51 protein-coding genes and 2 pseudogenes (1 of these 53 running past the window's edge) are annotated in these 57,671 nt (G+C 68.9%); 24 read left to right on the top strand and 29 right to left on the bottom strand.

From position 1 onward, the window contains the following. On the bottom strand, positions 1-216 hold the 5' portion of the coding sequence (locus L3X23_RS00260) for a hypothetical protein (RefSeq protein WP_237190007.1). It extends 225 nt beyond the left edge of the window; the window shows 216 of its 441 coding nt (coding positions 1-216); its start codon is at positions 214-216; the stop codon falls past the left edge of the window. Between the two features lie 167 nt (positions 217-383). On the opposite strand from L3X23_RS00260, the gene L3X23_RS00255 reads away from it, so the two are divergent. Further along, positions 384-1,295 carry a hypothetical protein gene (locus tag L3X23_RS00255; RefSeq protein ID WP_237190006.1) on the top strand — a complete coding sequence of 304 codons (912 nt, stop codon included), beginning with the start codon at positions 384-386 and terminating at the stop codon, positions 1,293-1,295. 9 nt (positions 1,296-1,304) lie between these two features. Here the strand turns inward: L3X23_RS00255 and L3X23_RS00250 are convergent, their stop codons facing one another. The 4 genes from L3X23_RS00250 to L3X23_RS00235 all read right to left on the bottom strand — a co-directional run bounded on the left by L3X23_RS00250 (position 1,305) and on the right by L3X23_RS00235 (position 3,391). Continuing rightward, positions 1,305-1,541 (bottom strand): hypothetical protein, encoded by a 237-nt coding sequence (locus tag L3X23_RS00250; RefSeq protein ID WP_237190005.1) that lies wholly within the window; start codon positions 1,539-1,541, stop codon positions 1,305-1,307. A 62-nt stretch (positions 1,542-1,603) separates the two neighbouring features. Next, a complete protein-coding gene (locus L3X23_RS00245; protein ID WP_237190004.1) occupies positions 1,604-2,473 on the bottom strand; it encodes a helix-turn-helix transcriptional regulator in 870 nt (289 codons plus the stop codon). Then, on the bottom strand, positions 2,466-3,038 hold the full coding sequence (locus L3X23_RS00240) for a DUF6879 family protein (RefSeq protein ID WP_237190003.1): 573 nt from the start codon (positions 3,036-3,038) through the stop codon (positions 2,466-2,468). Before L3X23_RS00240 ends, L3X23_RS00245 begins: the two co-directional genes overlap by 8 nt. After that, a complete protein-coding gene (locus L3X23_RS00235; protein ID WP_237190002.1) occupies positions 3,035-3,391 on the bottom strand; it encodes a hypothetical protein in 357 nt (118 codons plus the stop codon). The genes L3X23_RS00240 and L3X23_RS00235 overlap by 4 nt, the downstream gene beginning before the upstream one ends. Positions 3,392-4,526: 1,135 nt before the next feature. On the opposite strand from L3X23_RS00235, the gene L3X23_RS00230 reads away from it, so the two are divergent. After that, complete coding sequence (locus L3X23_RS00230) at positions 4,527-5,225, top strand: hypothetical protein (protein WP_237190001.1); 699 nt, start codon at positions 4,527-4,529, stop codon at positions 5,223-5,225. Between the two features lie 480 nt (positions 5,226-5,705). On the opposite strand, the gene L3X23_RS00225 is transcribed toward L3X23_RS00230, so the two are convergent. Then, positions 5,706-5,972 (bottom strand): hypothetical protein, encoded by a 267-nt coding sequence (locus L3X23_RS00225; protein ID WP_237190000.1) that lies wholly within the window; start codon positions 5,970-5,972, stop codon positions 5,706-5,708. Positions 5,973-6,514: 542 nt separating this feature from the next. On the opposite strand from L3X23_RS00225, the gene L3X23_RS00220 reads away from it, so the two are divergent. Together L3X23_RS00220 and L3X23_RS00215 are read left to right on the top strand one after the other, a co-directional pair. Further along, positions 6,515-7,447: a ParA family protein gene (locus tag L3X23_RS00220; protein ID WP_237189999.1), complete on the top strand. Its 933-nt coding sequence runs from the start codon at positions 6,515-6,517 to the stop codon at positions 7,445-7,447. 3 nt (positions 7,448-7,450) lie between these two features. Next, on the top strand, positions 7,451-8,575 hold the full coding sequence (locus L3X23_RS00215) for a ParB/RepB/Spo0J family partition protein (protein ID WP_237189998.1): 1,125 nt from the start codon (positions 7,451-7,453) through the stop codon (positions 8,573-8,575). 119 nt (positions 8,576-8,694) lie between these two features. Here L3X23_RS00215 and L3X23_RS00210 read toward each other — a convergent pair whose 3' ends face one another. The 7 genes from L3X23_RS00210 to L3X23_RS00180 all read right to left on the bottom strand — a co-directional run bounded on the left by L3X23_RS00210 (position 8,695) and on the right by L3X23_RS00180 (position 16,678). Then, a complete protein-coding gene (locus L3X23_RS00210; protein WP_010227564.1) occupies positions 8,695-9,279 on the bottom strand; it encodes a recombinase family protein in 585 nt (194 codons plus the stop codon). A 164-nt stretch (positions 9,280-9,443) separates the two neighbouring features. After that, positions 9,444-10,595 carry an acyl-CoA dehydrogenase family protein gene (locus tag L3X23_RS00205; protein ID WP_161152135.1) on the bottom strand — a complete coding sequence of 384 codons (1,152 nt, stop codon included), beginning with the start codon at positions 10,593-10,595 and terminating at the stop codon, positions 9,444-9,446. Positions 10,596-10,608: 13 nt separating this feature from the next. After that, positions 10,609-11,397 (bottom strand): enoyl-CoA hydratase/isomerase family protein, encoded by a 789-nt coding sequence (locus tag L3X23_RS00200; RefSeq protein ID WP_161152136.1) that lies wholly within the window; start codon positions 11,395-11,397, stop codon positions 10,609-10,611. After that, positions 11,390-13,066 carry a long-chain-fatty-acid--CoA ligase gene (locus L3X23_RS00195; RefSeq protein WP_224404173.1) on the bottom strand — a complete coding sequence of 559 codons (1,677 nt, stop codon included), beginning with the start codon at positions 13,064-13,066 and terminating at the stop codon, positions 11,390-11,392. The genes L3X23_RS00200 and L3X23_RS00195 overlap by 8 nt, the downstream gene beginning before the upstream one ends. 31 nt (positions 13,067-13,097) lie before the next feature. After that, on the bottom strand, positions 13,098-14,258 hold the full coding sequence (locus L3X23_RS00190) for a thiolase family protein (protein ID WP_161152137.1): 1,161 nt from the start codon (positions 14,256-14,258) through the stop codon (positions 13,098-13,100). A gap of 42 nt (positions 14,259-14,300) precedes the next feature. Next, complete coding sequence (locus L3X23_RS00185; RefSeq protein ID WP_161152138.1) at positions 14,301-15,824, bottom strand: class I adenylate-forming enzyme family protein; 1,524 nt, start codon at positions 15,822-15,824, stop codon at positions 14,301-14,303. Next, positions 15,821-16,678: a CoA transferase gene (locus L3X23_RS00180; RefSeq protein WP_202417230.1), complete on the bottom strand. Its 858-nt coding sequence runs from the start codon at positions 16,676-16,678 to the stop codon at positions 15,821-15,823. The genes L3X23_RS00185 and L3X23_RS00180 overlap by 4 nt, the downstream gene beginning before the upstream one ends. Positions 16,679-16,811: 133 nt before the next feature. On the opposite strand from L3X23_RS00180, the gene L3X23_RS00175 reads away from it, so the two are divergent. Beyond that, on the top strand, positions 16,812-17,432 hold the full coding sequence (locus L3X23_RS00175) for a TetR/AcrR family transcriptional regulator (RefSeq protein WP_161152140.1): 621 nt from the start codon (positions 16,812-16,814) through the stop codon (positions 17,430-17,432). A 200-nt stretch (positions 17,433-17,632) separates the two neighbouring features. Here the strand turns inward: L3X23_RS00175 and L3X23_RS00170 are convergent. Beyond that, positions 17,633-20,634: pseudogene (locus tag L3X23_RS00170) on the bottom strand (Tn3 family transposase). Between the two features lie 315 nt (positions 20,635-20,949). Then, complete coding sequence (locus L3X23_RS00165; protein ID WP_237189997.1) at positions 20,950-21,129, bottom strand: hypothetical protein; 180 nt, start codon at positions 21,127-21,129, stop codon at positions 20,950-20,952. A gap of 428 nt (positions 21,130-21,557) precedes the next feature. Here L3X23_RS00165 and L3X23_RS00160 point away from each other — a divergent pair, with 428 nt between their 5' ends. The 7 genes from L3X23_RS00160 to L3X23_RS00130 all read left to right on the top strand — a co-directional run bounded on the left by L3X23_RS00160 (position 21,558) and on the right by L3X23_RS00130 (position 27,369). Continuing rightward, positions 21,558-21,986 carry a hypothetical protein gene (locus tag L3X23_RS00160; protein WP_237189996.1) on the top strand — a complete coding sequence of 143 codons (429 nt, stop codon included), beginning with the start codon at positions 21,558-21,560 and terminating at the stop codon, positions 21,984-21,986. Next, positions 21,983-23,083, top strand: coding sequence for a hypothetical protein (locus tag L3X23_RS00155; RefSeq protein ID WP_237189995.1), 1,101 nt, complete (start codon positions 21,983-21,985; stop codon positions 23,081-23,083). Before L3X23_RS00160 ends, L3X23_RS00155 begins: the two co-directional genes overlap by 4 nt. Positions 23,084-23,248: 165 nt before the next feature. Beyond that, positions 23,249-24,118, top strand: a complete 870-nt coding sequence (locus L3X23_RS00150; RefSeq protein ID WP_237189994.1) for a hypothetical protein — start codon at positions 23,249-23,251, stop codon at positions 24,116-24,118. A gap of 124 nt (positions 24,119-24,242) precedes the next feature. After that, a complete protein-coding gene (istA, locus tag L3X23_RS00145; protein ID WP_237189993.1) occupies positions 24,243-25,697 on the top strand; it encodes an IS21 family transposase in 1,455 nt (484 codons plus the stop codon). Further along, positions 25,694-26,461, top strand: coding sequence for an IS21-like element helper ATPase IstB (istB, locus tag L3X23_RS00140; RefSeq protein ID WP_237189992.1), 768 nt, complete (start codon positions 25,694-25,696; stop codon positions 26,459-26,461). The genes istA and istB overlap by 4 nt, the downstream gene beginning before the upstream one ends. A 367-nt stretch (positions 26,462-26,828) precedes the next feature. Next, positions 26,829-27,047, top strand: a complete 219-nt coding sequence (locus L3X23_RS00135) for a hypothetical protein (RefSeq protein WP_237189991.1) — start codon at positions 26,829-26,831, stop codon at positions 27,045-27,047. A 103-nt stretch (positions 27,048-27,150) separates the two neighbouring features. After that, positions 27,151-27,369: a hypothetical protein gene (locus L3X23_RS00130; RefSeq protein ID WP_237189990.1), complete on the top strand. Its 219-nt coding sequence runs from the start codon at positions 27,151-27,153 to the stop codon at positions 27,367-27,369. A gap of 25 nt (positions 27,370-27,394) precedes the next feature. Here the strand turns inward: L3X23_RS00130 and L3X23_RS00125 are convergent, their stop codons facing one another. From L3X23_RS00125 to L3X23_RS00110, 4 genes are all read right to left on the bottom strand, one after another. Then, positions 27,395-28,117, bottom strand: a complete 723-nt coding sequence (locus L3X23_RS00125) for a hypothetical protein (RefSeq protein ID WP_237189989.1) — start codon at positions 28,115-28,117, stop codon at positions 27,395-27,397. Further along, positions 28,114-28,938, bottom strand: coding sequence for a hypothetical protein (locus L3X23_RS00120; RefSeq protein ID WP_237189988.1), 825 nt, complete (start codon positions 28,936-28,938; stop codon positions 28,114-28,116). Before L3X23_RS00120 ends, L3X23_RS00125 begins: the two co-directional genes overlap by 4 nt. A 257-nt stretch (positions 28,939-29,195) precedes the next feature. After that, complete coding sequence (locus L3X23_RS00115; RefSeq protein ID WP_237189987.1) at positions 29,196-29,957, bottom strand: Fic family protein; 762 nt, start codon at positions 29,955-29,957, stop codon at positions 29,196-29,198. After that, positions 29,954-30,277, bottom strand: a complete 324-nt coding sequence (locus L3X23_RS00110; RefSeq protein WP_237190050.1) for a type II toxin-antitoxin system prevent-host-death family antitoxin — start codon at positions 30,275-30,277, stop codon at positions 29,954-29,956. Before L3X23_RS00110 ends, L3X23_RS00115 begins: the two co-directional genes overlap by 4 nt. Before the next feature lie 226 nt (positions 30,278-30,503). Here L3X23_RS00110 and L3X23_RS00105 point away from each other — a divergent pair, with 226 nt between their 5' ends. After that, entirely contained in the window at positions 30,504-30,821 is a 318-nt protein-coding gene (locus L3X23_RS00105; RefSeq protein WP_237189986.1) for a hypothetical protein, read from the top strand. After that, a complete protein-coding gene (locus L3X23_RS00100) occupies positions 30,818-32,188 on the top strand; it encodes a hypothetical protein (protein ID WP_237189985.1) in 1,371 nt (456 codons plus the stop codon). The genes L3X23_RS00105 and L3X23_RS00100 overlap by 4 nt, the downstream gene beginning before the upstream one ends. Before the next feature lie 34 nt (positions 32,189-32,222). Here L3X23_RS00100 and L3X23_RS00095 read toward each other — a convergent pair whose 3' ends face one another. The 5 genes from L3X23_RS00095 to L3X23_RS00075 all read right to left on the bottom strand — a co-directional run bounded on the left by L3X23_RS00095 (position 32,223) and on the right by L3X23_RS00075 (position 38,047). Then, entirely contained in the window at positions 32,223-33,161 is a 939-nt protein-coding gene (locus L3X23_RS00095) for an abortive infection family protein (RefSeq protein WP_237189984.1), read from the bottom strand. 411 nt (positions 33,162-33,572) lie between these two features. Next, entirely contained in the window at positions 33,573-34,955 is a 1,383-nt protein-coding gene (dnaB, locus tag L3X23_RS00090) for a replicative DNA helicase (protein WP_237189983.1), read from the bottom strand. Then, entirely contained in the window at positions 34,952-36,346 is a 1,395-nt protein-coding gene (locus L3X23_RS00085) for a helix-turn-helix domain-containing protein (protein WP_237189982.1), read from the bottom strand. The genes dnaB and L3X23_RS00085 overlap by 4 nt, the downstream gene beginning before the upstream one ends. Before the next feature lie 400 nt (positions 36,347-36,746). Further along, a complete protein-coding gene (locus tag L3X23_RS00080) occupies positions 36,747-37,028 on the bottom strand; it encodes a hypothetical protein (protein WP_237189981.1) in 282 nt (93 codons plus the stop codon). Between the two features lie 131 nt (positions 37,029-37,159). After that, complete coding sequence (locus L3X23_RS00075; RefSeq protein WP_237189980.1) at positions 37,160-38,047, bottom strand: bifunctional DNA primase/polymerase; 888 nt, start codon at positions 38,045-38,047, stop codon at positions 37,160-37,162. Positions 38,048-38,190: 143 nt separating this feature from the next. Here L3X23_RS00075 and L3X23_RS00070 point away from each other — a divergent pair, with 143 nt between their 5' ends. Genes L3X23_RS00070 through L3X23_RS00060 form a run of 3 tightly spaced genes read left to right on the top strand, consistent with a single transcriptional unit; the run spans position 38,191 to position 40,254 of the window. Then, on the top strand, positions 38,191-39,168 hold the full coding sequence (locus tag L3X23_RS00070) for a C40 family peptidase (protein WP_237189979.1): 978 nt from the start codon (positions 38,191-38,193) through the stop codon (positions 39,166-39,168). A 22-nt stretch (positions 39,169-39,190) separates the two neighbouring features. Beyond that, positions 39,191-39,838, top strand: coding sequence for a hypothetical protein (locus tag L3X23_RS00065; protein WP_237189978.1), 648 nt, complete (start codon positions 39,191-39,193; stop codon positions 39,836-39,838). Further along, positions 39,835-40,254, top strand: coding sequence for a hypothetical protein (locus L3X23_RS00060; RefSeq protein WP_237189977.1), 420 nt, complete (start codon positions 39,835-39,837; stop codon positions 40,252-40,254). The genes L3X23_RS00065 and L3X23_RS00060 overlap by 4 nt, the downstream gene beginning before the upstream one ends. A 59-nt stretch (positions 40,255-40,313) precedes the next feature. Here L3X23_RS00060 and L3X23_RS00055 read toward each other — a convergent pair whose 3' ends face one another. Continuing rightward, positions 40,314-40,769, bottom strand: coding sequence for a hypothetical protein (locus L3X23_RS00055; protein ID WP_237189976.1), 456 nt, complete (start codon positions 40,767-40,769; stop codon positions 40,314-40,316). Between the two features lie 715 nt (positions 40,770-41,484). On the opposite strand from L3X23_RS00055, the gene L3X23_RS00050 reads away from it, so the two are divergent. The 4 genes from L3X23_RS00050 to L3X23_RS35000 all read left to right on the top strand — a co-directional run bounded on the left by L3X23_RS00050 (position 41,485) and on the right by L3X23_RS35000 (position 46,635). Continuing rightward, positions 41,485-42,060, top strand: a complete 576-nt coding sequence (locus tag L3X23_RS00050) for a hypothetical protein (RefSeq protein WP_237189975.1) — start codon at positions 41,485-41,487, stop codon at positions 42,058-42,060. A 296-nt stretch (positions 42,061-42,356) separates the two neighbouring features. Then, positions 42,357-43,481 (top strand): MinD/ParA family protein, encoded by a 1,125-nt coding sequence (locus L3X23_RS00045; RefSeq protein ID WP_237189974.1) that lies wholly within the window; start codon positions 42,357-42,359, stop codon positions 43,479-43,481. A gap of 4 nt (positions 43,482-43,485) precedes the next feature. Next, on the top strand, positions 43,486-44,697 hold the full coding sequence (locus L3X23_RS00040) for a glycoside hydrolase family 16 protein (RefSeq protein ID WP_237189973.1): 1,212 nt from the start codon (positions 43,486-43,488) through the stop codon (positions 44,695-44,697). 51 nt (positions 44,698-44,748) lie between these two features. Beyond that, positions 44,749-46,635: a transglycosylase family protein gene (locus L3X23_RS35000; RefSeq protein ID WP_308116846.1), complete on the top strand. Its 1,887-nt coding sequence runs from the start codon at positions 44,749-44,751 to the stop codon at positions 46,633-46,635. Positions 46,636-46,655: 20 nt separating this feature from the next. Here the strand turns inward: L3X23_RS35000 and L3X23_RS00035 are convergent, their stop codons facing one another. Together L3X23_RS00035 and L3X23_RS00030 are read right to left on the bottom strand one after the other, a co-directional pair. Then, positions 46,656-48,734 (bottom strand): site-specific integrase, encoded by a 2,079-nt coding sequence (locus tag L3X23_RS00035; protein WP_237189972.1) that lies wholly within the window; start codon positions 48,732-48,734, stop codon positions 46,656-46,658. Next, positions 48,731-49,834, bottom strand: coding sequence for a tyrosine-type recombinase/integrase (locus L3X23_RS00030; RefSeq protein WP_237189971.1), 1,104 nt, complete (start codon positions 49,832-49,834; stop codon positions 48,731-48,733). The genes L3X23_RS00035 and L3X23_RS00030 overlap by 4 nt, the downstream gene beginning before the upstream one ends. Positions 49,835-49,957: 123 nt before the next feature. Here L3X23_RS00030 and L3X23_RS34995 point away from each other — a divergent pair. After that, positions 49,958-50,131: pseudogene (locus L3X23_RS34995) on the top strand (transglycosylase family protein); the annotation flags it as partial. Positions 50,132-50,723: 592 nt separating this feature from the next. Here L3X23_RS34995 and L3X23_RS00020 read toward each other — a convergent pair. After that, positions 50,724-55,619: a DEAD/DEAH box helicase gene (locus tag L3X23_RS00020; RefSeq protein WP_237189970.1), complete on the bottom strand. Its 4,896-nt coding sequence runs from the start codon at positions 55,617-55,619 to the stop codon at positions 50,724-50,726. A gap of 252 nt (positions 55,620-55,871) precedes the next feature. Here L3X23_RS00020 and L3X23_RS00015 point away from each other — a divergent pair, with 252 nt between their 5' ends. Together L3X23_RS00015 and L3X23_RS00010 are read left to right on the top strand one after the other, a co-directional pair. Continuing rightward, positions 55,872-56,312 carry an MmpS family transport accessory protein gene (locus L3X23_RS00015; protein WP_237189969.1) on the top strand — a complete coding sequence of 147 codons (441 nt, stop codon included), beginning with the start codon at positions 55,872-55,874 and terminating at the stop codon, positions 56,310-56,312. 47 nt (positions 56,313-56,359) lie between these two features. After that, positions 56,360-56,827, top strand: a complete 468-nt coding sequence (locus L3X23_RS00010) for a helix-turn-helix domain-containing protein (protein WP_237189968.1) — start codon at positions 56,360-56,362, stop codon at positions 56,825-56,827. A 29-nt stretch (positions 56,828-56,856) separates the two neighbouring features. Here the strand turns inward: L3X23_RS00010 and L3X23_RS00005 are convergent. Further along, on the bottom strand, positions 56,857-57,671 hold an 815-nt coding region (locus L3X23_RS00005; RefSeq protein WP_237189967.1), incomplete at its 5' end, for an MFS transporter.

Below are 57,671 nucleotides of genomic sequence, written 5' to 3'. Positions count from 1 at the left end.
CGAGCGCAGCTCCCCGACGAACTCGTAGAGCGCAGGACCGGACGGCAGGACGTGACGTCGCCACGTCGCCCGCGCGAGATAGTGAGTCAACTCGTCAATCGCGAGCGCCGCACTGCGCACGCTCTCAGGGGTGTGCGGGCCGTCGCGGTGCCAGAACTTGCCGATGATCGCCGAGGCGTCGGGGTGACCTTCGTCGTCGAGCAGCTCGTCGGGCATGCCCGGACCGTACCGGTGGGAACCGACGAATCTGGCGGCTCCGCTGGGCTCATGGGCCCACGCGGACAATCTCCCTCCGTCCTGCGGCTCTCAACGCCCCGTGACCGGCTTACCGTCGTCTGGTGAGCTCGTCAATCCGGTACCCCGTGAGGTATCCGATCGCGCCCATGATCGCGCGCACCGCCGAGCGGATACCTACTGGTCCCAGCTGGTGTCATGAGCCGAAGTTCGACGGCTTTCGTGCGTTGGCGTTCCCGGCAGCCGACGGGACCGTCCATCTGCAGAGCCGTCAGGTTCGCAGCCTCACCACCGCGTTCCCGGAGATCGCCGCCGCGGTCGCACGGCAATGTCCGGGCGCAGTCCTCGATGGCGAGCTGGTCTGCTGGCGCAACGGCCGCCTGGACTTTCCTGGTCTGCAGCGTCGACTCGGCGGTGGCACGGCGTCCCCGGTGGGATACGTGGTGTTCGACGTCCTGGCCGTCGGGCCCCTCGACCTGCGACGGAAGTCGTATGCCGCGCGCCGAGAGCGCCTCACCCGGCTACTCGCCGGGGCCCGGCTCCCGTTGGCGCTGGTCCCGATGACGAATGATCCCGAGGTGGCGCTCACCTGGCTCACCGAGCATTCCGCGGCTGGGATCGAGGGCGTGGTGTCCAAGCACGCCGAGCACACGTACTCCACGCGGCAGCGGTGGCGGAAGGTCCGCACTAGACTCAGCGGTGAGGCCGTCGTGGGTGGGGTGATCGGCCCCGTGCGTGCCCCGAAGGCACTCGTCCTCGGGCTTCCCGACCAGCGCGGACGACTTCGGGTCGTCGGCCAGACCCTTCCCCTCCCGCGAGCTGCGCGGGACGAGCTGAGCGTGCTCCTGCGGCCGACCGACGATCACCCCTGGCCAGAGACCCTGCGTCCGAGATTCGGGAGCTCGTCTCCTCTGCACTACACACGGGTTCGGCCTGAGGTCGTCGTGGAGCTCGACGTCGACACCGCCCGCGACCAGGGGCGATGGCGTCATCCCACGGGCTATCGACGGGTCCGCCTCGACCTGCGTAGGGAAGATCTCGCCGTCCTCCCGGAGGCGTAGCCGGGCGCGCTATCGCGGGATGGGCTCTTCGGCGTCGCCGCATTGCCAGAGGACCGCGATGTAGGCGCTGACGCGCTCTGCGGGCTCTGCACCCTGTCCGTCCCAGGGGTAGCGCTCATCGACGTAGCGGCCGGCTTCATCGTGGGCCAGCCGGCGCAGCCGCTCACCACCGATCTCCAGAAGCCTCGTCTCGGCTATGTCCTGGAGGTACTCGCCGGTGTAGTAGTCGCCCTCGGCTCCGCTCACGCCAGCAGCATTCGCCCTCCTGAAGAGAGGGTCAATGCGCGCGGCGACCCGGAACGAATCGTCTACGACAGCGTCTGTGCTGACGCCTGCAGCTCGTCGCTGATGGCGGCCAGCAGCGCCGTCAGGTCGGTTCCTCGGACGGCCTGCTCGCGCTGCTCGGTGAAGAAATCGCGGTAGAGGGCGACATCGGCGGGATCGGTGACCTCCTGCTCGGCGGTCAGGGTCTCGACCTGGACGGCGGCAGGCTCGTCGGAGAACTCGAGCAGTACGAACGAATGCAGTGGACGCGCAAGCTCCTGCTGCTCGCGGCTGATCACACCGATCTCGACGTTGGGCAAAGCCGCCAGAGTCCCGATGCGGTCGAGCTGGGCGCGGCTCAGGGCGATGGTCCCCGGCCTCCAGCGCAGCGCTGTCTCCGTGATGACGACCTCGATGCGCTTGGCCTCGTCGAACAGCACGGTCTGCCGGTCCATGCGGGCGATGACGGCCGCCGGGATCGCCTCGGGGGGTACGAGGCTGTGCACCTCGAGGAGCCTCCGCGTGTACTCCGGGGTCTGGAGCAGCCCAGGTACCACTTCGGACTGGAAGATCAGGATCTCAGTGGCGTCGACGTCACGGACGGCTCGGACTCGCTGCTGGGTGGCGTGGTCGGGTCGGTCGGCGTTGCGCCACGGGCGCACGCGGGTGCCGAGCTCCGCCGCCTCTCCGAGAACGGCCTCGCGGACCTCGTCGTCAGCACGGCACTGGTCCAGCCAGCTCTCGATATCGGTGCTGGTGAAGCCGGTCCGAGCATTTTCGATCTTGGAGACCTTGCTCTGTGACCAACCGAGCCCCTGCCCAAGTGCGGCCGCGGAGAGGCCGGCGTCCTGGCGCAGCTTCTTCAGCCGCTCGCCGAAACGCCGGTGCCTGGGGTCAAGGTCGTCACTACTCAACGGCACTCGCAGCGCGCGTCGGGGTGTCGTGCTCGCCGCCGCGCTGGGCCGGGACCAGGCGGTACTGGTCGTACGGCACGGAGAGCCTCAGAGCGCGCCGGCGGATGGCGACATAGGGCGCAGGATCGGCAGCCTGGCTGACGCCGAGGAACCGACCTGCATCGTCGTAGTGCTGCAGGACCGCGATCGTGTCGTCGAACAGCCAGAAGTCCTGGTGCGTCCATGCGTCGTTGTCGGCGTGCAGCCAGCGACGATCCAGGATTCGCACCTCCTCCCCTGCCGGGATGTTCTCCTGCGGGTAGGTGCTCATCTCGAAGCGGGTGTAGTCGCTGACCGGGTGCCCGAGCATCCGAACCCGACCGAAGTACTTTCCCGCCTGGACCTGGTGGCGCACGTTGGCCAGCCAGTCGTCGTCGTCCGGTGTCCGCGGAGCGAAGGGCCGCCCGGCGAGGAAGTCGTCGAAGTCCGGGTCTTCGCCCGGGATGGCGTAGGTGTCGCGACATTCCAGCCGAAAGGCGGTGTGCTCGTAGGTCCTGTAGAGCTCGTCGAGGTCCTCGGGGGTCATGCTGCCTCCTCGGTCGCTAGCGCGTCTCGGACGATGACGGCTCCGGGGAGCTCAACGCCTGCTTCGCCGGGCGGAAATGTCAGGGCGAGAACGCCGGGAGTCGTGGGGTCACCGGTCACCTCGAAGTTGAGACCGACGCGCGTCACCGCGCTGGCGCCTCGCTGTGCCGGGATCCCGTGCCCTTCGGCGCGGAGAGCTTGGGCAGCACGTTCGAGGATCTCGGCGGGAACGGCGACCGTGCCCGGCCTGACGGCGTAGCCCTGGACGATGACGGACCCACCGAACGGTCCCCAGACCGTCGGGCAGTTCCCGTTGCGGCAGTCCGGCGTGGTGGCCAGCGCGCGAGTGATCATCCTGCGTCCCCGTCTCGTAGTCGCCCACAGGTTAGTCGCTTCAAGACTAAGCGCGACTAGGGGGCTGGGCAACGGGCCCGAGACTCGAAGAGCAACCTCGCCCGCAGGACCGGAAATTTCCCGGTCATCACGTGCGTGCGCGCGCATCGCGTGTAGCTGCTCTCCCAGCCTCTCAACAGGCAGGTGGAAATTTCCACTGCGTCCCTTGCGGGCCCTCCCCCTCCACGCGGTCTGGTGGCTTCCACTGCAGCCCTCGACCACCCCGTCGCTCCGGGGCCGAGCGGCTCCCGCATCGCGACTCGCGCTCTCGATCTGAGGGGCTGGCCCGTAGGCGACCCAGGTGCAACTCTCCCGGTTCTCCGGAGCGACACGGCCGATCGAGACCCATTCACGCAATGACGGCGCGGACCGCGGAGACGATCGCCGACAAGCCCTTGAACCGTGACGCGGCCTCTCTCGTGTCAGCGTCTCTTGCCTGCGGCCTACTGACGACGGCAGCGGGAAATTTCTCGCACTCTGGAAGCCCTTCCCCCGGGGCCACACGCGACGTGCGCGCACGCGTGCGCGAGGGGGCCTCGGGGACCGGGCTCGCCTCGACGCAGGCATGCATCAGCACCTGTTCCGTGAGCTGATGGATCGCAACCGGGGGGCGCCACAGCGTCGAATCGGGCGTGGACGTGACCCTCGCCTAATGCGGTTCCATCAGCGCTAGATCGACCGTGCGGGGGCCGTCGCCCGGAGCGCCATCTACATCGTCGCCGGCCAGGTCCCTGACCTCGCCACGCTGAGGGCACGGCCACCTTCATGCGAGACCCGGATCAGCGGCCCTGCGAGAGTTCGTGCCGCTGCGAGCTGGACGGGTTCAGGTCCAAGCCGAGGAACTGGCCCACTCCACCTCAGTGTGCACACCCGTCCCTCCTTGGCCAGACCATGCCGCGACCAGCGGCTTGGATGCAGGACGGCGACTCCCGGAGAGAGTTCGGTCCGCTATGTCCGTTTGAGGACGCTCCTCTCGTCGCTTCCGGCAGACAGCGCCGCGCGTAACGCGTGGGCCACCTGTCCGGACCAGCGGAGATCCATGTGGCCCTTCCCCGGGCGCGTCAGAGAAAATCTGACGGTGGCCATACCGCCTTCCGTGAGCGCCGAGCAGGCCGATGCTGCGATCGAACGGATAGTGGAGCGGCGCCGCCGTATCGACGACCCGAACGCGTGGCGCTTGTCGGACGCCCCCATGGAAGTACTCGACTACCTGCGGAGGTACAGCCAGGGCGTCCCAGCGTGGGTCCGGGAAGCTGACGTGCTCGATGGTCTCGAACTTCGGCTCTTCCTGTGGTGGTCGGGAGAGACGATCGAGCTCTGGCTCTTGGAGCAGGCAGAGCGACTTGGAGTCCCCCCTCGCCTGGTCGGCCAACGGCTCGGCATTCGAAGCCGCCAGGGAGTGCACGACCGTCGCAGAGCGGGCCAGGAGAAGGTCGCTCGGCTACGAGGTCAGCCTGCCGTCGTCTCCACGGGCGCGAGCGCACCGGACCAGCGACAACAAGGAGACGAGCTGGAGTGGATCGCCCGGAATCAGACTCAGATCCGGTCGGCGGCCGCGGTCGGCGTCGCCCATGTCCACCTGGCCGATGAGGAGGCCGCAGACTGGCTGGCGGAAGTGGGTCGTGACCTGCGCGAAGGCGCCAGCACTCCAGGGGCTCTTCAGCTGGTCCGGTTTGCGCTGGCGGCCCTCTCTTCCTCGCCTGAGGTTCGCGCGCTCGAGGACAGCCATCCGCTCCAGGAGGCCCTCGCGCGCTGGTCCGAGCTGTTCTCTACCTATCCCGGCGGTGCACGATGATCTTGTCGGCGGCTCAGGACTCCGCCCACAGGTCCTCCACTGGCTTGCGCTCATACTTCCCGTGCCGCGTTTGATGCGCTGCTACGGTCCGTCGGTGACCGCTGGCGAGGTGTCAGGGATGGTGTCGCCCCGAATGGCGATGGAGCTTCGTGAGCTCGGCTACTTCGTCGACGCCTCGCAGGTCGATGAGGCTGTCGAGGATCGGCCTCTCTCTGAGGTGCCAGGCGTGGCCTGGTCTCCCGCTGAGGACACTCCCCTGCCGCGCGACATCCCGACCTGCCCTGTGTGCGGCTGGCCTCGCTGCCGCCACTTTCGCGACACAGTTCCGGCGTTGACCGTCGACTGACGGCTCCCGGGGGACGAAACCGCTGGTCGCGCACCCCGCAGGAGCCATTCCTCCATGCGGTGTCTTGGAAACCCGGTTTCCAAGACACCACGCGGCCGCCGCAGTTACTAACCGCCGAGGCCTCGGGACGCTTCCTAGTAGTTACCGAGTCCCTTCGAGCGGCTGGCACGCGGATCGTTCGGGCCATCAGGTCCATAGACCAGACGCTCGGCACCCTTCACCAGGTCTCGCCTGGGGTCTCTGCCCTGCACAAGGCAGTCGAGCGCCGCGGCGAACGAGAAGCCCACATCCCGTCCGCGGAGTCCCGCGTATGCGCCCTGCTGGGCAAGGTGTCGCAGCTCCGCAGCAGCGGCGACCAGGAGGTGCTTCTCGGCGGCGGCAGGACTCAAGTACTCGGACACGAGAGGCACGGTATACGAACATATGTTCGACCTCTAGCTGGTCAACCCACTTCAGGCAGCCTCCTCGCTCAGCCTTCATGGGCTGATGGGCTTGGAAACCCGGTTTCCAGGCACAGACTTGCTCCATTCGTGCACCTCGGCACTCAGTAACGAGCCGGCGTGTCCCCGACGGGACTCGCCGAGCTAGCCGGTACAGTTCCCGGTACTTACCCGACTAGCGCTGTTCGAGGTGTCCATGAGGGAAAGTGCGCTGGTCGCGAGGCGCGACGAGCACGGGGACGAGGTCCTCGTGGTCTACAGACCCATCCCGTTTACTCTTGACCAGACTGCTCGGGCGATGCACGCCGTCGTCGATCCACACCTGGCTCGGATCAACTCCCGCACGCGTGTGGGCCGCAGTCGAGTTCGTGACGTTCTTCGCCAGATTGCGGCTGACGGCTGGCCCACCGAGTTCAAACCCGACGCAGACCGAGTGGCCTACTGGCGGCGTTGGCTTCTTGACCAGCGCGTCTTCTCCGACGACGACTCACAGAGGTAGACCTGTGGAATCTCGCCCCTCGCACGCCGCTTCGCCACTCCCCCGCATCACCGCGATCCTCAACCAGAAGGGCGGGGTCGGGAAGACGGGTCTCACCGTCGGCACTGGCGGTGCACTCGCAGAACGTGGTCGGCGAGTCCTCCTCATCGACCTGGACGCTCAGGGGCACCTCACGACAGAGGCCCTTGGAGAGGACGAGGTCGATCCCGACCTGCCGAACCTGGCGCACGCCCTGGTCGGCAAGTACGAAGGTCCAGTCGAGGACCTCATCCTTCGACGGAAGCCTCACACGAGCGGAGGCCAACTCGACCTCATCCCCACCAGCGTCGCCATGTTCTTGGTGGTCAGGGAGCTCTACGGTCGGACCCGGATGCCCGAGTCCCGCCTGGCCCGGTTGCTTGAGGGGCTGCCGGAGGGCACGTACGACCACGTGCTGATCGACTGCCCGCCCTCACTCGACATCCTCACCGACAACGCACTCGTGGCGGCCGACGGACTGGTCATCCCCGTCCAGCCGAACAACACCAGCCTTAGGGCACTCCGCTTGCTCATCGAGCAGATCGCTGTGATCGAGGAGGAGATGCGGCTGCCGCGCCGCGAGCTGTACGGCCTGGTCCCGGGCATCTATCGCCGCCCGCTCTCTGGCATTGCGAAGTTCAAGATGGAGGAGCTGGAGGGCTACGGCAACCCTGCTCCCGGCATCCCGGCGCTTCCCATCCTCGCGCATCTGCCGCTCGCCGCGGTGGTTGAGGAAGCCTGGCTGTCGGGAGCCACAGTCGTCGACTACAAGCCCTCTCATTCGATCTCAGACGCCTATCGCCGCATCGCCACTCGCCTGGACGTCGCGGCGGGGCTGAGTTCTGAGCACGAGTGGACCGGTCTGCCGCCGCTGGAGTCGCTGTCAGCGGATGCCCAGAACTCGCAGGGGAGTGACTGACGAATGTCCAGGAAGAAGGACTTCGCCGCGATGGAGAGCCGCCGGCCGAGCGCAAGCTCAAGGAGCGCGGCTGCACACGACGCGCTTCGCAGCCGCATGGCGACCCCGACTCGGGTCCCGCTGTCCGACGTCCAGGCGAACCCACGCAATCCGCGGTATGACGACGACGATCCCGAGCTGATGGAGCTCGCCGAGTCCATGCGACGGGTGGGCCAGCTCCAGCCCGCGCTGATCGCTTCCCTGGACGAGTACCTGCGTGTTTATCCGGACCGCGAGGGGCTCCTCAACGATGCACCCTGGGTCGTGATCATCGGCAACCGACGGCGCGCCGCGGCAGTGCTTGCCGAACAGCCCCACTTCGACGTCAGGGTCATCGAGGACATCAAGTCCGCCGAGGATCTCGACGACCGCATCTTGATCGAGAACATCCATCGGAAGGATCTGCCGCCACTTCTCGAAGCTTCCCAGCTTCAGCGCCGCCTTGAGCGGGAGGGCGAGACCCTCCGGTCGGTGGGGGCGGCCATCGGCAAGTCCCACACCTACGTCAAGCAGCGCGTCGTGTTGCTCCAACTCCTTCCGGAGTTTCAGGCGCTCCTGCGCGACGGGGGGCTCAACACGAAGCAGGCGCGCGAACTCGGTGGTCTGCCCGAGGACGAGCAGCGCATGCGACTGGCTGGTGGGCCGCCCTTCGCCAAGGTGGCTCCCACGCCACGAGTCGAACCTCAGGCTCAAGGCCAGGCCTCCGAGTCTGAGGCCGCGACGGAACAGGGTGCCGGATCTGAGGCCGTCCAGGAGACAGGCGAGACACGGGGGAGTGGCGTTGGAAACCCGGTTTCCAACAACGATCACGCGACGACGGGTTGTGCGGCCTCAGATGAGGGCCTGAGCGACCCCGCCGAGCAACCGGCCCCGCAGTCCTCCTCCCCTCCCGGTGACACGCTCGAGAGCACCATGCTCACGGTCATGAGCATGGTTGAGGCTGCCCTCAGCAGTCTTGACGGCGCGATCCCGGACGGTGGCGATGGGGACCTCGGTCACCGTCTCGCCGAGGGTCGTCGGCACCTTCAAGCGGCGAAACGCGCGATCGAGGGTCAGCGAGACTTCGCGGCGAGCTGGGGGTCGCCGTAGTACTCGCCGAAAATCGGGCGGATATAGCTGAGTAGCCTCTTGAGCTGCGGATGGTGGTTGCGCGGGAGACCGCAGTCGGCGACGGCCCGAAGTGCAAGGTAACGGCCGAGCCGGTCGGATCAGACCACCTTCGCGCGAGCGCGGGAGAGCGCTCGGTAGACCGTGGAGCGGGTGACGGAGAAGAGCTCCTCGAGCTCGCTGATGGTGTGCTCGCCGGCGGCGTGGAGTGAGACGAGGTGCGCTTCCTGCCGCGGCGAGAGCTTGGGCTGCTTGCCGCGCAGCCGGCCCTTGGCTTTGGCGACCTTCATACCCTCTCGTGTCCTCATCCTGACGAGATCGGCCTCGAACTCGGCGATCATGGCGAGTGCGTTGAACAGCAGTCGGCCGATTGGGTCGGTGGGGTCGTGCACCGAGCCGCCGATGCAGAGCTTGATCTCGCCGGCAGTGAGCTCGTCGGCGATCGCACGGGCGTCGGGCACCGAGCGGGCGAGGCGATCAAGCTTCGTGACCACGAGGGTGTCGCCGGCGCGGCATGCGGCAAGGGCTTCGCGTAGCCCGGGCCGGGCGCGGTTCGTGCCGGTGAGGCCGTGGTCGACGTAGATCCGCTCGGTCGCGACGCCGAGCGCGGTGAGGGCGTCGCGTTGAGCGGTGAGGTCCTGGGCGTCGGTGGAGCAGCGGGCGTAGCCGATCAGCAGTCCGGTCACCGGGGCAGTCTGCCGGTTATGGCCCCCTCACCGGAACTATTCACCGAACCAGGCTTACGGGACACCTCGTACTGGGCCGATGCTTCGGCGCTGGCCGGGGCGGGGGTGTCCCGGTAGGGGTTCCTCTCGTGGGATATCGACGCTCCATCTGGTGGACGGCCTTCTCACAGGGACCGGGCAACAAGCTCCTTCATGATCTCGTTGGTGCCGCCGTAGATCTTCTGCACGCGGGCCGAGGTGAACATGCGCGCGATCGGGTACTCGTTCATGTAGCCGTACCCGCCGAACAGCTGCAGGCAGCGGTCGACGACGTTGTTCTGCACGTCGGTGCAGAAGAACTTCGCCATCGAAGCGGACGCGGCGTCCAGCTCGCCCGCCATGTGGCGGGGGATGAACCCGTCGACCATGCTGCGGGCGGCCGTCGCGTCGGTGGCGCACTCGGCGAGCACGAAGCGGGTGTTCTGGAAGCTCATCAGGTTCTGACCGAACGCCTCCCGCTCCTTCACGTAGGCGATCGTCTCGCGGACTGCCGCGGTGGCGGCCGCGGCGCCGGCCACCGCGATGATCAGTCGTTCCTGCGGCAGTTGCTGCATCAGCTGTGCGAAGCCGCGTCCCTGGGTGCCGAGCAGGTTGCCCGCCGGGACCCGCATGCCGGAGAAGAACAGCTCCCGGGTGTCCTGGCCGTGCTGGCCGATCTTGTCCAGCACGCGGCCGCGCTCGAAGCCCTCCAGGCCCTCGGTCTCGGCGACGATGAGGGACAGCCCCTTGCCGCCCTCGTCGTCCCCGGTGCGGGCGACGACGACCAGCAGGTCGCAGTGGGTGCCGTTGGAGATGAACGTCTTGGCACCGTCGATCACATAGTGGTCGCCGTCGCGGCGGGCGCGGGTGCGGACGCTTTGGAGGTCCGAGCCGGTTCCGGGTTCGGTCATGGCGATCGCGCCGACGAGGTCACCGGAGGCCATGCCGGGCAGCCAGCGCTGCTTCTGCTCCTCGGTACCGAACGCGTTGATGTAGTGCGCGACGATCGTGCTGTGGACCATGTTGGCCCAGGCGTCGTCACCGACGCGGGCCTGCTCCTCGGCGATGACGGCCTCATGGGCGAACGTCGCGCCGCCGCCGCCGTACTCCTCGGGGATGCTGATGCAGAGCAGCCCGGCCCGGCCGGCGGCCCGCCAGAACTCGCGGTCGACCATGTGCGCCGCCGCCCAGCGCTCCTGGTTCGGCACGACCTCCTTCGCGATGAAGGTGCGGGCGAGCCCGCGGAGGTCGTCGAGCTCCTGGGTGGCCCAGGGGGCGCGGTAGTCGTCGAGAATCATCGGATGCTCCCTCTCATCGGCCGGTGAAGGCTGGTGTGCGGCCCGCGGTGAAGGCGGACAGCCCCTCGCGGGCGTCGTCGGTGCCGAGCGCGCGCAGGAAGTTGTGGCGTTCGGTCGCCAGCCCTTCCCGCAGCGGCTGGTCGTGGGCTCGGCGGGCGGCGTCCGCGGCGAGTGCCACGGCGCGCGGCGCGTTCCCGGCGATGCGGCGGGCCAGCCCGATCGCGGCCGGGACGACCTCGTCATCGTCGACCACGTCGGCGACCAGCCCGGCGTCGCAGGCCCATGCGGCGTCGACCGCGTCGCCGGACAGCAGCATGCGCATCGCCTTGGCCTTGCCGACGGCGTGCACGAGCCGCTGCGTGCCACCGGCCCCGGGAATGACCCCGAGCTTGACCTCGGGGACGGCGAACCGGGCCGAATGGCCGGCGATCGCGATGTCGCAGGCCAACGCCAGCTCGCACCCGCCGCCGTACGCGATGCCGCGCACGGCCGCGACCGTCGGTGTCGGGTAGTCGGTGAGGACGTCGAAGAGCCGGTCGAACGGCAGCTCGTCGGTCGGCGCGGCGCCGATCATGGCCGGGACCTCGGCGATGTCGGCGCCGGCGCAGAACGCCGGGCCGGCGCCGGTGACGACCACGACGCGCACATCCGGGTCGGCGGCCGCGTCGGTGAGCCGGCCGGTCAGCTCGGCGACCAGGTCGCGGCCGAGCGCGTTGTAGGACCCGACGTGCTCCAGCGTGAGCAGTGCGACCGGGCCGTGCCGCTCGGCGGAGACCAGGGTCTCGGTGGGCTGCTCAGTCATCGGTACCGCCGTAGTGACCGGCCCACGTCGTGCGGATGGTCTTCTTGTCGCACTTGCCGACGCTGGTGCGGGGGATCTCGCTGACCGTGATGAAGGACTCCGGCAGCTGCCAGGACGCGAACGCCGACGACAGGTGCGCATGCAGGTCCGCGAGCGTCACCTCGTGCCCGGGGGTCGGGACGATGAGCACGAACGGCCGCTCCTGCCACTTGGGGTGCGGCAGCCCGACGACCGCCGCCTGGGCGACGGCGGGGTGGCCGGCCAGCAGGTTCTCCATGTCGATGGAGGAGATCCACTCGCCGCCGCTCTTGATCACGTCCTTGAGCCGGTCGGTGACCTTGAGGTAGCCGTCCGGGTCGATCGTGCCGACGTCGCCGCTGCGCCACCAGCCGCCCGTGAAACGGTCGTCGGCATCGGCCATGTTGTGATAGCGCGTGGTGATCCACGGGCCGCGCACACAGATCTCGCCCTGGGCGACGCCGTCGTGCGGGACGTCCTCGCCGGCCGCGTCGACGAGCCGGACGTCGACCAGGGTGGCGGGGAGCCCCTGCTTGCGCTTGAGCTCGAGCAGGTCGTCACCGGACAGCCGGGCACGCACGCCCGGCTTGTACCGGTTCATGGTGACCAGCGGCGTGGTCTCGGTCGCGCCGTAGGCGTGCACGATCTCCGCGCCGGTCAGCTCGGCGAAGCCGCGCATCAACGACAGCGGCGGCTCGGTCGCGCCCGACATCATCCGCAGCCGTCCCAGGTCGGGCTTGTCCTCGAGCGAGCGGATGTAGTCCAGCATCGGCCCGAAGATCGCGGGAGCACCGTTGGTGACGGTCACGTCCTCGGCGATCAGCGCGTCGGTGAGCGGCCTGGTGTCCTCGGCCGTGTACCGGCCCGGCAAGACGATCTTGTTGGCGGTCAGGGTGGCCGCCTGCGGCAGGCCCCAGGCCTGTCCGTGGAACATCGGCGTGATCAGCATCGTGCAGTCGTCGAGGGTCATGCCGATGTTCGTGGCGAGCGAGAAGGAGTGCAGGCAGATCGCGCGGTGCGAGTAGTAGACGCCCTTCGGCCGGCCGGTGGTGCCGGTCGTGTAGCAGGCGCCGTAGGCGGAGCGTTCGTCGATCTCCGGCCAGTCGATCCGGGGCGCCGCGGCAGCGACGAGGTCCTCGTAGTGGTGCACGTTCGGCAGCGTCGTGCTGATCTGGTCGAGCGGCTTGTCCGTCAGCACGACCCACGCGGTGACGTCGGGCAGCATCGGGGCCACGGCCTCGGCGACCGGCAGCAGCGTCTCGTCCACGCAGACGATCGAGGTCCCGCTGTCGGCGACGACGAAGGAGAGGTCCTCGGGCCCCAGGCGCAGGTTGAGCTGCACCATCACCGACCCGAGACCGGGGATCGCCCAGTAGAGCTCGTAGTGACGGCGGCTGTTCCAGTCGAGGATGCCGACCCGGGTGGCCGGGCCGGCGCCGAGGCCGGCCAGGGCGTTCGCCCCGCGCACGATGCGGTCGTAGGCGTCGGCGTAGGTGTAGCGGCCCCAGCCGCCGTCCGGGAGCCGGTAGACGATCTCGCGGTCGCCGTGGGTCCGGGCGGCGTGCCGGATCAGGGTGGTGGTGTTGAGCTGGACGTCGTCGCCCATCGTGGACGGGTATCCGGTCACGACGGTGCGGGTGGGTGCCGGCACGAGGGACTCCTTCGTCGGTGCGCGGGTGGGGTCAGGGGAGGCGTTCGATGACGGTGGCGTTGGCCATGCCGGCGGCTTCGCAGACGGTGAGTAGGCCGTAGCGGGCCTCGCGACGCTCCAGCTCGTCGAGGAGCTGGGTGAGCAGGCGTCCGCCGGTCGAGCCGAGCGGGTGGCCGATCGCGATCGAGCCGCCGTTCACGTTGAGCTGGTCGTCCGGGTAGCCGAACTCGTCGCGCCAGAGCATCGGGACGGGCGCGAACGCCTCGTTGACCTCGGCCAGGTCGATGTCAACGATCGTCAGCCCGGCCCGGTCGAGCGCGGCGCGGGTGGCGGCGAGGATCGCGGTGAACTGCAGAACCGGGTCGTCGGCGGCGACCGCCATCGACACGATCCGCGCCCGCGCCCGCAGGCCCACCGCCTCCGCGTACGACCGGTCGGCGACGAGCAGCGCGGCGGCGCCGTCGCTGATCTGGGACGAGTTCGCGGCGGTGATCGCGCCCGCCGGGTCGAAGACCGGCGTCAACGTGGCCATCCGCTGCCGGTCGGGCGCGGCGCGGATGCCCTCGTCGCGGGTCATCGGGCCGTCGACGCCCTCCAGCGGCACGAGCTGCGCCGCGAAGTGCCCGGCGTCGGTCGCCGCGGCGGCCCGCTGGTGGCTGCGGACGGCGAAGTCGTCGAGCTGGTCGCGGGTGTAGCCCCACTTGGCGACGACCAGCTCGGCGGACGGACCCTGGGCAGGCAGGTTGCCCTCGAACCGGGCGAGCGCCCGCTCGCCGTACCACTCGCCCCGCGGCCCGCTCGGGTCGAACAGCGGACCGAGATCGACCCGCGACATCGACTCGACACCGGCGCCGATCGCGACGTCGTACTCGCCGGAGCGCACGCCCTGCGCCGCGAAATGGACCGACTGCTGACCGGAGCCGCACTGCCGGTCCAGGGTGGTGCCGGGCAGACCGATCGGCAGCCCGGCGCCGAGCAGCGCGGTGCGGGCGACGTTGCCGGTCTGCTCGCCGCGTTGCAGGGCGCAGCCCACGATCACGTCGGCCAGCGAGTCCGGGGCCACGCCGGTGCGGTCGACGAGGTGGGTGAGGGTGTGCGCGAGCAGGTCGACCGGGTGCCAGTCGCGCAGCTGCCCGCCGCGCTTGCCGACCGGGGTGCGGACGGCGTCGACGATCACGGCTTCTCGGGTCATGCGGCGTCTCCTGTCAGCGGGTGCGGGAATCCTTCACGTTCCTCAGCCATCCAGGGCCCCCCGGAGCCGGTGCTTGAGGATCTTGCCGGACGGGTTGCGCGGCACGGCGCCGATCGTGAGCTCCCGCGGGAGCTTGTAGCCGCTGAGATGCGTGCGGCCGTACTCGCGCAGCTCGTCGAGCGTGAGCGTGGCGCCCGGGGCGAGGTCGACGACGGCGACGGCGATCTCGCCGTACTCCTCGCTCCGGCGCCCGACGACGGCCAGGTCGCCGACCGCGGGGTGTGCGGCGAGGACACCCTCCACCTCCGCGGAGTAGACGTTGGCCCCGCCGGTGATGATGAGGTCCTTCAGGCGGTCGACGAGGGTGATGTAGCCGTCCTCGTCGATCCGGGCGAGGTCGCCGGTGTGGACCCATCCGTCGCGCACGGTCTCGGCGGTCGCCTCCGGCTTGCGCCAGTAGCCCTTCATCATCGACTCGCCGCGCATGATCATCTCGCCGACGGTGCCCGGCTCGACGTCGTTCCCGCTCGGGTCGACGATCCGCACCTCGGTGTTGGGCACCGCGACCCGACCGCTGGCCTCCGGGCGCGCGACGACGTCGTCGTGGTGCAGCAGGATGCCGCCCGGGCCGCCCTCGGTCTGGCCGCACGCCTGCACGATCCAGGCGTCGGGCAGCGCTGCGACCAGGGCCTCGGCGGTGCGGGCGGGCATCGGTGCGGCGCCGTAGAGGCAGATCCGCAGGCGCGAGAGATCGCGAGCGGCGAGGTCCGGCAGCCGCAGCAGGTGGGTGTACATCGTCGGGACGCCGAAGAAGAACGTGATCCGCTCGCGGGCGAGGGTGTCGGCCACCGTGGCCGGTTCGAACGCCGGGAGGATCACGTGGGTCGCTCCGAGCATCACCCCGTTCAGTAGCAGCATGTTGAGGCTCGCCGAGTGGTACAGCGGTGCGACGTGCAGCATCCGCTCCCCGTCCCGCAGACCCATGCCGATGCTGGAGTTGATCCCGACCCACAGCACCCGGCGATGGTCGAACAGTGCCCCCTTGGGCCGCCCGGTGGTCCCGGACGTGTAGATGATCAGAGCGTCGTCGTCCTCGGAGACCTCGACGTGGGTGGGCCGGGCGGCGTGGTCCCGGGCGGCCGCGCGGACGTCCTCGTATCCCTCGACGGTGCCCAGCGCCAGCGGCTCCGCGTCGCCCGTCCGGTCGGGCAGCGAGTGCCACGCCCGGACGCCGTCGGCGACCTCGGGCCCGAACAGCAGGAGCCGGGCCCCGGTGTCGGTGACCAGGTAGTCGATCTCCGTCGGTGCCGAGCGCGGGTTGATCGGCACCACGATCGCGTCCAGGCGGAGTCCGGCGTAGACGGCGACGACGAACGCGTCGCTGTTGCCGGCCAGCAGGAGCATGCGGTCGCCCTGCTCGAGACCACGCCCGGCCAGCTCGGCCGCCAGCTCGTCCACCGCGCGGTCCAGCTCGGCGTAGGTGAGCGCCACGTCGCCGAACTGCACGGCGACCCGGTCGGGACAGCGGCGGGCGGTGCGGGCGAGGACGCCGGCGAGGGTGGTCATCGCATCTCCTGGAGGGTGTCGTCGACGGTGGGCCCGACCGAGACGATCGGGATGTCGAGCTCGTTGCCGAGCTCCTGCCAGTGCGTGCTGTCCGCCGTGGCGAACCGCGCGGCGAGCTCGGTACGGGTGCGGCCGACGGCGTCACCCAGCCGCGCGACGAAGTGCGGCTCGACCGCGCCGACGGCGACGTATCCGTCGGTCGTCGGGTAGATCCCGTACCCGGGGCTCCCCCCGCCGAGCACGTCGCCGGGCCCGGTCAGCCCGTGCCGCACGCCGGCGGCCGCGTCCCGGGCGACCCGGTCGAGCACGACCGGCTGGTGCACCGCGGCACCGCTGCGATCACGCAGGCGCAGACCAGCGACGGCGGCGAGGGCGGCCCGCTCCCCGCCGAGGAGGTCCGCGACCGGGACGGTTGGGACTGCCGGCGGCTGCAGCGTGCCGTGCGCGGCCTGGTAGGTCAGGTCGTGCCCGGCCTCGCCGGCGCGCTCGCCGTCGTAGCCGACGATCTCGACGTGCACCAGCCGGTGACGGCTCACGCTCTCGCGCAGGCCCAGCCGGTCCAGTGCCGCCGGGCGCATCGCGGTGAGCAGGACGTCGGCCGTCGCGAGCCGCTGCTCGAGCCGCTCGCGGTCGGGCGCGTCGCGCAGGTCGAGGGGCACGACCTGCTGCCGGGCGGTCAGCTCGCGGTACCAACCAGGCGCCGCGACCTGCAACGCGTCCCCGGCCGGCGGCTCCACCTTGACGACGTCGGCGCCGAGGTCGGCGAGCCGTGCCGCGGCCACCGGGCCCGGGACGTTCACCGCCAGCGACACCACGCGCACGCCGTCCAGCGGCGCGGCCGCCCCTCGGTCCACGTCGTCTCCCATCCTCGAAAATGACTATACATACGTACAGTAACCTAGGTGAAGCGTATAGTTCGCGGTGTGATCGACACAAGGGGCGGGGTCGTACTATGCGTGCCGTGACGGTGCAAGCCCGGTTGGCGACATGAGCGAGCGATCGCGGCCGCGCCGGACCGAGGACCTCACGGCCCGGGCACGGATCCGTCACGCCGCGCTGGAGCTGTTCGCGGAGCGCGGGGTGGCGGGCACGCCGATGCGCGCCGTCGCGGCCCGGGTGGGGGTCACGGTCGGGCTGATCGTCCACCACTTCGGCACGAAGGAAGCGCTGCGTGAGGCGGTCGAGCTCGACATCGTCGACCGGTTCGCCGACGCGATCCTGTCCGCGCCGGCGGACGGCTCGGGTGCGGATGTGGCCGCGGCCCGCGACCGTGCCGTGGCCGCCATGCTCGCGGAGAGCCCGGCCGTCGTGGACTACCTGCGGCGCGCGGTCTTGGACCCGCACGGCGAACGCGGCGACCTCGTCAGCAAGCTCAGCGCGCTGGCCGCGGACCAGGTGGGCGAGCTGCGCCGCCGTGGCCTCGCCTCACAGCGCAGCACGATCGGCGAGCAGGTCCTGACGATCATGATCAGGCAGCTGGGGCAGGTGTTCCTGCAGCCGCTCGCCGACCGGATCATCGACGAGTTCGGCGAGAGTTCGGACGACGCGCCGTCGCCCCTGATTGTCGTGCGCCTGGAGCACCGAATCGACACGTTCCCCGGTCAGTGAACCCGCGACGCCTGGAGACGTCCGGGCGCGCGGCCGCGGTCAAGTCGCATTGCGACTCCGTCACGGCTGGCTCTGGTTCTGGCGGTCAGGAGGACCCCGCCGCGTGACCGCCAGCGTTCACTGAGCGTCCCGCAAAGCGATCGGCTTACGGCACACTTTTGGACTCGCTGCTCGGCTGGCTGCGCCCGGCTTGTGAACGATCAGAACAGGGTGTCGCGCACGCGCAGCGGCCGGTACCCGGTGGGGTCGAGCTGGGCCAGCTCGCCATCGATGTCGACGTCGATCGTGCCGAAGAAGTTGATGTTCTCGCTGTGCGCCGGCGAGATGTGCGCGAGCACCTCATCGTCGATGCGCCGGCCCGCCGCGCGCATCGACTCCACCGCCAGGCCGTAGTACTCGGTCGTCCAGGCCACGACGGCGTTGGTGACCAGGGTGAGACACCACGCCTGCTCGGTCTGGGCCTGCAGCTGTCGGGCACGCACGGTTCCCTCGTGGGCGTAGAGCAGGTCGCGCTTGAGCGCGTGCAGCGACTCGCCCTTGTTGAGCTGACGAGAGATCCTGCGCCGGTAGGTCGGGTCGGACAGGTAGCGGGCGGCGTAGATCGTGCGCCGCAGCGCCCCGTACTCCTTGAGCGCGGCGGCCAGCGCGTTCTGCCGAGACGACGCCGAGAGTTCCCGACGATCAGCGACGCGGTGGCGTGCCCGAACTTCAGCGACCCGGCCAGGCGCAGCAGGTCGTCCCAGTGCTCGGCGATCAGCTCGACGTTCACCCGCCGGGTGAGCAGCGGCCCGACGTGGGGGTAGTCGGTCTCGGCGCGGGCCTTCGCGGCGATCCGGTGCAGCGTGATCTTGCCCAGGTCCCGGATCCGGGGCGAGAGCTGCAGGCCGAGCAGGTCGAACAGGCCGAAGTTGACCAGGGTGACGCCGTGGGTGTCGGTGGCGTGCTCGGTGATCGGGGTGTCGGTGGCGTTGCCGAGGATCTCGTCGAGCACGTAGTGGGCCTCGCGCTTGGTCGCGACGATGATCTTCGTGCCGTAGGTGGTGTGCTGGTCGGTGACGTGGGTGTAGGTCGAGAGGACCTGCCCGCCGTGGATGGTCATCTCCCGCCCGGTCGTCGTCTTGCCCCGCACCGGGAACCGTTGCCCGTCCGAGGAGGACAGGGTGCCGGTGCCGAACACCTCGGCCAGGGGCATCCGCTGGTGGTGGTCGATGATCGCGAGGTTCGCCGCGCGCAGCGTCTCCTCGCGCACGTACCACTCGGCGGTCCAGGCCAGGATGTCGTAGGAGATCCCGCACGCATCCGCCATCCGGGTCAGCCCCAGGTTGGTGGAGTGGCTCAGCAGCACCGCGATCAGGTTCCGCTTCAACTCCGGAGAACGGGTCTGCTTCCCGCCGGCGTGGGTGAAGCAGTCCAACAACCCGATCCGCCCGTCCAGCTCGATCAACAGCGACACGATCGGCGCGAACGGCAGCATGTCGGTCAGCTCGGCCTTGAGCGCGACCGCCTCACCGGGAATGTCCTCCGCGGTCAGCGGAGAGATCACCAGCTCGCCGGCATCGTCGAGACGGACCGGGCCGCCACCGGCGGCCAGGACCTGCTCGAGCTCGCCGAGCGCGCCGGACAGCTCGTCGCCGACCGCGGCCAGCGCGACCGCCGGGTCGGCGGACTTGCCGACGAGCCCGCAGAACGACGCGCGCTGCAACGACCACTGATCGGCGGTGAGCAGGTAGGCGGCGGGGTCGGCGTAGCGGCGCGAGCCGGGCACGTACACGTCCCCGGTGCGCAGCCCGTCGCGGAGCCCGAGCAGGGTGCACAGCTCCCAGAAGTGCCGGTAGGCGCTGGTGTTCCCCGATGCGTGGGCCGCGTCGAGGTAGCCGCGCCAGCGCGTGGGCACGAATCCCGTCAGGGCACCGGCCGGGACCCGGCGGGCGCCGGTGGCGTTGAGCCCGCGCAGGATCTCCACCGCCGCGAGCAGCTCGGCCGCCGCGGTGCCGCCTGCGAACTCCACCGCGGCCAGGACCTGCGGGGTGAACTGCCGCAAGTACCCGTAGGACGACACGTCGAGCGCGCCGAGGTGGCCGTGATCGCGGGGAAGGCGGGGAACGGCTTGGGCCATCGCCGCCCGGATTCGTGTCCATCCGATCCGTTCACCCCGGAGCACGCTGCCGATGTCCTCGTCGGCAATCGTAGTGTCGGCGATGACGGCCAGCAGCTCGTCGAGCAGCGCCTGGCGGTCCTCGCCCGCCTTGCCCCGTTCGGCCAGCGCGTTACGCATCGTTCGCTCGGCCTTGCCCTCGCGCGCCGACACCGCCTGGTCGAACAGGCTCACAACCTCGTCGAGCACGTCGGTTGCGGACTGGGCCAGCAGCGTCAGCAGGATCGGGTAGCGGCGCTGCGGCTCCCGCCGCTCGAGGGCTTGCGCGGTCAGCCGGCGCCCGACCGTGGCCAGGAAGCGGCACCGCTCGGCCGGCAGCACCGACAGATCCAGGGCTTCGGCGCCCAGCCCGCGCAGGAACTCCAGCTTCGTGACCTCAGCCTTGATCCCGGCCGGGGAGGCCTCGACCGGGGCGGTGCTCAGCCATCGCAGCCGGGTCATCCCGACCGCGGGATCGACCACCAGCAGCCCGTCGAGCCCGGCACAGCGCTGCTCCGTGAACTCGTGCGCGAGCCGGTCGTAGGTCTCTCGTTGAGCTTCTGCGCGGGCGTGTGCGACCCGCTCCAGCACCGTCACCGGGCCCGGCCGGATCACCTGTACCGAGATCAAGTACTCACACGCCAACCGGAACAACAACGTCGGCGAGTCGTGCTCCATCGCCCGCGCCAACAGGAACTCGTCTAACTCCTTGAACTCCAGCGACGTCGGCACCCGCCAGCCGCGGAACTGCGCTACCAGGCGTAGATGCTCAGTGCGGGTCTTCGCCCGCCGGCCGTAGTGCCGCAGCACGCCCGGATCGACGCCGAGCTGGTCAGCCAGCCGGGCCACCGCCACTGACGGAGCGGCGGCGACGTCGTCGGGCACGAACCCCAACCACGGCAACGTGCACAACGCCACCGACAAGCCCAACCGGTCCGCCGGTCCGCGGCCCCGGCCCGGGTCGACAAAGGCGACATCCGCCGGCGCCAACGTGAAGAACCGGAACAACTCCTCCCGGCCGATCTCCGGGAACCCCCGCAGCCGCTCCAGCTCCTCGTCCGAGAACACCTGCGTCGCCAACCGCGACCTCCCCCGCGCAACCACCGTCCGCAGCTCAGGAGGCTACTCAGCTATATCCGCCCGATCTTCGGCGAGTACTACGGTGACCCCAGCTGACGTTGAGCTGGCCGCACCCCGGAGACCGAGTGCTTTGGATACACCGAGCCGGCCCGAACTCCAAGGTCCACTCGACGATGGGGACCGTCACAGGCGTGGATGTCCCGGACGAGCCCCTGGGCGTCCGCGTTGAGCTCGATGAGCCGGTCGATGGGGCGCGGATCCACTACGCCGAGGCCCTCCGTCAGCTGGTCGACCCAAGAGCGATCACGCGCTCTCTGTCTGATGCTGAGTCACGCCTGGGGCGATGACGAAGTAGGCCTCCTGCTCGGCTTCCGGATCAGTCAGGACGGTTTCGCCGGACCGGACCCAGCCATCTTGGATGTACGCACGGGCGCGCTCGTCAGAGATCCCGGCAGACGTCATACGGTCGATCAGGGTGGCCACAGCCAGGCAGAGTAGTTCGCCCTCCGGTCGCAGAGCGCGATAGGTCGCCGCCGCTCTCGCGTGGCGCAGGGGCCGCGAGGGCAAACCTCCCGATGTTCAAGGAGATCTCCTGGTTGGCGCTCGCCGTCTCCATGGTTGCGTTATGACAAGAGCAGCGACAGGGCTGGCTGTCCACGCCGCGGCGGAGGGGATCCGCCAACGCATTCGAACGGTGGGCGCCAGTTAGACCGCCCGCCCCTCGTGGGGGGCGCGGGGTTACCCCCGCCCCAACCCGCCTCGTCGAGCCGCTAGGGGCCCCGCGTTCCTGCGCCCTCCATCTGACCCCGGATAAGAGGACTTCTCCCGACTTGACCTACGCTCACTGTTTTGTATTTTCACGAGTTAGGTCATACTAGAACCACATAAATTCTAATCATGGACGGTGGATCGTGTCGTACGCGCGGGAAGTCCCAGGTCAGGGCGTCGCCCAGTCATCGGCGGCGGGCCCGGTCGCCCGGCCGCGGTTACCGGCCGCGGAGGCTCCGACCGTCGGCGACACGCCCGCCGGCGCGGCCGCGCGGCGGGTCCGGATCGCCGCGGTGCGCGCCCGCGGCCGGTCGTGTCGGGCCGCGGTGGCCGCCGGCGAGGCCCTCTACCCGGCGGGGGAGTGGGCCGCCCGCGAACGCGAGGCCCTCGACGGGCTGCGCGCGCTGGCCGCATTCCTGGACCTGCACCCCTCCGACCCGATCGCCCAGGCCATCGCCGAGCACCTCTCCGCATCGCCGCCCAGGCCGCCCAGGCCGACCACAGCGGACGACGGGTCCCGCGGGGGCGCGGCCACCGGGACGCAGCGCGGGGGAGAGGATGCGCCCCGATGAGTACGCCCGAGATCCCCGCCGGCCCTGACGATGCCGCTGGAGGTGCCGTGGAGGCCTCGTCCGCCCGGACGGAGCCCGTCGACGCCGCGGCGGCCGTGGGGGAGGGCGGGCGGCTGTGCGCGTTCCGGCAGTGCCGGGCCCCGCTGCCGGTGTCGACCGGGCGCGGGAACCGACCCCGCTACTGCCAGGACGGCAAGACCTGGGGCCCCAACGACCTGACCTGCAAGACCGCCGAGGCCGCGTTCGTCGCCGTCGACTCCCTGCTCACCGCCGACAGCGCACTGACCCCCGCGGTGCTCGACCAGCTCGGGCAGCGCTTCGACGAGGCCCAGGGCCCCCTCGACCGGCTCCTCGAGGCCGTCACCACCGTCGGCCGCCAGGTCGGCGAGGAGACCGGCGCGGCCCTTGCCGCACGGGATCGGGCGCTCGAGACCGCGGCCGCCGATCGCGGGGCCCGCGAGGCGGCCGAGGCACTGACCGCGCAGTACCGCGACGAGGTCGACGCCGCGGGCGCCCGCGCCGCCGAAGCCGTCGACCTGGCCCACGCCGCGGAACGGGCCCGCGCTCGCGCCGAGGAGGCCGCCGCGGCCGCCACGCGCGAGCAGCTGCGCGCCGAGGGACGGCTCACCGCGCTCACCGAACGGCTCCAACGCTCCGACGAGCTCGTCGAGGCCACCGCCGCCCAGCTCGCCGAGCTACGCGACCAGCACGCCACGGTGGTGGCAACCCTGCGCCTCACCGAGAACACCCTTGCCGACGAACGCGCACGCACCCGGGACCTGCTCGACGCCCATCGCGCCGAGCTCGCCGATCGCGACGCCGCCGCAGCCGCGCAGCGCGCCGACCACGAGGCGGCTCTTCGACGTCTGCGGGACGAGGCCGCAGTCGCCGCAGAGGCGGCCGCGCAGCGCCGCGAGGCGGACCTCGAGGCGCTACGGACCGAACACGCCGCGACACGGGAGCAACTCATCGCCGACCACGCCGCCCAGCTCGCAGATCTGCACCGCCGCCTCGGCGCCACCGACCACGAACTCGAGCTGCTCAGACGTCAGCTTTCCGAAGCCGCTGCTTCCGACGACGAGCAAACGGGCAGCTGACCGCCCCGCCGCGGCCCCGGCCGACGGCTCAACAAGGGCCCCGTCGCGGCGACCGCGCATGGGGAAGGCTTCGCCGTCTGGGAGCAGATCTGGCGCTGAACGCGTTCGCACTCGAAGTGTCCTCCGTAGGCTCCTCCCTCAAGACTTGAGGAGCGAGGGGACGCGGTGACGAACGAGACCGACGAGCCGGACGACCAGAGGCACGACGACGAGGCCGTCGACGAGTCGAGCGAGACCGTGGGGGAAGCCGAGCGCTTCGACGACGAGGTCCGTCGCCCGGTCGAGGACTTCCTCGACCTGCAGGGCCGGTTGGCCCGAGCCGCCGACAACCCTGCGATCCGCAGGGCGGCCGACGAGGCGGCCAAGATCCTGCAGTCCCACATCAACCCGATGATGGACCAGCTCAGCGATGTCTACCGCCTCAACGTCGACATCGAAAGTCTGGTGGGCCCGAGCAACGAGACGATGAACCGGATCCGAGACTCGATCCAGGCTGTGCAGGCGTCGCTACCCGACTACTCGAGCTTTCTCCCGAGGCTGGAGCTCGGCCAGGAGATCCTGGCCGCGGTCAGGAGCGTCGACACTCAGTCCTTCATCGACGCCTACATGCGCTGCTGCCCACCCAACTGGTCGGATGATCAGAAGAACGACTACGTGGATCCTCTCTCGGATCTAGCCGAGGCGGGCTACCCCACAGCGTGGGTACCGCGATCCAGCGTGCTGCAGGAACTGCTGGATGCTCCCGAGGTCGACCGAGCGGCGGTGTTCGAGCGCAATCGTGACGAGGTGTTGCAGGACTGTGTCGCTGTGCTCCGAGAGGTGACGTCCCCAGAACTCGCTGAGCTCGTCACGCTGCTCGGCAAAGCGCTCGACGCAGCCGTCGACGGCTATCTCGAGCCTTCGCAGTCACTCGCGGCCAGCATCGTCGACACGACGTTGCGCAAGGTCGTGCCCCCGACCAAGTACCGGTACTACGCCAAGGTCAAGGACGAGTGTCCGCGTACGGGCTCTGATGTCGCTGTAGGTACGAGCTGATCTGTCGTTGGTCCGGCGCGTCGGATCAAGATCGGCTCAGGGAGGGACCACCCTCCGGGCTTGTCAGCGGCCAAGCAGACGAGCCCGGAGGGGGTCACCCGTGATCCTGCCTGTGGAGGCATGGATGGACATCAGGAGGTACGCCCCGCTGCGCGCGGCCGGGGCGTCATGGAAGGACATCGCAGCTCAAGCGGGCTGTGACTGGAGAACAGCGAAGAAGTACCTCTCGCCGGACGCCCCGGCGGTCCCGCCGCGGGCCACCTCGCGGGCGGGCACCGTGTCCCGGCTGGTGGATCCGTTCACCGACGTGATCGACGCGTGGCTGGCCGACGACCCGGGCCTGCTGGCGACGGTGATCCATGAGCGGCTGGTCGCCGACTACGGGTTCACCGGCCACTACCAGCGGATCAAGGTCTACTGCGCCGAGGCCCGTCGCCGGATCGAGCTCGAGTCCGACGCCCAGGGCCGCCCGCCCGGGCTGCATCGCCGGTTCGAGGTCGTCGCGGGCGCGCAGGCCCAGGTCGATTGGGGCGACGAGGGCTGTCTGCTGGTCGGGGCCGGAGCGGGCAAGAAGGTCTACTCGTTCCACATGACGTTGTCCTACTCGCGGGACCCGTTCATCTGCTTCACCACCAGCCAGGACCTGGCCACGTTCTTCGACTGCCACCGCCGCGCGTTCGCGCACTTCGGCGGGGTGCCCGCCACGATCGTCTACGACCGCACCAAGACCGTCGTGCGCCGCCACGTCGCTCCCGGGCGGGCGGTGCCGCTGCACCCGCAGGCGGCGGCGTTCGCCGAGCATTACGGGTTCGCCATCGACGTGCTCGCCGCCCACCGCCCCACCGGGAAGGGCCGGGTGGAGCGGCAGGTGCAGATTGGGCGTGACCACGTCCTGTCCGGGCGTCGTTTCAGCTCCCTGGCGGAGCTAGATGCCGCGTTCGCCGCGTGGGTGCCGATCCGCCGCGGGCAGGTCCACCGCACCCACGGCGAGGTGATCGCCGTCCGCGCCGTCCGCGACCACGCCGCGCTGGGGCCGTTGCCGCAGTTCGGCTACGCGGTCACCGAGACCCATCTACGCCGGGTCGGACGGGACGCGTTGATCTCCTTCGCCGGGTCCTCCTACTCCGTCGCCGCGAGAGCCGCCGATGGGCGCGTGACGAAGGCCGGGCAGCGGGTCGAGGTCCGGGTCGGGGTCGAGCATCTGGAGATCTGGCGGCTGCCCGTCGACAGCCCCGACCGGACCCCGATGCTCCTGGCGCGGCATCCACTCGCGGCCGTCCGCGGACAGATGATCGTCGACCCGCAGCACTGGGCGGAGCTCCCCGACGGTCACACCCGCTCCACCACCCTCGACATCACAGATCATGCACCCGTTGCTGCCCAACAGGTCCCGGGTGACCCGACGCCCTCTTCAGTGTCGGGGTCGATGGTGTTCGGTGAGTCCCAGGCAGCGCTCGAAGTCATGGTCGCCCGGCGTCCGCTGGCCTACTACGACCGACTCGCCGGGCTGGCCGCACCGCCAGAGCCGGCCACCACAGCCGAGACGACCACCAGCGAGTCGTTGGTGGGTGCGGCATGAGCGAGCTGATCACCAGCCGGATCACCGCGCACGCCACCCGGCTCGGGCTGCCGCATCTGGCTGAGAACCTCGAGCTGCTCGTTGAGCGCGCCGAGACCGATCACATGGGCTACCGCGAGTTCATCGACACCGTCCTCGGGGAGGAGCTCGGGCTGCGCGAGGGGCGCCGGTTCCGCACCGCGCTCAAGCTGTCCGGGCTGCCGCACCACAAGACCCTCGACGAGTTCGACTTCGCCTTCCAGCCCGACCTCGACGTCCGCAAGATCCGTGACCTTGCCGCGCTGGCGTTCGTCGAGGCCCGCGGCAACATCGCCCTGCTCGGCCCACCCGGCACCGGGAAGACCCACATCGCGGTCGCGCTTGCCGTCGCCGCCTGCCAGGCCGGGCACTCGATCTACTTCACCAGCCTGGACGACTGCGTCCGCCAGCTCCGCGCCGCCGAGACCGCCGGCCGGTTCGCCAAGAAGCTGCAGACCTACCTGCGGCCCTCGGTGCTCGTCCTCGACGAGGTCGGCTACCTGCCCTGCGACCGGGGCGCGGCGAACATGGTGTTCCAGCTGATCAGCCGCCGCTACGAACGCGGCTCGATCATCCTCACCTCGAACAAGACCTTCTCCGAATGGGGCCAGGTCTTCACCGACGAGGTCATCGCCACCGCCATCCTCGACCGGCTCCTGCACCACTGCGACGTCGTCGCCATCAACGGACCCAGCTACCGACTCAAGGACAGAGCCCTGTCCGCCGTCCCCGCAGCTGTGTCATGATCCCGCCCGGGCCAACGACACATCAGGTCGTCCACCGACCGACACCACAGCCCGTCCCCGGACAACGAGATCAGGCAGCGCCACGATAATGCCTCCATCGCCGAGATGCGCTGGGCGCTCTCGCACGTCCCGGTGATCATCGCTTTGGGCAAGTTCCATGACGGTGATGCGATCCCGGAGAACTTCAACCGTCACGCATCGGCCCACGCTGTGAGTCTTCGGCAGTACAGCCCCGCCAACGCCGTCATCGCATGCGCATTGGCCACGTCTCTTCTCAGGCAGCTGCACGAGAGTCCAGACGAGATCAACGAAGCCGCGTAGTCCGCTGATACGTCGTGGTGTTGCTGGTCGCCGTAGGGTTCAGCCCATGCGTGACCGGCCCGAGATGCTGCAGCAGCACTGCGTGCGCTGCGGCGCACGCTGGGCGGGCATGGACCGCGCCCACTGCCGGACCTGCTGTCACACCTTCGACGACGCAGCCCTGTTCGACACACACCGCCGCTCCGGAATCTGCCTCGACGGGCAGGACCTCGATCTCGTGCAGACGAAGAACGGCATCTGGGTCCGGCTACTCAAGTCCGCCTGAGAACGGCCCCGGGCGGAGCGGTCAGAACCCTCCGGTGCGCGGGCTCGGCAAGTTCGGAAGTTGGCCGGGTCCCCAGAACCGGGCACTTCGCTAGCGTTCGCTCGTGGACTTCACCGCGCAGATCTCTGAGGACGAGGCCGCCTTCATCGCCGCCGCCGCGAAGGCGTTCGATATCGAGCCGGGCGAGGTCGTCCGCTTGGCCATGGGTGTCTTCCGTAACGAGCTGAGCATCAATGGCCGCGAGCACATCGCCACACTCGCGAAGACCTACCCGGCACCATCGGCGAGCGAGCGCGACAAGTGGTTCATCGACGAGGGCTGAGCCTGTCCGCATCCCGGGCTGCAGGTCACTGTCCGAGCTGCGCGGTGCCTGCGAAGAGCGCCATCTCGACGCGCTCGGGCTCGCCGTCGAACCGCGGATCCTGCGCGGTCGACGCGGCCCACTGGAGATAGGCGATCCAGTCCGCGGAGCGCCATCCCCACGAGGAGTGCCGGGCCGGGCCCGCTGAGACCGGGAGCCGTCCTGCGACGACCTTGTCCAGGATGAGTGGCTGGACGCCGCCGCGGCCGCGGCGGTAGCCGGCGAAGTAGATCAGCTTCGTGAAGAACGCCGGGCCCAGGCCGCGGACGTAGGCACTCTGCCCACGCCGAAACGACACATACGCCGCTTGCAGCGTCTCTGGGGTGAGCTCGTCGGCCCGCAGCGGCTCCAGGCCGCGGGCCAGCCGCGTGCCGTCCGGATCGGCGGCCAGGATCCGCTCTGTGCGATAGGGGCCGTAGGCGGTGGGCCCGAATCCCCACAGCAGCGTCGCGACAGCGAGGTCGCGGGCACTCGCGGTTCCTCGACGCCAACTCGCCGCCACCGCGAACACGTCGGCACGCCACAGCAGGCCGCTGCTGGGCAGCTCGGCGGGCAACGAACCTGCGGGGAGACGTCGAAGGTAGCGCTCCACCGGCACCGTGATCGGCCCCGGCTCCCCGGGCAGCGCCGCACCCTGCCGTCGGGGAGGGGGCTCGTCGACGCGGCACAGCGGGGCCCCCGAGCTCGACGAGTGCGCCGCGGCGTTCACGACGCCACCGGCCGGACCCGCGGCGGGTAGTCCTCGGTGACGTCGACGGCGTCAGCGAGCATGTCCATCAGGTCCACACCGCGGACGGCCGCCGCGGGGACGACCTCGGTGCCGCGCACGAACGAGCGCGGCATCAAGTCGAGCTGCTCCGGGCTGGGTCGAGGCTCGGTGACCAGCCGGGCTTGCAGGGCGCGCTCGGCCGCCACGACGTCGGCGTGGCGGGCCTGGAGGACCTGCAGCACCCGGGAACGCTCGTCGACCAGATGCTCGCGGATCCGGGCGTCGGTCCCATGGCCGTACTTCACCCACCCGTCACCCCACGCCACGAGGTAGAGCCGGTGCGCGCGGTCCGCCTTGTCCTCCCAGGTCCGGGGGAGCGGCGGCGGAAGCAGATCGGCCCACACGGTGCGCCGCCACGCAGGCACCGGCCTCAGCTGAGCGTTGCGGTCCCACTCGCGGCGCTCAGCGCCGCTGGAGGGCCGCGGCCGCGCCGGAAGCAGATCCCCCAGGCGCTGCAGAGCGGCCAGCCGTTGCGCGACCCCGACATCGGGGGCGGTCCCGAACAACGGCTCCGGAGGCTTCACGAAGCGTGGCGAGATCCGCTCGGTGAAGATCGAGATGCTGTCGACGGTCGCGCCGAGATCGTCGAACAGCCGACCCAGCGCGGAGGATCCGCCCTCCTCAGCCTCCTCGAGGGGGATCGCGTCGAGGATCGCTTCGAGTGCCTCGCCTACCAGGTCGAGCGCCGCCGCGTAGGCGGCGAGGTCCTCGGGCGCATCCCCCGGCTTCGCCTCCCCGTCGTCGCCGATTTCCTCGCCCATCACGCCCCCAGTTCCTGGTCCGACGCCTGGTCATCGCCGCCGACGAGGGCACGGTTACGCCGAACAGCGCAATCGCTCTCCTCAGTCCTGACGACGTCACCCTGCTCCGGGGTCGCTCCGGAGCTCGGACCGCCGGCTGCCGCTCGCGGTTCGTGCGGGCCCAGGGGCCAGGTCGTGAGACGCGATCAAGCACCTGCCCGGGCGCTGCGGGCACAGACGACACCCCACGCCGTCCAAGGCCTCGGTCGTCGCGGTCGCTACCGGCAAGGTCCTCTGCCCTGCTCCGGTGAGCGTCGCGGTGGGGGGAAGGCGACGCCTCCGCCAGGACGTTGTTTCGCCGTCCCCGCTGGTCGGCGGTCCTTCGGCGGGTTGAAGGACGCACCGGCGGTCTGAGCCGGGTGCTCACGCGCCGGATCGGCCGAGCCTGTCGCCGCGGGCGGTGAGACCACCACAAGGTCCTCGAGCATGTGTCGCAGTGGCTGGTTGTCGCCGCGGTGTGCAGCTTGGGAGGCGAGGATGTTCTGTCTGGGATCCATCGACTCCCACCGCAACCGATGCCCCGCGTCACGAGCCAACTGGGCGAGGAACGCCCGCTGGGCGCGGCCGTTGCCTTCCCGGAACGGGTGTAGCGCATTGACGTCGGCCAGGAGTTCGGTGAGCTTGTCGAGGAACTCGGGCTGTTCGAGCCCGCGCAGGTAGTCGTCGCGGCGGGCGAGCTTGCCGAAGACGTCGGCGGCGAAGCCCTCGATGTGCTGGGGCAGGCAGAACAGGTCGTCCTTGGCGATCGACACGGTGCGCAGCTGACCGGCCCAGGGGTAGACGTCGGAGAAGATGAAGCGGTGGAAGGCCTGCAGGTGGGAGAGGTCGTAGTCGCCGGGCAGGTCGTGCTGGCGCAGCTCGATGAGCCGGAAACCGGTCAGGTCGGCCTCGGCCCGGTCGAGCTCGTCGGGGTCGGTGAGTCCGAGCTTGTTGCGCAGGACCCCGCTGGCGGGGTCGGTGTAGGGGTCGTGCGAGCTCACCTGCGGTAGCGCGCCAGAGTCTTCTCGCGGGCCTCTTCGGGGGTCATGCGGCCCTCGGCGATCGCCTCGAACATCGTCAGCCCCTCGTCGCTGGGCTCGAGGCCCTCCGCGCGGACCGAGGCCAGCGCCTCTGCGACGGCCTCGCGGCGTACCGCCGCGGCCTGCTGGAGCTGCTCGTACTGCGATACCGACATCACGACCGCCTCCGCCTTGCGATGGGGACCCACGAACACGGGTTCGGAACCCGGCTGCTGGACCTGCTTGAGTACACCGGCGAGCCCGGCACGCAGCTCGCGCACACTGAGGATCTCCGGTGTCATCACCCCCTCATGCTACCACGAACGTGTACACATCCGGCTTTTCCCGTGGTTAACGGGCCTGTCCTTCATCTGCTCGTCACCGTGGAGCGTGCGCTCGACGCGCATACTGGTCTTGATCCTTTAGCGGGGGAGAGGACGACTGATCATGGCTCTCATCCTCAGCCGACGAGTCGCCGAGCCGGGCCCGCCCGGCGGTGCCGAGCAGATTCGTGTCGCGGTGGCGGACATGGACGAGCTCATCGCCGCCGGCGACGCTCAGCCGCTGCTGGCAGAGTTCGACATCGGCCCTGTCTGGTGGGACCGCATGTGGTGGGTGATCCCGCAGGGCGAGGGCGAGGTGGAGCGCGGCTATCTGGTCGCCGGCGACGCGGATCAGGTCGAGCTCACGGCTCTCTTCTTCACCCTGGCCCGTTCCGCGGAGGCGGTCGAGGAGGGTGCACGCCGACGGGAGGCCACGGCGCAGGCCTCCCACGCCGACGATCCGGCCTGGCCATACGACCAGACCCGGATGAGCCGTCGCCGCTGGTGGAGCCGCAGGCGATGACCGCCGACCTGGGCGCCGGGGCCGACCTCGACGTCGTCGAGGTCGCGCTGAGCGTGCTGGCCCGCAAGCTGCGCGCCGAGCTGATGCTCGGCCTGCTGGAGGCCCTGGCCGACGGTCGCCGTAGCGGCCGCTCGGTCCTGGCCGAGTTCGAGTTGGCCGAGGCGGCCGTCGCCGGGGAACGTCCCGGGATCACCGGACGAGCCAGCCGGGGACTACGCGAGCTGTTCGGTCGTGGCACTCCCGATGTCGCGCCCGGGCGCTGGAGCGCGTCGGTGCGGCGTGCACTGACCGGTGGCCCGCCTGAGTGGGAGAGGCTGCGGCAGGTCGGCCGCGATCGAGGGCGCCCGGTGCCGGAGTGGGAGATCTTTTACGGCTTGAGCAAGCTCGCCGCAGGCCGCGGTGGATCCGGTGGGCCTGGTCGACGCGGTGGGCGGGAAGAGTTCACCCTCGAGACGATCGAGGCCGAGATGGATCTCGCCAGCGGGCTGGGCGAGACCTGGTCACTGCACCAGTACCTGCGCGAGGCCAGACAGCGGTGCGGGCCCGGGTTCCGACCCGGTCGCCCGGAGGAGGTCGCCGCGACGCTGCTGCGGGTGGACGCCAGCCGCCAGCTGGCCAAACCGGGTGGGTTCACCGTCGGGATCCGGCCCGGCCCGACCGCGACCTCGGCGCGGTCGATCGACGAGAAGACCATGCGGGACCTGGCCCAGAACCTGCAGGAGGCCACGTCGCAGCGGATGGCAGCCAGTGCTGGGCTGGACCTGCTGCGGTCGGGGGCAGCGGGCACCAACGGGCAGCGGCCCTTCGACTCGGACATCAGCCAGGCGATGCGCGCGGGTTCGGCGATCGTGCGCGAACGCCGCGCCCACGCCGCCGCGCTTCGCGCGCGGGAGCGGGCGGACGAGCTGCGCGGCACACGGCTGGCCAGCTCAAGCACGGCCCTGTTCGTCACCGGGGCCGCGACGGGTGTGGCCTTGACCATCGCCGGGCTTTCGACGGGCACTCGCGCTCAACTCACGACCAGCATCGGTGTGCTGATGACAACGATGTCGTTGGCGGGCAACGCCATCAAGGACTGGCGTCCGAACTCCGAGGCTATGACCGCGCCGCTGCGGGCGTGGGTCGCCGAACGGGTTGCCGAGCTCAGCCACCGCGCGGCCGAGCGGGAAGTGGAGCGGCTGCACCGCGGGAGCGCCGCCATGCAGGCGGTGACGGTGTGGGGCCGAGCCCGCGCGGCTATGCAGGGCACGCGCGATGCCGCGCTGGAGGGTGCAGTACGCCGCATGGAAAAGCCGGAGGACTCTGAAGTCGTCGGGAAGTCGACCGCTCAGCCGCTGGCGGCCGCACCACAGGGTCAGCGCCGTTGAGCCGTCTCCGGCCAGCCCAGAGCAGCGAGAGGCCCTACGGCTTGGGTTGTGCCTGACTCCATGGTGCGTCCGGGTCCTGCAGCGTGTCGAGCATCAGTTGACACCAGGTTACTGCAGCGTTCACCGCCAGATGAGCGTGTCGAGGCCGAAGACCTACACGCCGGCCCGCTGCGCCGTGTCCGGTACCCCAACCACGATTGCGCAGCTCAGCGACGCCAACGGCGATTGAGGTGGCACCGCCGAGGATCTTCTTCACTGCATCGCTGCCGTCCGGGCCCACCGTCGCCTGCGAGGGGTGCAGCAGAAGCAGCTCCTGCGCCTTCTTGATCAGCGCCTGGATGTCGGCCTTGCCGTCAACGACCTCGCCCCGCTCGATCAGCACGACCTTGGCAGTGCTCTCGATCAGCTCCTTGGCACTGCCGATGGCGAGTGCCGGATCGTCCTGGACGACCGCCCGTTGGATGCGCTGGAGCTGCTCGAGGATCGCAGCCGGGTCCTTCAAGTCCTTGAGTGACTGCGCGGGCAGGGGAGAGTGCCGTGGCCGCAACGCAAGCTGCTCCAGCACCTCGAACGCCGGCGTAAGCAGCTCGTGGACGATCGCTCGTCGAGCGCCCCAGCCGCCAGGGCCAGAAGCGCCCTTGCGAGTCCAGTACGACCGAAAGGTGCCGAAGTTGCTGAACGGGATCTTGATCTCGACACCGACACGAGCAGACACGGCTTTCAACGCACGCAGGGCCATAGCGATCTGCTTCTCGCTGAGCTGCTGGCTGCTGTCAGTGCCATAGGCCCGCAGTTCGTTGTCGACAAGCTCGAGCAACGCCAGTGCGGCGTCGACGTCGCGATGACCTTCGACGGGGCCTGCGATCAGCGACGACACCAGAGCTTCGTTCAGCTTGGTCTCGACATCGCCGGTCTCCTGGCCCCAAGGCCAGCCCGTCACCGGCTCGTCGACAAACAGATCAACTTCACTCACGACCTGCGGAGACCCTTCGAGGTGTGCCGATCCTCTCGATCGGATGCACGCTGCAGGGTATGGCTACGCGCAGTCAGGGGTTACCGGTGATGTCCTCAACGACCTCGGGGACTACTGGCGTCCAGCCAGCTCGACCAACCAGGGACGAGTCCCCGAAGTGGAGCTCATGGTGCATAACCCGCTGCTCGTCGAGCTAGTAGCTCGGCAGAGCAGCTAGTAAGGCCTGCTCCGAGGCCAAAGGGCATCTCGTGAGCTACACCGCGGCGTTCGTATGCCGGCCGCTGGGCAAAGGAGCCGGCGCCGCTCCTCGCGCCCGGCCCGAGCCCGACACACCTGGGCCCTCGGCCACAGCGCCAGCCTCGTAGACGCACCCCGCAGGTGCGCCACCCCTAGTCCTCCGACAAACCCGGCTCAGCCGTGGGCGAGGTCGGCGAAGCGGCTGTAATGCAGCTGGTGCGCCACGACGATGTTCGCGGTGGGGCCGTTTCGGTTCTTGGCCAGGATCAGGTCGGCCTCGCCCGCGCGCGGGTCGTCCCGCTCGAAGGCGTCCGGCCGGTGGAGCAGGATCACCATGTCCGCGTCCTGCTCGATCGAGCCGGACTCACGCAGGTCGGAGATCATCGGCCGCTTGTCGGTGCGCTGCTCGGGACCACGGTTCAGCTGCGAGATCGCCACGACGGGCACCTCGAGCTCCTTGGCCAGCAGCTTGATCTGCCGGGAGAACTCCGAGACCTCCTGCTGCCGGGACTCGACCTTGCGGCCGGACGTCATCAGCTGCAGGTAGTCGAGGATCACGAGCTTGAGGTCGTTGCGCTGCTTGAGCCGGCGCGCCTTGGCCCGGATCTCCATCAGCGTGAGGTTGGGCGAGTCGTCGACGAACAGTGGCGCCTCGGAGATCTCCGACATCCGGCGCGCCATCCGGGTCCAGTCGTCGTCGCTCATCCGGCCGGCGCGCATGTCGGCGAGCCGGATCCGGGCCTCCGCCGAGAGCAGCCGCATCACGATCTCCGACTTGCTCATCTCCAGCGAGAACACCGCGCTGGTCATCCCGTGCTTGATCGAGCAGCTCCGGGCGAAGTCCAGCCCGAGGGTCGACTTGCCCAGACCGGGACGGGCCGCGACGACGACCATCTGGCCCGGGTGCAGCCCGTTCGTCGCCTCGTCGAGGTCGGTGAAGCCCGTCGGCACGCCGTTGGAGACGCCGCCGCGGGAGGCGATGGCGTCGATCTCGTCCATCGTGGGCTGCAGCAGCTCCTCGAGGACCACGTAGTCCTCGGTGGTGGAGCGCTCGGTGACCTCGTAGATCGCCGCCTGCGCCCGGTCGACGACCTCGTCGACCTCCGCGCCGTCCGCCCCGTGGTAGCCGAGCTGCACGATGCGGGTGCCCGCCTCGACCAGCCGGCGCAGCGTGGCCTTCTCCGAGACGATCTCGGCGTAGTAGGCCGCGTTCGCCGCCGTGGGCACCGTGGCGATCAGCGTGTGCAGGTAGGGCGCGCCACCGAGCCGGATCAGATCACCGCGGCGCTGCAGCTCCGCCGACACCGTGACCGCGTCCGCAGGCTCACCGCGACCGTAGAGGTCCAGGATGCAGTCGAAGACCGTCTGGTGCGCGGGACGGTAGAAATCGTCCGGCCGCAGCACCTCCACCACGTCCGCGATCGCGTCCTTGCTCAGCAACATGCCACCCAGCACCGACTGCTCCGCCGTGAGGTCCTGCGGGGGCTGACGGTCGAACGGGGACTCGACGGCGGCGGGCGGCGCGGCCTCGTGCCGGCGGATGGGTTCGGCGGTCACCAGCGGTTCCTCCTGCGGTTGCGGCGGGGGCGGGCGGCCCGGCCCTCGAGGCGGGCACGCTCGATGGCGCGGTCATGAGCCGAACCCGAGTCCACCGTCGACGTCGTGCTCGGCTCGGTCGTCGGTGAGGTCTGGGCGGGCAGCGGGGCGTTTGGCTGATCGGGGTGAGTGGTCTGCGTCGGCTCTGGTGCAGGGGTGGCGGCCTGGTCGGTCGCGAGGGTCTTCCAGCCGGTGACCGCGGCTCGACGTGTCTGCGGGCTGGCGAGCTCGGAGTCGGGGCAGCGCTCGTTGCGGCGCTCGTGGAACTCTCGCGCCCAGCGGCGGGCGATCGACTCGGCGGCGGCCGCTCGCTCCTGCTTGCTGACCTGGAGGTCTTGGGGTCGCAGGGTGGTGGCGCCGTAGGGCAGTCGCGCGGCCGCGGCATTGCCGTGGCGGGCGGTGACTGCGTCGGTGAGCGCCCCGACCAGGCGCGGAGCGGTCAGCGGGGAGCCGGTGTCGAGCCAGTGCGACATCCGGTGCTTGACCCAGCCCTCAGGGCGACGTAGCTGCGCCGCAGGGCAGCGATCGGCTCGTCGGCTCCCGCCAATGGCCGGGGAGTGGTTCAGGGCGTGCAGAACGTCGCTGTTGGCCCACCCTGCCCGCCACCAGGGCCGGAACAGGGCCCGAACGGCGCGCGGACTCAGCCTCCACAGTGCCCGGTCGGCACGCTTGAGCTCAGCGGCCGCGGCCAGCATCTGAGCAGGGCTTCCCGGCACACGAAGATCGAAGTAGCCCGGCTCCTTCTTCTCGTGGCGCGGCCCGTTAGGGCCGACATCTGTGCTCTTGAGCTGGGGATTTGTCGATGAGCTGTGGAAAATCTGGCTCGCGCGCGTAGGAAGTACATGTTCTCTAGAGATAGAAGAGTTTCTGGAGGTGGTTGGGGTCCGGGTTAGACCATCTGAGGCATCGTCAACGGGCGCCTCATCAGCGCCGCTGACGGGGACTCGGAGCTGGTAGACCGCCGCTCGGTTGCCTTCGAGGTGCTGCAGGGCCATGGGGCGGAACTGCGGTGTGGTGCCCCGCTCGAGGCGCACCAGCCACCCGAGGCGCAGCAGCTCCGCGAGCCAGCTGCTCATCGTGCTCCGGCTCCAGCCGGTGGCGTGCATGAGCCGTTCCCAGGTCGGCCAGCTGCTGTGGTCCTCCCAGTCCGCATGCAGGGCGAGGGCGCGCAGAAGCAACCGCAGACGCTGGGCGCAGTCGCTGCGGCGCTTCGTGAACCACTCGGACGCCATCACGGCCTTGGCCCATTCGTAGGCGGTCCGAGGCAGGACGGTCAGTGGCGGATGAGCCTGGCCGACGAGCTCGCTCGGCTCTGCCGCGGCACCGCTGGCGAACCAGCAGGGGCCGCACACGATGGACCGTAATGGGGTGTTGCGCGCGATACCGGAACGTCGCCCGCAGCTCACACACATCTGTGGTGCTCGTGCCACCAGTACGTCGACGGCCCAGAGGCAGCCAGAGGTGTGTGACAGCGCGCTCGGCAAGGCCGAGGCGTGTTGGGGACGAAAGCAATCGGCGATGCGACGTGACGCACCGGCGATGAGAGCTGTGCGATTTTCCGGGCGCGCGCTACTATCGGAGCGCGCAGGCAAGCGTGTGCGCCTCCCTTCGGGGAGGGGCTGGGTGCCGGAGCTGCGAACTCCGCGCCCCCGTTACGTGGGCCCGTTCCTCTTGGCCGGAGGGACGGGCCCTAACGTTTCTAGGGGTCTTGCTGCACTCAGCCCAGATTTGCAGTTGTGCTGCGTGTGGGCGTTAAGCGGTGCGGTCGAGGACCTCCTCGGCGAGGCTGAGCTGCTTGGCTGCCCGCGGACGTGGGTCGCGCTCATCGATGCGCGCGAGCGCGCGCTTCACCTCGTCGGGGTTGTCGAGCGCAACGAGGATGGCGGCAGCCAGCCAGTCGTTCTGGGTGCGTTCCACGACCCCTAGCTGCTCGTCCACCTGCTCGACGATCTCCGTCCACACCCGGGCGCCGACGAGCTTGCGCTCGCCCTTGTACCTCCCGGGCCTGCTCTTGTACGGCCGTCTCGCGGACATGGGCGGGATCCTGGCACCTGTTACAGCTACAACGGGGGCGACGCGCCGTTGTCGCGAAGGTGTTTCTTCTACAGGCTGGTCGCTGCGGCGGGCGGCGTCCGCAGTTCCGCAGGGCGGGCTAGGGGTGTCCATCATCGACCTCCGGGTGTGCGGGGACGTCTTGAGCCATAGGCGATTCCGTCGCTGATCGCCCGCTCGGCTTCGTGTGCGGTGAAGCCGTCTACTCCGATGTGAGCGCGACAGGCGGCGAGCAGCGCGCCTCTGGCTGTCTCGTGGTCGAGCATCTGCGCGCCGACGAACTCCCCGAGGATGCGGGCGGCGCGAAGCAGGGCGTGGTGGCGCTGCCCGGGCGTCGCCGCGGCGACGGCTTCGCATTCCTCCCGCAGCGGCGTCGCGACGTAGCCTGCGATCCGAGTGCGGCTCAAACCGGTCGGTACGGCCGCGGGGTCCGGGTGTGGACGTGGAGTTAAGGCGTCGACGATCCAGTCCGGCAGCACTGCCACGGGGCCTCGTCGGATGACGCGGTAGAGCCCTTCAGGACGCACAGAGCCCGCCCCGACGATGTAGCCGCCCCGACCGCGGGTGTCGATCTTGAAACCCAATCGGCCGCTGCTGTTCGGCAGGACCAGTCCTTCGGGAAGGGAGAAGTACAGATGCAGGCCGCCTGTAGGCGTACCAACAGTATGAGTCTCTCCGGGGAAGGTGTGTCCAGAACGACGCGCCAGCCGCGCCAGAACATCCCACCCGCCGACTACCGGCTCGTCACCTGGGGGCGAGGTGTCACCTCGGGCCGAGTCCAGATCGACGACGAATAGGTCCGGCCTGCCCGTGACGATGCCGATGTTGTACGGGCGGGCCTCGAACCAGGACCTGATGAGCTGCGGATCCTGCGTTGCCCGCTCTTGCCAGCCCTCGAGTGCAGGAGTCTTCCCTCGTGGCGTGACCGGGAAGACGGGGTAGCGAGCACTCGTCACAAGGGCGTGTCGCAGCAGGCGCAGCTCGCTGCGATGACCTGCCACCGAACCTCCCTAGTACGCTCATGCTAGCCGTTGCTGCTACAGCAGTGTACGGATTGCCATAACATCAATCTATACTCTGTCGTGTGCATAGAGCAGGGCTGGCTGTCGGGGGTGGCTGTGTTGCGTTCGGCGCGGCGCTCGTGATGCTGCTTGTGCTGGTCGGGAGCGCTGAGGAGGCCAATGCTGCGCCGGGGATGCCCGGCGTCATCTGTGCCCCGCCCGGCGGAGATCCGGCCACGGGTGTCGCTGGTTTCACCGCGGCGCAGCTCGCGAACGCCGCGGCGATCGTTGCTGCCGGGGCCGAGGTGGGAGCCCCACCGCGAGCTCAGGTGATCGCGGTGGCCACCTCGATGCAGGAGGCGAGCCTGTCGATCTACGCCAACTCCACTGTCCCGGAGTCGATGGTCGTTCGTCACGAGCGGGTCGGCAGTGATCACGACTCAGTGGGTCTGTTCCAGCAGCGTGCTTCCTGGGGGACGGTGCAGGAGCGCATGGATCCGAGGACCTCCGCTCGGCTCTTCTACGAGCGATTACTCGCCACCCCTGGGTGGGAGTCGATGCCGCTCACGGAGGCGGCGCAGTCTGTGCAGGTCAGCGCGCTCCCTGATGCGTACGCACGGTGGGAGGAGCCGGCGAACGCCGTCGTCGGTTCCGCCGCGGGAGTCGTCTGTACCGGAGCCCCCGGAAGCGGCGTGCTGGCGCCCAACCCTCAGGCTCAGATCGTGATCGACCGCGCGATGGGCCAGCAGGGACAGCCGTACGTCTGGGCCGGCGGCAATGCTGACGGCCCCACGATGGGTGGCTTCGACTGCTCCGGGTTGATGGTCTACGCCTTCGCGGGGATCGGTGTTGGCGTTCCGCATCAGACCCAGGCCATCTGGGCTGCGTTCCAGCCCGCCATCACTGATCCCGCGCAGATCCAGCCTGGCGACATGGTGCTGTTCAGCTCGAATGGCCGTCCCAACGGGATCCACCACGTCGGGCTCTACCTGGGGGATGGCCGGATGGTGCACGCCCCTGAGACCGGCGACGTCGTGAAGGTCGCTGATGACATCTGGAACGCCCCCTACTGGAAGCGCGAGTTCATCGGGGCTGTGCGCGCCGGGGTTCCGACTCCTTGACGTCACGACGAAAGGATCACCTGTGATCGGCAGTGCGGAGAACCGCGTAGTCGCTGTTCCCCTGATAGGCGACGGATTCATCGCAGCGCTCAGCGACCTCGTCGAAGTCCTCCTCGCACTCGAGGGGACAGACCCGGCAGATGGCCAGGTGCCGCTGTCCGCACTCCTCGTCGACGGCTCGGGGCTCAGGGCACTCAACCGCCTCGCCGGTGCGCTGGTTCCCACTCAGACGACTCGAGGGCCGCGACTCCTCGACCACCGCAGTAGAGCACTTCCGCCCGTCGTCTTCGTCGAGGTGCTGACATCCGACCTTCAGCTCCTCGGGCACCTCGTGCAGGCCCTCGGGCTGGCCCACCTCCGCGGGGCGCCACGGGTCGAGAGCCTGCTTGCGGAGATCGCCTCCGTGTCCTGGGCCCGGCCGTCGACTACTGCTGATCTCATCGCCGCCTTCGCCAGGTTGCACGGTCTGCTCGACCTCGCGTGGACCGACGACACCGCCGCGCTCTTCGAGGAGCTGCAGGCGGCGGGAGCCGGCTGCGCCATAGTCGAACTAAGGCCGGACACCGAGGAGTGCTACCGCCGCTTGTCGCGCAGGCTCTCCGGAATGTGGGGAGCTCGCTCACCTCACCAGCAGATCTGCGGGGGCGACGTAGGCGAGGAGTACCGATGACCCGGATGTGGAGGGATGAACCACCGACGTCGGCCGCCATCCGTGCACGTTGTCGGCGAAACCGGGCAGCAAGAGGGCGGCCGGATGCTCCGCTCGCTGACCAGACCGAACTGCGGTGGCGTCTGCGCTCTGATGCCGCGGTTCTTCATCAGGAGCACGCGCTCGGGCTCGACGAGACCGACGAGCGGGAGGACCTACTGCACTGGCTCGACGATGCCTTGGGGAAGCTCGCCGTCGCCCACGACCTGGTAGAGCTTCGCCTGATCGCCACCGAGTGGAGGTCTCGACGCAGAAAGGCCTTCAGCGACGGCTGGTGGGCGGACGTCACGGTCGTCGCGCCGATGCGCCGGCCCACGCCGACTTGGTGGTGGCGCCTCCGCCACGGCCAGGAGCCCACGCCAGCTTGTTCCCGCTGACGCTGCTTCCGGCCCGTGACCGCTGGGAGGGGCCAGTTCTACCGGCCTTCAACCAGCGATCAGCTGTCGCCGGGCTCCTTGCCCTCTGCCCGGAGCAGGCTGTCGATGATGCCGCTGAGCGCTTCCTGCTGGCCTCGGGACAGCCGGGCGGCACGTCGCATCATCGACTGAACGAGGTCGTCGCGGAGCAGGATCTGAGCGTTGAGTGCTTCCCCGTCGATCTCCGCCGGGTCGTCCTCGATGAAGAAGGTCGGGGGCACGCAGAAGAAGCGAGCGATGTCGCGGAGGAAGCGCTGGTTGGGCTCGAGGCGCTCTCCGTTGCGGATCTTGAGGATGTAGACCGAGGAGATCGAGCCACCGTGCTCGCTGATCCAGCGGGCGACCTCCGCCGCGCTGTACGGCTTGTCCCCCGCGGCGTGGACTGAGTCGAACAGGTAGTTGAGGCGCTCGGGAATGTTCCCCCGCCTGTCGGCCCGACGTCGCTGCGCGCTCGCCTCGCTCTCGCGCGTGGCCACCAGGTCACCTGCCGTCTCGGTTGTCGCCGTCATCGTTTGCCCTTCCCCGCAGAAGCACCCTACTCAGCGATCGGCGCTGAGCACGTCCCGCCCGCCCTCCTGTATAGCTTCTTTCATTATCTATCGGTACAGTCGTACTCGCTTGATCACGACTCAGCCGTCCACTACGCCCCGAAGGAGGATCGGATGCCGCGGGCCGGACTCCCGATCACTTCGCATCGCCGCGGTGGCCACGCGCCCCCTACCGGAGTCCGCCGCGATCCGGTCGCAACGTGCTTCACCAGCATTGGCCCCTCAGGCACAGGGGGTTCCCATGCGGCGACGCAGTGAGGGTAGAGGCTCCAACGGCACCACAGAGGGGAACCACGGTGCGCCGCCTCCGTGGTGGCAGGATTCCCACGACGCTCCGCAGTCCGCATCTACCGCTGCGCAGACGCCGACGGCCAGTCCCGATGTACGGACCCGGGCGACAGCGATCGAGACACTCGGACTCCACTCCAAGGGTACGGATACGGAACCAGAAAGTCTGTACAGAGAGTCCGATCAACAGCGGCTGCTGACCCACGATGTCAGCGGCTACGGAGTTCAGCAGCCCACGCTGCTTCCCCGGGGGCAGTGGGTCGACCTTGAAGCTTCGTCGGCCAGCGGGGATGACCTTTGGGTCCCAGACTCTGCGGCGGTTCAGGCCACGTCCAAGAGGTCGACCCAGCTCGTCATGCGAGATGCCACCCCGGCAGGACCGGTTCTGACCGCGAGTCGGCCGTCCGACAGCCCTCGAAACGGGCGCAGGCGCACCACCGTGGATCGGCCTCTTCGTGCGCTCCGCCCCATCGATCCGGATGAGGCCGCGCAGCTCGCCGAGTGCTTCGCCCTGGACTATCTCTCCTGGGACGAAACCCTGCCCAGCCGCAGATCAGAGGCACTGCGTCACTACCTGCCCGGCCACGTCGACTCGACCCTGGGCTGGTCGGGATCCGGTCGACAGCGTGCAGACTTCGCCGCCGCAGGCGAGACCGTGCGCGAGGGGCACTGGCTGTCGGTCGATGTACGTGTGCGGGTGACGCCCTACGAACGCCTGGACGAGGAAGCAAGCGCCGAGGTCCCGAGCGAGCTGCCTGCTGGCGCACGTTGTTCGTCTGCACCGGCCCCGGAGGCCCCGGGATGGCGATCGGGCCCCTCGGTCTGGATGCGCCTGGCCATCCCGATCCGCCGCCACGACTCAGGCGAGCTCGTCGTCGACCTCGCCCCGATCTCCGACACCGACTACGACGAAGCCGAGGTGGACCTTTGAGCGAGCCGCAGGACAAGCCGACACCCCGCCCGCTTCAGCGCGGGTGGGACGACCAGCCGAGCAGCGCACCCCCAGCGTCGAGCCCGCCTCGGCGTCCTTCCCCCGCCGCGACTGACGTTGCCTCGCCGCCCGCGAAGCGCACCGACAGCGCCACGTTCGACGACACGGATCTCTCGACATCGCTGGACTGGCCGAGCCTGGACCCCCGAGACATGCCCTGGATGAAGGAGATCGCCCCGCAGACCGCAGGACACGTCCCCAGCCCGGGCCCCCGTCGCGCCGAGGAGCCAGCAACGATGACCGAGCCGAAGCAGCAGGAGCAGGCTCCGCCTACCGCCGAGCCCTGGCGTCCGCCTGCGGGTCGGCCGCACGAGGAGCCCCTGCACGACCGCGACCGCGACCTCGACCGCGACCGCGACCAGGCCTCGCCGCCGCAGAGCCCGGCCCTACAGGCCGACCACAGCCACGTCGAGACGCCCGCAACGAGCCTCTCGTTCGACTCGATCGTGACCCGCCGTAGCGCTCGCCCCGCAACGGGCTGGCGAGCCGCGGTCTACGCGTTGACGGCCGGGCGATGGAACCCCGGCCCCTCCAGGGCCGAGGAGCAGTACCTCGAGCGGGTCAGTCAGATCCGGACGCTGCTTCCCGGGCGCCATGTAGTGACCGTGACCTCGATGAAGGGCGGGATCGGCAAGACGACCACGGCTGCACTGCTCGGTCTCGCGCTCGCCGAGTACCGCGGTGACCACGTGATCGCCCTCGATGCCAACCCTGATGCAGGCACCCTCGCCGAGCGGCTGCTCGGGGTCCAGCCGATCCGCAATGTCCGAGACCTGTTGGCCAACGCTGACCGGATCGAGTACTCGACTGATCTGGCTCGTGTGACCGAGCGAGCGGGCAGGCTGCAGGTGCTGGCGTCGGAGCAGGATCCGCTGCTGAGCGAGGCGTTCACCGCCGCGGAGTACCACCGGGTGATCGGCGTGCTGCGCCGCTTCTGCGAGGTCATCATCACCGACACCGGGACCGGGCTAGTCCACTCGGCCATGCAGGGTGCCCTCGCAGAGACCCACAGCATCATCGTCACGGGTGCGCCCACTGCGGACGGCGCCAGCCTGGCCAGCCGGACCTTGGACTGGCTGGAGCGCAACGGGCATCGGGATCTGGTCGAGCGCGCGATCGTGGTCCTCTCGTGCGACCGCGTGTCTCGGGACATCAACCTCGGCGCTCTGCGACAGCACTTCAAGAGTCGCTGCCGCGACGTCGTCGAGATCCCACCCGACCCGCACCTGGCGAAGGGCCAGCAGATCCACCTCGACGAGCTCCGCCCGCGTACGCGAGACGCCGCCCTTCATCTCGCCGGCCTGGTCGCGAGTCAGTTCAAGGACATCAACGACCTGACTCACGGCCGAGAGCTCGGCTGACGGAATGGGCGTGGGTCTGATGGCGGTCGCGTCTGCGCTGGCCGTGGGGAGCACTCTGCTTCCCGCGGCCGCCCCGATCGACGACGCCTCATGCAGCTGGAGGTTGACCGCGAGGGTCCTCTACCAAGAGGTCCGTCTCGAGGCGACGGCTCGCGCGGTCGAGCTACGCAACATCCTTGAGGACGCCGGTGTGGGTGCCGCGGACTTCCTTCCCTCTTCCTGCACCGATGGCACAGCTGCCGGAGCCGGCGGCGGTGGATCCGGCGACGGGAGCTCGGGTCGGCAGGGAACAGGGTCTTCGGGCTCGTCGGTGGGTTCAGGCGGTGGCTCGCCCCGGCCGGGTTCTGGTGGGGCCGGGGCGGGCGGGGGGACAGGCGCGACCGGCGCCGGTGCGAACGGAAACTGCCCGACCACAGCTGCCGACGCCCTGGGTTGGGGAACACCGAACCGGGAGGACGACTTCGAGGGCGGCGTCGACGGCTGGGGCATCTACGACGGCGCCGGACACGCTGGCAACGGGACCCGCTCGCCCGCCGCGATCACCACCGCTGACGGGATCTTGACCATCACCGGGACCCCGGACGGTCAGAGCGGCGGCATGGCCTGGAACCCCGGCCAGATGTACGGACGTTGGGAGGGCTGCGCGCAGTCCCCACCCGGCGACCCCGACCTGCACTCGCTGTTCCTGCTCTGGCCGGATGCGGAGAACTGGCCCGAGGGCGGCGAGACCGACTTCATGGAGATCTCAGACCCGACCCGCCAGACCGTCGAAGGCTTCTTCCACTACGGCGCGGACAACCAGCAAGAGCACGCGTCGGTCGACATCGACGCCACCCAGTGGCACGCCTTTGCCGTGGAGTGGACCCCGCAGGGCGCGACTTACTTCGTCGATGGCGAGGAGTGGTGGAGCACCACCGACACCTCGATCCTCCCGCCCGGACCTCAGCACCTGACCATCCAGCTCGACAACTTCGGCAACCCGCAACAGGAGACCCAGATGCATGTCGACTGGGTCCGCCAGTACTCCCTCGACGACACAGGCGGCACAGGCATCGACGTCGGCGTCGGCGTCGGCGTCGGGGGTGCTGGTAGCAGCCAGAACGGATCCAGGGCAGGGCAGGACACCGGTGGTGGCCGCTCCGGCGGCAACGCTGACGACGGTCAGGACGGTGGCGAAGGCGACCAGTCCGGTGATCGCTCCGGCTCGGACGGCTGACAGCCGCGCCCCTCGCCTTCCCTCGGACTCACGTCGTCAGGAGATGACTCCATGTCAACCCCCCGGAGAGCAGGCACGGTCCTGCTCATCGCCGCTGCGCTGACAGCCGGGCCCGCAGCTGGCGCTGCCTGGGCCGAACCCACGCTCACCGACGGTGCGACCTGCACCCAGTCCACGAAGAGCGGGTCCGGCGTTCAGACCGCCGACCCGACAGGCCCTGACGGGTCACTCGATCCTCAGGTGCTCGCGCAGGCGCAAGAGCTCGTTGCGCAGACGCGGGCGCTGCTGACCACCCTGATCTCTTCGGACGACCCTCGGGCTGCTGCGCTCGCCGAGCAACTCCGCGGCATGGGAGTCACGCCTGCCGTCGCATCGGGTTGGCGTCAGCAGGCCCACGACGTCGCCGACTCGCTGCTGGCGCAGCAGTCTCCAGTCGCGCAAGAAGCAGCGGTCGTCCTCGCGAGCGCTGGGTTCTCTCCAACCCCCGCTGACCTTCGCGGCCCGTCGGACGCACAAGCCGTAGTCGAGCGAGACTCCCCGTCCCACGCTGCAGTTTCGAACGCCTCGCTGCCCGCCATGGCGGCTACGGCGCCCGTCTCGGGCACTCAGGCAGGGGCCACACCCATGAGCGCGATGAGCGCCGTCCTCGCGGGCGCAACTGAAGCCGCGGCGTCTCAGAGTGGAGATGGGCCCGTCCAGGTATGCGGCCAGGGACCAGTACAGGGCGCTCGGGGGTCGCTAGAGGATGACGAGGCCTCGCAGTCTGAGGACCGCGATGGTTCGTCGAACGGCGGCACGTCAGCAGACCTCCCGGACGACAGAGCCCCAACTGGCGGGCCATCGTCCGAGACAACCGAGGCCGGTTCCTCTGTCGGGACGTCGCCCTCCGCCTCCTCGGCATCGGGTGAAGCGACGGACGGGACTGCGAGTCAGGAGGAAGGCGATGACTCCGCGTCCGGGGGCAGGAGTACCTCGGCCTCGGACGAAGCGTGGAGCAAGGATCTGCAAGCGTTGACCGACGAGCTGAGCGCTCGGGTGGACGACCCCGACGCGCAGGCACTCGCTCAGCGGCTGCGCGGGAGCGGGCTCGATGAGAGCGCCGAGCCGAGCAGCGCCGACTCTGACCCGGCGTCGACTACGAGCGGAGCGGGCGCGGCCAGCTCGGGAACGTCGTCCGCTCCGAGGTCGCTCTCGCCAGGCCGTTCCACAGGCCCTGCTAGCTCGGCGGTCCCCGGAGGGGCGAGTGGCGATCTCGACGTCGAGATCGGCCAGCTGGCCAATGAGCTCGCGGCCGCACCCGACGATCCGGTCGCACAGCAGCTATCCCAAGCCCTCGGTTCAGCCGGGTTCGCCGGTTCCGAGCCCGGAGGCGCAGCAGACCGTGACGGGGGCTCCGGGAGCAGCGGCTCGACAGGATCCGCCACCAGTTCGAGCCCCGGCGGGGGTGTCTCCAAGCCGCAGAACGACCCCTCGAGCGACAGCAGTTCGTCTTTGAGAACTGGCGAAGGTGGCGGGGGCGGATCTGGCGAGGCTAAGAGCGCCGCGGCGAGCCCTTCATCCGCGTCCACCGGCGGCAGGGAGGCCGAGCCCACGTCCTCTGAGACGGATCCCGAGAGCTCTCCATCCGCCGACGCCTCCCCCCAGGACAGCAGCGAGCGGGAGAGCGACGGCGTCCCTCAGGCGACGCCCAGTGGCAATGACGAGACGGCCCCGGACCAGGCTCCGACTGCGACAACCGACGGAGCGGTCTGGGAACAATTGGCGAAGTGCGAGAGTAATGGGAACTGGGCCATCAATAGCGGAAACGGATACAGCGGCGTTATCCGAACAGCTGAGGTCGGCAGTGATGCAGATCACTGCGGCCCAGGGGAGCCGGCGGCTCTCCCGAGCAGCTGGTGGGCCAGCTTGAGCGCCCTTGCAAGCTGGTGGTCGAGATGACCCGCTCCCCCGGGCCGATGTCACTCAGCCTGAGCAGGGCGGGTGCCCTCGAGTTCATCGAGCAGCGTTTGGACGCGACTTGCTGTTCGTCGGTGCCGTTCGGCCTCACGATCCCATCCACGTGCTTCTGCGTCGCAGACGAGCTGCTGTTCGGTGTCGAGCCGGATGCGGAGTCTCGGGGTGTAGTCGGGGGTGGTGACGAACTTCGAGCAGGTCAGGTAGAGGTCGCACTCGCATGGCCCTTCCTGGGGCAGGCGCAGGCAGCGGCCGAGCTCGAGCTCGGTCTTGAAGAAGTTCGTCGACAGCCAGTTGACGGCCTCTGTGGTGAGGTCGCCGTTGCGGATGGCCTCGGCCTGCGGCCCGGCCAGGATTGCGCCGGGGGCGAGGACGGCCTGGTAGTCGGCGAGGACGACGGGGTCGGACAGGCTGGTGTAGGTCATCGACATACCCGCGGAGCGGTGCCCGAGGACCTTCATGATGGTCTGGATCTTCGCGCCGCGTTCGCCGAGCTGGGTGCCCATGGTGTGCCGGAAGCGGTGCGGGTGGACCAACGCCTTGCCGTCGTCGTCGACCAGGCCCAGCGCGCGGCAGACCTCGGTCAGGCCGGCTTTGAACAGGTAGTCCGGGCTGGCCAGGCGCCCGTTGCGCAAGAACAGGTAGCGAACCGTCCGGCCGAGTCGCTGGTCGAACAGCGGCTGGTCGGTCTGGGCGCGGCGACGGGTGATGAGGTCGCGGACGGCCTCGGCGGCCTCGGGGTGGATCGGGACGACCCGTTCCTTGGCGGATTTGCCCGCGGCGAGGCGCAGGCGGTGGGTGCTGTCGGGGTAGGTGTCGAGGCAGTCCAGGTCGAGCTTGCGGATCTCCCCGCTGCGGGCGCCGCTCCAGCGGGCGACCAGCAGGGCGGTGCGCTGCAGTGGGTCAGCCAGGGCGCGGATGCCGTCCATGAGCGGGTCGAGTTGCTCGGCCGGGATGAACCGTGGGACGCGCTCGATCCCGCGAGGAACGTCGGAGCTGGTCAGCGGGGGTCTGGTGGGCATGTGCGGCCACTCGTTGATCGCGGCGTGGCGGAAGAACCGGGCGACGTGGCCGATGACGTGATCGCGGTAGACCGCCGAGAGCGGCTGGTCGGGGTGCTTCCACTTGCGCTGGTGGGGCAGCCAGGCCAGGAACTCCAGCAGGGCGGGCCGGTCGAGCCCGGCCAGGGTGGTCTGCTCGGGCCGGGTCTCAGCGTGCCAGGCCGCCAGGCGCAGCAGGCCCGAGCGGGCCTGGGTGACGGTGCCGGGCGCGCGTCGGACGGCGAGCTCGCGCAGGTAGCGCTGCATCGCCTCCTCGACCGCCGAGACGGTGCTGATCGCGGCCAGCGGGCGGGGTTGCTTGCGCAGTGGCAGGGCTTCGATGAACCCGGCGTGGAACAGCGCGACCCCGGTCTGGGTGACGCTGCTGTGCCAGGCCATCGGGAACCCGGACCGCATCTGGACCTTCAGGTCGAGCTGCTCGATCTCGGGCAGCGAGGCAACGGTGCGGATGGTCGTGCGCAGCTCGTCGATCTCGGCGAGAGACAACGTCGTGAGATCGGGGTCGGCGCGGTGCAGGATCAGCCGAGGCAGCGCCCAGGGCAGGCTCTTGTTGACGCTGGGAACCGAGACACCTCGTCCGAGCTCCTGCTCGCGCAGGGCGGCCATCTGCGCGCGCAGCGGCAGACCCAGCCCGTCGGCGATCGCGAGGATCCGCAGGTTCGCGGCCCCGAACAACCACGGCCAGTCCAGACGCAGCCGCCCGGTCAACGACAGATAGAACAGGTAGGGCCGCGCTCGGAAGCTCGCCGCCGCGCCTGCCGGGTCGACCAGCGTGCCCGCCGGGGCGGGGCGCGCGTGGATCGTGGGACCGACGCGTTCCGCCAGCGGGCGACGGGCCCATCGCGTCATCGACGGGTAGTGCTCGACGAACTCGGCCCTGGCCTGCAGCAGCATCGGTGTCCAGTTCTTCGACCCGCGCAGCCCGACGCGCAGGAACCGCTCGTACTCCTCGACCGAGGCGTGCGAGGGACCCGAGTAGCCGTCAGTGGTGCGCGGTGACCGCGAACGTCCTGGCGCGCTCATCGCGCCGTCTCCGGCTGCGGGCCCTGCTCCAAGGCGGTCCGGTAGTCGTCTCGGACCTGGTGGTCGGTGAGCCGGACGTAGACCTTGGTCGAGTCCGGGTGGGCGTGACCGAGGCGGCGCATCAAGGTCAGCTCCCGCATCCCGAGCTCGGTCATCCGGGTGGCGTGGGTGTGGCGCAGGCTGTGTGGGGTCAGCCAGGGCTCGCGCACTCCGGCGCGGGTCGCAGCCCGCTGGAACAGCCGGACCAGGCCGTCGTAGCTCAGTGCGTGGTCTCTGCGGGCGCCTCGGCCGCCGATCAGGAACAGCAGCGGTGTCTGGGCGTCCGGGGGGCGTTCGAGCAGCACGTAGCGGTTCAAGGCCGGGAGTGCCCGGTCCTCGAGCAGGTCCACCACCCGATCTCGGCGGGACTTCTGCCGTGCGCCCTGCGGGTGATCGTCGCGGTGGCGGACGGTGACCCGTTTCCGACCGTAGGAGATGTCCTCCAGATGCAAGCCCAGCACCTCACCCGGTCGCAGGCCGCCCTCGTGCATGAGCTCAAGCAGCGCCCGGTCGCGCAGCTTGTCCAGCTGCCCCAGCAGCGCCAGATAGGTCTCGTCCGGGATCGGGCGCGGCAGCGTGTCGACGGTGCGGACCCGCAAGATCCGGCGGACCGGGCGCTGATCGGCGCTGGTCAACAGCGGTGGCCGATGCCGGCCCAGCACGCGGGACGAGGCCTGGTCGGCCTCGCGCAGGATCGGGTTCTCCACCTGCGTGTAGCCGCCGCAGCTGATCAGGAACTCGTAGAACGACGACACCGCAGCCAGCACCCGGTTGCAGGTGCGCGCCGACAACCGACGCCCGTCCCCGCTGACCAAACCGAGCTGGCTGCGCTGCGCCCGCCCGGCCGAGGACTGAACCCGCAGCCAGCCCAGGAACTCCGTGGCCAGCATCGGGGAGAACCCACTGACCGGCTCGCCACGCTCGTCGAGGAACTGCAGCAGCTTCATCAGGTCGTAGGCGTAGGCCCGGACTGTGTTCGGCGAGTACTCCCGCACCGCCAACGACGACAGGAACGCCGACACCTCTGCCACCGGCACCTCGCAGTCGTCGACCACAGCCACCGTCGGCTCTCCTGGCCGCTCCGGTTCGCATTTCACCACTCGCATGACCGCGAACTAGATCATGAACCGTCGTCGTCTGACCTGCAGCTTCCTCGTCGTGGCGTAGGAGATGTCCAGATAAGTGGTGGCCTGCAATTTGATTCTTCGACGTGGAAAGCGTACGGAGGCGACGCCTACGCTCCTTCCGCCGCAGAAGCCTCGCGTGAGCAGCAGATCGCCATCGCCGAGAAGCTACGCGACGATCGCGGCGGCTACAGCGCTTGGCCCGCCTGCAGCAGGAAGCTCGGCCTGAGCTGATCCGCGGCCTTCGGTTGGGGCCGCTCAGGCGTACTCACGATCGGCGGCCCAGGCTCGGCAGACCTCCGCTCACGGGCCACACGCTGTTGCCCATACGACGCGCTGCTGGTAGCTGTGCCTGCGCCGGTTCGGGCTGCCGCAGCCGGGCGGCCGCCTTCGCCTCAGCCCGCTCGGCTCTAGCTCTGAGCCGAGCTGGCTCTTCTCCAGGGATCAGCTCGTGCTGAGCTGGCGTCGCGACCCGAGCGGCGCCGATGAGAGCCTCGACATCGATCTGCGCTTGCATGACTCGGCGTTCGATCCACACCCACTGAGACCTGTACCGCTCTGACTCGTCGAGGGACTCGAGACCTGCGAGAAGTGCCTGGACGTCGTGCCTCAGCTTCGCGATCTGGCGACGGCCGAGACGAGCCCTTGCCGGGTCGAGGGTAGTGATGCTGCCCTCGAGCTGGTCCAGCGTGGCCCACGCAGCCGCATGGTTGAAGGTCGGCCGTGCCGCACCCTGCCTTGCTCGCCGCTGAGGAGCGGCACGCTTCCGCCCACCCACACTGATCAATTCGCGGAGGTGAGTCATGACGTTACGTCGACGACCGACCTAGCCGTTCTGGTCGTCGAGCCCGTCCACGATCTTCATCGTTTCCACCGCTACGGTGGTGACCCGCTGGATGAGCGACACGATGGAGCGAGGGTCGTTGTGCTCGTCGCACCAATCGTTGGGATCGTTGACGATGCCCGAAGCCTTGTCGGGCTTACGCCGCTGATAGCGATCGATGATCCAGCCGAGGGCGCTTCGTGGGCCCAGATGATAACGCTCTGCCTCCGCTGGGATACCTGCAATAGTAACTACGGAGTTGTAGGTTATCGCCGAGAAGTCATCCTTCTTCTTCCACTTGAGCTTCGTCAGTCGCCACGTTTCTCTATCATTCGGATCGACGCCGGGCTTCAATTGGATGTCAAGAGGATAGGGATCGACTGACTCGTAGTTCACATGGAGATCGGCAAGTGCTCGACCCGCACGAGAGAGGGTATCGAACCGCTCGACGGACGAGGGAACAGGGATTCGTGGCAGGATTTTTCGTAGGTCTGCCCCATAGGTCAGGCGATAGCTGGGAGCGTGCAGCAGGCCGTAAATGTAGTAGAAGATGTCGTCCTTGTTGACCAGGCCGATCTCGCGCGTATACAAGCCTTGGATCTCATCAGTAATGTTGTCGACGCGGACATAGCCGTATTCGTCAACAGTCTGCGCGTCGAGGTCGAGGTCGAGCGCACCCTCATCGTGTTCTACCTTCTTGAAGGTCCAGCGGGGGAAGAACTGCGCAGTGTCCAGCATGTGCAGGTTCGGCAACAAGTCGGTCATGAATGGCGTGAAGGCGTAGTGGGATGCGGGCCCCGTCAGCACGATGCCGATATTCGCATGATGCCGGGTCGGGAACATTGAAGGCAACTGGTAGAGCATAGCATTCAAGTCACGATGGAAATACGTGACCTGTGGAGTGAACGGGCGATAGGATCCCAGAATGACTGCGTCAGGATCAAACTCATAACGTACTCCCCGAGCCAGATCCTGTCTAGCGTTCCGGTTCCAGTTGATTTTAGTGGAATCGGTGTGGACGAACTCGTCGACTGACCCCTTCCGGTCCGTAACGCCGTGCTCCTCACACCAGGTCGAGAAGTCCTCGGCTTGGCTGTTGTAGAAGTCGATGGTGCGCTGCACGTTGGATGTGAGCTCGGTCCGGGAGAAGTTGTAGCACCAAGCGTCTCTACCGGTAGCCAGTCCGAGGGAGTAGTTCGAGAACACGCGCAGGCCGCCAGTCTTGCTACCGAGCGCAGGCCAACGACCGAACTCGTCGTTTCGCTGGTTCGCCCAGTCTCCATTCGCGTTGGGAACGATGAGCTCGGGCTCCATCGACATGACGCTTAAGGCGGCCTTGAGTTCCTCAACCTTCTCTGCTGACGTAGTGAAATCACCGACTTGCTTGTAGTGAATGCGCGCTGGGCCTGGCCGGTCGGGGTCGCGGACGAGCACGACGATCGCGACAGTTGCGATCGATCCTCCTCGGTTTCTGGCGAAGGCCTCCCAGATCGGCCGTCCCTCGGCGCCGCCGGCGCGGCGATTTCCTCTCAGGTTGTAGACGTAGATGTCACTGAATTCGTCGGCGAGACTAAGCCGCATACCGTCGGCGGTGTTGGACTCCAGCCACCCCCCGTTGGTGACATAGGCAATGATGCCGCGTTCTTTTATTCGGAGACTGGCCCACTTGATGGCTCGAATATAGGAGTCGTAGAGTGTGCGCTGGCTACGTGCAGTGGATCGTTCGGCATAGGTCTCGCGAATTGCTGCATCGAGGCCAGGATACTTCTGATTCTGATTGTTGTCATTTGCCGACTCTTGACCGACCGACCACGGCGGGTTACCGACGATGACCTGAATATCCAGGGCCTTGAGGCGATCGAGGCGCTCGTTGTTCTCAGGGAAGACGTTCAGGTCCGTGCGGTCGTCTTCCTCCCAGGACTGGAATGTATCTGTGAGGACCAGGCCAGGGAACGGCTCATATGACCGCTTCTCGCCAGCAGCTCCGGCAACAGCCTCACTGAAAGTAGTTTCAATGTTGACGGCAGCAATATAGTAGGCCAGCAACATGATTTCGTTTGCGTGCAGCTCATGGCTGTACTTGCGAATCAGGTCTGCTGGCTGGATGAAGCCGGATTGCATGAGGCGCGTGAGAAACGTCCCGGTTCCCGTGAACCCGTCGAGGATGTGGACCCCTTCGTCTGTCAGCCCGTATCCAAAATGATGACGAAGAACATCTTCGGCTGAGCGGAGGATGAAGTCGACGATCTCGACGGGGGTGTAAACGATTCCCAGCGCAGCGGCCTGTCGGGCGAAACCGATGGTGAAGAACCTGTCGTACAGATCTGCGATGACCTGTTGTTTTCCTTCCAGGCTCGTGACCTCAGCTGCGCGGATCCGAACCGAGTTGTAGAAGCCTTCCAGGTGGGCGGTCTCCGCGCCGAGGCCTGCGTCCCCGAGCCGGGCGAGCATGGACTCCATGACCTGCGAGACGGGGTTGTGGGCCGCGAACTCGTGGCTGGCGAACAACGCGTCAAAGACTGGCTTGGTGATGAGGTGCTGGGCCAGCATGCTGATTGCGTCGGCCGGGGTGATGGAGTCGTTGAGGTTATCCCTCAGGCCCTGGAGGAACTGTTCGAAGCCGGTCGCGACGTTGTGATCGGCGCCGTCGAGCAAAGCGCTGATGCGGGTGATCAGGGCGGAGGCGATGTCGGCGACGTCTCGGGCCCAGTCTTCCCAATAGGTGCGGCTGCCGACTTTGTCGACGATCCGAGCGAAGATCGCCTCTTGCCATTCCGAGAGCGAGAACAGCGCCATCTGTGTAGCGAGTTGGGCCCCAGCGTCTACGGGATCTGTTGCCTGCGTGGCGTTGGTGGAATCCTGGCTTGCGAGGGTCTCGGTGGCATCGCTGGTGGCCCCGATGTGGCCTCCGAGGATGACGTCGCTTCCTTGCCCCTTCTCAGCGCCTGGCTGGGTGGCGTTCAGCGCGATGGAGTTGACCATGGCGTTGAAGCGGTCGTCATGGGCACGCAGCGCGTTGAGTACCTGCCAGACCACCTTGAACCGCCGATTGTCCGAGAGCGCCTGGGATGGAGAGACGCCCGCAGGGACTGCGACAGGAAGGATGATGTAGCCGTAGTCCTTGTCCTTGGACTTGCGCATGACCCGGCCGACGGACTGGACCACATCGACGACGCTGGAGCGCGGGTGCAGGAAGAGCACAGCGTCCAGGGCTGGGACATCGACGCCTTCTGACAGGCATCGTGCGTTGGTCAGGATCCGGCACTCGCCCTCGGGGACAGGCGCCTTGAGCCAGCGCAGCTTCTCGTTGCGTTTCAGGGCGTTGAAGGTGCCGTCGACGTGGTCGACCTCGCAGGAGAGGTCGACGTTGGTCGTGTTGACCTCGCTGCCGTCATTCTCGGACTCGGCGAGCAAGTCACGGTAGGCGTCGACGACACGGGGGAACAGCTCAGCGACCTTCTTCGAGGAAGCGATGTCCTGGGCGAAGGCAACCGCTCGACGCATCGGGAGAGCCCCGGTCGGGAAGCCGCTGCCGTCGGGGGCGCGCCCGGCCCGTTTCGCGAGCCCGTTCCAGCAACCGACGATCTTTGTAGCGTCGTCGAGACGCAGCTCCCCGCCGCTGCCGGCGAACTGAGCCTGCAGGGGCGCCGCGACCAGCTCCTCGTCGACGGTGAGGACGAGGACCTTGTAGTCGGTGAGCAGGCCTCGCTCGACCGCCTCGCCGAAGGACAGCCGGTGGAACTCCGGGCCGTAGACGGCCTCATCGTCCATTGAGGCAAGCTCCGCGGAGACCTCGTCTGCCTTGGCCTTCACGTTCTCGTCGAAGATCCGCGGAGTGGCGGTCATGTAGAGCCGGCGGGTGGCACGCAGGAAGTCGGCGTCGTGGACGCGGACGAAGTTGGACTCGTCCGCCCCGGCCACAGTGACCCCGGTCGTGCGGTGGGCCTCGTCGCAGATGACCAGGTCGAACGGGTCCACGCCCTGCTTCTGCGCGCCGGACACGACGGGCAGGGACTGGTAGGTCGTGAACACCACGGTGAGACCCTTGGCCCGCTTGCGGTGCGCCATCTCCTGGGTGAGTCGCTCCGGGCTGGTGGTGACCGGGATGGCGACGTCGTGGGTGTCGATGTCCTCGGCGGCGCGGGAGACCTTGGTGTCGGAGCAGACAGCGAAGGCGCGCAGGTCGAGCTGGGTTTGAGCAGTCCACTCGCGCAGGGTCTGCGAGAGCAGTGAGATGGATGGGACCGCGAACAGGATCCGCGCGGAGCCGCCGTTCTCGGCGGCGGCGCGTTCGGCGATCTTCAGCGCGGTGAAGGTCTTCCCGGTGCCGCACGCCATGATCAGCTTGCCGCGGTCGTGGCCGGCTGCGAAGCCGGCGAAGACCCTGTCGATGGCCTGCTTCTGGTGCTCGCGGGGCTCGTGCCGTCGGGCCTCGGACAGCTCGATCGTCAGGCCTTCCGCGGGCCAGGCGATGTCCCAGTCGACGGGGGAGTCGGCGATCTCGGCGAGTCCGATGCGCTGTACCGGCAGGGTCTGGTCCTCGAGGGCGTCCTCGGCGTTCTTCCCCCACTTGTCGGTGGTGGAGATGATGATGCGGTTGGTGAACGGCTTCTTCCCGGACGCGGTGAAGAACGAGTCGATGTCGCTCTTGGCCAGCGTTGTGGTCGGCTCGTAGAACTTGCACTGCACTGCCGTGTACTCGCCCGTGTCTCGGGCCCGGGCGACGAGGTCGATCCCGGTGTCTGCCTTGCCGTCGCGCCCAGGCCAGTCGATCCAGCGCGACACCTCGTCGTACTGCTGGGAGAGCAGCGGGTCGAGCTGGAAGTAGCGCACCATGAGCTGCTCGAACTTGGTGCCGCGCTCGGAGTTCGTCGGCTCCTGCCGCAGCGCCTCGATCACCTCGTGGATCGACCCCATACTCGTGCTCGCCCCCTTCTACCAGGCTCGCCCCGACGCGGGCCTGCCCCAGCGGGAGCCTACGGCGGGGACTGAGCGGGGATGATCTGGCTGCTGCATACAGAGATTGTTGCGTCGGGCGTCAGGGCTACAACGGCGCGCGGCGGCGAGCTCCCAGGCGAACTGGAGCCTCCCAAATGCCGGATCGGGTGGATTACCAGATCAGATGTCCCAAGCCGTCTGATAATCACCACCGTGAACCAGCGCCTCGTGAATGTGGCCGGGTGGACTGTCGGGGCGATCTGCGTGCTCGTGGTGTTGATTTGGCTGGTCATCCCGGCACTCACAGCACCGAAGATGACCTCCGGTGGCACGCCCATCGCCGAGACGTCAGCCAACTCGGTCACCTATGAAGTGACCGGGCCGAGCACCGCAGTCGAGGTCAGCACCCGCGAGCGCAGCGACGACCTGGGGGTGTTCGACTATCCCGATGTCTCGCTGCCATGGCGAAAGACGGTCATGCTGCCTGCCCCCACCGAGGACGGCACCTCTCTCGTCCAGGTGAACGCGACACGGCACTGGCTCGAGGACGAGATCAGATGTCGGGTCATCGCCGACGGCGAGGTCATCTCTGAGGACACAGCTGGCGGCTCCAACTACAGCGTCATGTGCCGCGTCGCGGTGAAACAGAGATGACGCCGGCATCCATCCAGGAGCAGAGGACTCGCAGGGTCGTTCCGGGGGTGGCGAAGCCGATCAGGAGGGCGCAGAAGATGTTGGACGGCAACGCTCCGCATCAGCGGACGTTGAGCGCGAAGATCAGCCATCTGTTCGAGATGGTCCGTGCGGAGGACGGGCGCAAGCTCACCGTCAAGCAGGCTGTCGCGCTGATCCGCGAGGCCGGCGCCGAGGTGTCTGAGAGCCACCTCTCGGAGCTGCGCCGCGGGGTCAAGGACAACCCGACGATCCGCGTTCTGGAAGCCCTGGCGGGCGTCTTCCAGGTCCCGGTCGCGTACCTCCTCCGGGACGAGCCCGACGTTGTCGCTCTGGTCGACTCAAGGCTGGAGCTGCGGGAAGCCATGCGGCAGGCCAAGGTCTCGCACATCTCCCACGCCCCGGACGCGGGCATGAGCCCGGACCAGCAGATCGAGCTCAACAGGTTCTTGACACGGCTCATCCGCGAGGAGGTGGTGAAGCAAGCACGCGAATGATCGGCGCCCGCGATAGTCCCTGACCTGCCTCATCGGGAGTCGTCCTCGGTCGCCTCGCGACGAAGTGCGCGGCCCCCGCGGCTCATCGCGACCACGAGCAGCCCGAGGACGGTTCCTGCCCCGACGACGGACACGGCGACCGTGGGCGAGAGCTCCTCGGCGACCAGGCCGCCGACGAGAACCCCGACGCCCTGTGCAGCGACCAGTCCTGATGCCGCGAGCCCGGTCGCGCGGCCGCGAACCGCGGCAGGAGCAGCGCGTACGAAGCTCGCCTGGGCCTGCACCAGACTCGCGGCGAAGAACCCTCCGGTCACCACCCACAGCGGGATCGCAACCCAGATGTTCGGGGCGAGGGCGGTGAAGATCAGAGGGATTCCTGCGACGACAGCACAGGGGACGATGGCACGCTCCCGGCGCTCAGGAGAGATCCAGCGGGTGGAGGCGAAGGCTCCGAGAACGCTGCCTGCAGGGATTGAGGCCATGAGCAGCCCGAGCGCGAGCGGCCCGGCGTCGTACATGCTGGCGATGGGGACTGCGAGCCCTTCGGGAGCGATGTAGCAAGCGCCCAGCCAGATGACAATGACTAGCGTCCGAAGTGCACGATCACCGAACACGACGTGCAGGCCTTCACGGATCTTCGTGGTCCAGCCCTCCCCCGCATCCTCCTGCTCGCTCACAGGCGCGGGCCGGGGCCTGACCAGTGCCCAGAGGAGTCCCGCGGACACCGCGAAGGTCAGGGCGTTGACCAACAGCGCGACGCGCGCATCGATGAGGGCAAGGAGCGCTCCGCCCCCGACGAAGCCGACGATCTGGGCGGTCTGATTGGTGATCTGCCGGACGGCGA

The sequence above is a fragment of the Pseudonocardia sp. WMMC193 genome, from assembly GCF_021728735.1.
GTDB lineage: Bacteria > Actinomycetota > Actinomycetes > Mycobacteriales > Pseudonocardiaceae > Pseudonocardia > Pseudonocardia oroxyli.
The sequence above is the reverse complement of the archived record's forward strand: the minus strand, read 5'-3'. Positions and strand labels throughout refer to the sequence as shown.

What these genes read in the sequence shown, in the direction of transcription:
- L3X23_RS00105 (WP_237189986.1), top strand. Translation starts at nt 30,504, where the DNA reads ATGGACGAGCTCATCGCCGCCGGCGACGCTCAGCCGCTGCTGGCAGAG.
- L3X23_RS00185 (WP_161152138.1), bottom strand. Translation starts at nt 15,824, where the DNA reads ATGACCACCCTCGCCGGCGTCCTCGCCCGCACCGCCCGCCGCTGTCCC.
- L3X23_RS00235 (WP_237190002.1), bottom strand. Translation starts at nt 3,391, where the DNA reads ATGATCACTCGCGCGCTGGCCACCACGCCGGACTGCCGCAACGGGAAC.
- L3X23_RS00190 (WP_161152137.1), bottom strand. Translation starts at nt 14,258, where the DNA reads ATGACCCGAGAAGCCGTGATCGTCGACGCCGTCCGCACCCCGGTCGGC.
- L3X23_RS00120 (WP_237189988.1), bottom strand. Translation starts at nt 28,938, where the DNA reads ATGGGCGAGGAAATCGGCGACGACGGGGAGGCGAAGCCGGGGGATGCG.
- L3X23_RS00200 (WP_161152136.1), bottom strand. Translation starts at nt 11,397, where the DNA reads ATGACTGAGCAGCCCACCGAGACCCTGGTCTCCGCCGAGCGGCACGGC.
- L3X23_RS00110 (WP_237190050.1), bottom strand. Translation starts at nt 30,277, where the DNA reads ATGACACCGGAGATCCTCAGTGTGCGCGAGCTGCGTGCCGGGCTCGCC.
- L3X23_RS00050 (WP_237189975.1), top strand. Translation starts at nt 41,485, where the DNA reads ATGCGAGATGCCACCCCGGCAGGACCGGTTCTGACCGCGAGTCGGCCG.
- L3X23_RS00070 (WP_237189979.1), top strand. Translation starts at nt 38,191, where the DNA reads ATGCTGCTTGTGCTGGTCGGGAGCGCTGAGGAGGCCAATGCTGCGCCG.
- L3X23_RS00135 (WP_237189991.1), top strand. Translation starts at nt 26,829, where the DNA reads ATGCGTGACCGGCCCGAGATGCTGCAGCAGCACTGCGTGCGCTGCGGC.
- L3X23_RS00040 (WP_237189973.1), top strand. Translation starts at nt 43,486, where the DNA reads ATGGGCGTGGGTCTGATGGCGGTCGCGTCTGCGCTGGCCGTGGGGAGC.
- L3X23_RS00175 (WP_161152140.1), top strand. Translation starts at nt 16,812, where the DNA reads ATGAGCGAGCGATCGCGGCCGCGCCGGACCGAGGACCTCACGGCCCGG.
- L3X23_RS00035 (WP_237189972.1), bottom strand. Translation starts at nt 48,734, where the DNA reads ATGAGCGCGCCAGGACGTTCGCGGTCACCGCGCACCACTGACGGCTAC.
- L3X23_RS00045 (WP_237189974.1), top strand. Translation starts at nt 42,357, where the DNA reads ATGACCGAGCCGAAGCAGCAGGAGCAGGCTCCGCCTACCGCCGAGCCC.
- L3X23_RS00255 (WP_237190006.1), top strand. Translation starts at nt 384, where the DNA reads ATGATCGCGCGCACCGCCGAGCGGATACCTACTGGTCCCAGCTGGTGT.
- L3X23_RS00205 (WP_161152135.1), bottom strand. Translation starts at nt 10,595, where the DNA reads ATGATTCTCGACGACTACCGCGCCCCCTGGGCCACCCAGGAGCTCGAC.
- L3X23_RS00240 (WP_237190003.1), bottom strand. Translation starts at nt 3,038, where the DNA reads ATGACCCCCGAGGACCTCGACGAGCTCTACAGGACCTACGAGCACACC.
- L3X23_RS35000 (WP_308116846.1), top strand. Translation starts at nt 44,749, where the DNA reads ATGTCAACCCCCCGGAGAGCAGGCACGGTCCTGCTCATCGCCGCTGCG.
- L3X23_RS00060 (WP_237189977.1), top strand. Translation starts at nt 39,835, where the DNA reads ATGACCCGGATGTGGAGGGATGAACCACCGACGTCGGCCGCCATCCGT.
- L3X23_RS00155 (WP_237189995.1), top strand. Translation starts at nt 21,983, where the DNA reads ATGAGTACGCCCGAGATCCCCGCCGGCCCTGACGATGCCGCTGGAGGT.
- istA (WP_237189993.1), top strand. Translation starts at nt 24,243, where the DNA reads ATGGACATCAGGAGGTACGCCCCGCTGCGCGCGGCCGGGGCGTCATGG.
- L3X23_RS00080 (WP_237189981.1), bottom strand. Translation starts at nt 37,028, where the DNA reads ATGTCCGCGAGACGGCCGTACAAGAGCAGGCCCGGGAGGTACAAGGGC.
- istB (WP_237189992.1), top strand. Translation starts at nt 25,694, where the DNA reads ATGAGCGAGCTGATCACCAGCCGGATCACCGCGCACGCCACCCGGCTC.
- L3X23_RS00100 (WP_237189985.1), top strand. Translation starts at nt 30,818, where the DNA reads ATGACCGCCGACCTGGGCGCCGGGGCCGACCTCGACGTCGTCGAGGTC.
- L3X23_RS00215 (WP_237189998.1), top strand. Translation starts at nt 7,451, where the DNA reads ATGTCCAGGAAGAAGGACTTCGCCGCGATGGAGAGCCGCCGGCCGAGC.